56 protein-coding genes are annotated in these 55,653 nt (G+C 55.4%); 32 read left to right on the top strand and 24 right to left on the bottom strand.

Going from position 1 to position 55,653, the window contains the following annotated elements; translation table 11 throughout:
• Nucleotides 1–8 precede the first annotated feature (8 nt).
• A complete protein-coding gene (locus EKN83_RS08675) occupies nucleotides 9–371 on the bottom strand; it encodes a hypothetical protein (RefSeq protein ID WP_025756405.1) in 363 nt (120 codons plus the stop codon).
• Between the two features lie 245 nt (nucleotides 372–616).
• Here EKN83_RS08675 and EKN83_RS08670 point away from each other — a divergent pair, with 245 nt between their 5' ends.
• A complete protein-coding gene (locus EKN83_RS08670; RefSeq protein WP_224752908.1) occupies nucleotides 617–844 on the top strand; it encodes a DUF2554 family protein in 228 nt (75 codons plus the stop codon).
• Here the strand turns inward: EKN83_RS08670 and EKN83_RS08665 are convergent, their stop codons facing one another.
• Both EKN83_RS08665 and EKN83_RS08660 read right to left on the bottom strand, forming a co-directional pair.
• Nucleotides 845–2,809: a peptidase U32 family protein gene (locus EKN83_RS08665; RefSeq protein WP_126800694.1), complete on the bottom strand. Its 1,965-nt coding sequence runs from the start codon at nucleotides 2,807–2,809 to the stop codon at nucleotides 845–847.
• A gap of 80 nt (nucleotides 2,810–2,889) precedes the next feature.
• A complete protein-coding gene (locus tag EKN83_RS08660; RefSeq protein ID WP_025756402.1) occupies nucleotides 2,890–3,417 on the bottom strand; it encodes a helix-turn-helix domain-containing protein in 528 nt (175 codons plus the stop codon).
• Between the two features lie 92 nt (nucleotides 3,418–3,509).
• On the opposite strand from EKN83_RS08660, the gene EKN83_RS08655 reads away from it, so the two are divergent.
• Nucleotides 3,510–4,676, top strand: coding sequence for a benzoate/H(+) symporter BenE family transporter (locus EKN83_RS08655; protein WP_126800693.1), 1,167 nt, complete (start codon nucleotides 3,510–3,512; stop codon nucleotides 4,674–4,676).
• On the opposite strand, the gene EKN83_RS08650 is transcribed toward EKN83_RS08655, so the two are convergent.
• The gene (locus EKN83_RS08650) at nucleotides 4,656–5,528 is read right to left on the bottom strand and encodes a helix-turn-helix transcriptional regulator (RefSeq protein ID WP_025756401.1); all 873 of its coding nucleotides are present in this window, start codon (nucleotides 5,526–5,528) and stop codon (nucleotides 4,656–4,658) included. The two genes, EKN83_RS08655 and EKN83_RS08650, sit on opposite strands and share 21 nt — an antisense overlap.
• Before the next feature lie 173 nt (nucleotides 5,529–5,701).
• Here EKN83_RS08650 and EKN83_RS08645 point away from each other — a divergent pair, with 173 nt between their 5' ends.
• Nucleotides 5,702–6,598 carry a DMT family transporter gene (locus EKN83_RS08645; RefSeq protein ID WP_126800692.1) on the top strand — a complete coding sequence of 299 codons (897 nt, stop codon included), beginning with the start codon at nucleotides 5,702–5,704 and terminating at the stop codon, nucleotides 6,596–6,598.
• Nucleotides 6,599–6,633: 35 nt separating this feature from the next.
• Here EKN83_RS08645 and EKN83_RS08640 read toward each other — a convergent pair whose 3' ends face one another.
• Together EKN83_RS08640 and EKN83_RS08635 are read right to left on the bottom strand one after the other, a co-directional pair.
• A complete protein-coding gene (locus EKN83_RS08640) occupies nucleotides 6,634–7,308 on the bottom strand; it encodes a DUF3313 domain-containing protein (RefSeq protein WP_025756399.1) in 675 nt (224 codons plus the stop codon).
• Nucleotides 7,309–7,443: 135 nt separating this feature from the next.
• On the bottom strand, nucleotides 7,444–9,039 hold the full coding sequence (locus tag EKN83_RS08635; RefSeq protein ID WP_045284366.1) for an ABC transporter substrate-binding protein: 1,596 nt from the start codon (nucleotides 9,037–9,039) through the stop codon (nucleotides 7,444–7,446).
• Between the two features lie 111 nt (nucleotides 9,040–9,150).
• Between EKN83_RS08635 and pepT the strand changes: the two genes are divergently transcribed.
• The gene (gene pepT / locus EKN83_RS08630) at nucleotides 9,151–10,380 is read left to right on the top strand and encodes a peptidase T (protein WP_126800691.1); all 1,230 of its coding nucleotides are present in this window, start codon (nucleotides 9,151–9,153) and stop codon (nucleotides 10,378–10,380) included.
• Here the strand turns inward: pepT and tehB are convergent.
• Nucleotides 10,377–10,970: a tellurite resistance methyltransferase TehB gene (tehB, locus tag EKN83_RS08625; RefSeq protein WP_045284364.1), complete on the bottom strand. Its 594-nt coding sequence runs from the start codon at nucleotides 10,968–10,970 to the stop codon at nucleotides 10,377–10,379. The two genes, pepT and tehB, sit on opposite strands and share 4 nt — an antisense overlap.
• 128 nt (nucleotides 10,971–11,098) lie before the next feature.
• On the opposite strand from tehB, the gene ydcK reads away from it, so the two are divergent.
• Nucleotides 11,099–12,079 (top strand): YdcK family protein, encoded by a 981-nt coding sequence (gene ydcK, locus EKN83_RS08620; RefSeq protein ID WP_045284363.1) that lies wholly within the window; start codon nucleotides 11,099–11,101, stop codon nucleotides 12,077–12,079.
• Here the strand turns inward: ydcK and rimL are convergent.
• From rimL to EKN83_RS08600, 4 genes are all read right to left on the bottom strand, one after another.
• Complete coding sequence (gene rimL / locus EKN83_RS08615) at nucleotides 12,074–12,622, bottom strand: 50S ribosomal protein L7/L12-serine acetyltransferase (RefSeq protein ID WP_126800690.1); 549 nt, start codon at nucleotides 12,620–12,622, stop codon at nucleotides 12,074–12,076. The two genes, ydcK and rimL, sit on opposite strands and share 6 nt — an antisense overlap.
• Nucleotides 12,623–12,667: 45 nt before the next feature.
• Nucleotides 12,668–14,323, bottom strand: coding sequence for a glucan biosynthesis protein D (locus EKN83_RS08610; protein ID WP_126800689.1), 1,656 nt, complete (start codon nucleotides 14,321–14,323; stop codon nucleotides 12,668–12,670).
• Between the two features lie 242 nt (nucleotides 14,324–14,565).
• Nucleotides 14,566–15,339, bottom strand: a complete 774-nt coding sequence (locus EKN83_RS08605; protein WP_025756391.1) for a transporter substrate-binding domain-containing protein — start codon at nucleotides 15,337–15,339, stop codon at nucleotides 14,566–14,568.
• 155 nt (nucleotides 15,340–15,494) lie between these two features.
• Entirely contained in the window at nucleotides 15,495–16,664 is a 1,170-nt protein-coding gene (locus EKN83_RS08600; RefSeq protein WP_025756390.1) for a pyridoxal phosphate-dependent aminotransferase, read from the bottom strand.
• Between the two features lie 114 nt (nucleotides 16,665–16,778).
• Between EKN83_RS08600 and EKN83_RS08595 the strand changes: the two genes are divergently transcribed.
• Entirely contained in the window at nucleotides 16,779–17,621 is an 843-nt protein-coding gene (locus tag EKN83_RS08595) for a LysR family transcriptional regulator (RefSeq protein WP_126800688.1), read from the top strand.
• Here EKN83_RS08595 and EKN83_RS08590 read toward each other — a convergent pair.
• Both EKN83_RS08590 and EKN83_RS08585 read right to left on the bottom strand, forming a co-directional pair.
• Entirely contained in the window at nucleotides 17,608–19,113 is a 1,506-nt protein-coding gene (locus EKN83_RS08590; RefSeq protein ID WP_126800687.1) for a carboxylesterase/lipase family protein, read from the bottom strand. The genes EKN83_RS08595 and EKN83_RS08590 overlap by 14 nt on opposite strands.
• A gap of 43 nt (nucleotides 19,114–19,156) precedes the next feature.
• Nucleotides 19,157–20,500, bottom strand: a complete 1,344-nt coding sequence (locus EKN83_RS08585) for a VOC family protein (RefSeq protein ID WP_059386576.1) — start codon at nucleotides 20,498–20,500, stop codon at nucleotides 19,157–19,159.
• A 528-nt stretch (nucleotides 20,501–21,028) separates the two neighbouring features.
• On the opposite strand from EKN83_RS08585, the gene EKN83_RS08580 reads away from it, so the two are divergent.
• The 8 genes from EKN83_RS08580 (at nucleotide 21,029) to EKN83_RS08545 (ending at nucleotide 27,567) form a co-directional block, all read left to right on the top strand.
• A complete protein-coding gene (locus tag EKN83_RS08580; RefSeq protein ID WP_004150795.1) occupies nucleotides 21,029–21,214 on the top strand; it encodes a general stress protein in 186 nt (61 codons plus the stop codon).
• Between the two features lie 94 nt (nucleotides 21,215–21,308).
• Entirely contained in the window at nucleotides 21,309–21,803 is a 495-nt protein-coding gene (locus tag EKN83_RS08575) for a ferritin-like domain-containing protein (RefSeq protein WP_126800686.1), read from the top strand.
• Nucleotides 21,804–21,826: 23 nt separating this feature from the next.
• Nucleotides 21,827–22,030 carry a hypothetical protein gene (locus EKN83_RS08570; protein WP_013096662.1) on the top strand — a complete coding sequence of 68 codons (204 nt, stop codon included), beginning with the start codon at nucleotides 21,827–21,829 and terminating at the stop codon, nucleotides 22,028–22,030.
• 25 nt (nucleotides 22,031–22,055) lie between these two features.
• A complete protein-coding gene (locus EKN83_RS08565; protein ID WP_014883791.1) occupies nucleotides 22,056–22,562 on the top strand; it encodes a ferritin-like domain-containing protein in 507 nt (168 codons plus the stop codon).
• A gap of 17 nt (nucleotides 22,563–22,579) precedes the next feature.
• On the top strand, nucleotides 22,580–23,452 hold the full coding sequence (locus EKN83_RS08560; RefSeq protein WP_059310143.1) for a manganese catalase family protein: 873 nt from the start codon (nucleotides 22,580–22,582) through the stop codon (nucleotides 23,450–23,452).
• Nucleotides 23,453–23,519: 67 nt separating this feature from the next.
• Complete coding sequence (locus tag EKN83_RS08555; protein WP_088244198.1) at nucleotides 23,520–24,923, top strand: cytochrome ubiquinol oxidase subunit I; 1,404 nt, start codon at nucleotides 23,520–23,522, stop codon at nucleotides 24,921–24,923.
• Complete coding sequence (cydB, locus tag EKN83_RS08550; RefSeq protein WP_047958550.1) at nucleotides 24,923–25,933, top strand: cytochrome d ubiquinol oxidase subunit II; 1,011 nt, start codon at nucleotides 24,923–24,925, stop codon at nucleotides 25,931–25,933. The genes EKN83_RS08555 and cydB overlap by 1 nt, the downstream gene beginning before the upstream one ends.
• An 8-nt stretch (nucleotides 25,934–25,941) precedes the next feature.
• On the top strand, nucleotides 25,942–27,567 hold the full coding sequence (locus EKN83_RS08545) for an alpha-amylase family protein (protein WP_126800685.1): 1,626 nt from the start codon (nucleotides 25,942–25,944) through the stop codon (nucleotides 27,565–27,567).
• On the opposite strand, the gene EKN83_RS08540 is transcribed toward EKN83_RS08545, so the two are convergent.
• Genes EKN83_RS08540 through EKN83_RS08525 form a run of 4 tightly spaced genes read right to left on the bottom strand, consistent with a single transcriptional unit; the run spans nucleotide 27,568 to nucleotide 30,061 of the window.
• A complete protein-coding gene (locus EKN83_RS08540; RefSeq protein ID WP_045284352.1) occupies nucleotides 27,568–28,554 on the bottom strand; it encodes an SDR family oxidoreductase in 987 nt (328 codons plus the stop codon).
• 17 nt (nucleotides 28,555–28,571) lie between these two features.
• Nucleotides 28,572–29,090 carry a 2-oxo-tetronate isomerase gene (locus EKN83_RS08535; protein ID WP_126800684.1) on the bottom strand — a complete coding sequence of 173 codons (519 nt, stop codon included), beginning with the start codon at nucleotides 29,088–29,090 and terminating at the stop codon, nucleotides 28,572–28,574.
• An 11-nt stretch (nucleotides 29,091–29,101) separates the two neighbouring features.
• On the bottom strand, nucleotides 29,102–29,548 hold the full coding sequence (locus tag EKN83_RS08530) for a DUF421 domain-containing protein (protein ID WP_025756379.1): 447 nt from the start codon (nucleotides 29,546–29,548) through the stop codon (nucleotides 29,102–29,104).
• Between the two features lie 9 nt (nucleotides 29,549–29,557).
• A complete protein-coding gene (locus EKN83_RS08525; RefSeq protein ID WP_126800683.1) occupies nucleotides 29,558–30,061 on the bottom strand; it encodes a hypothetical protein in 504 nt (167 codons plus the stop codon).
• 138 nt (nucleotides 30,062–30,199) lie between these two features.
• On the opposite strand from EKN83_RS08525, the gene EKN83_RS08520 reads away from it, so the two are divergent.
• From EKN83_RS08520 to EKN83_RS08505, 4 genes are all read left to right on the top strand, one after another.
• Nucleotides 30,200–30,589: a YdeI family stress tolerance OB fold protein gene (locus tag EKN83_RS08520; RefSeq protein ID WP_126800682.1), complete on the top strand. Its 390-nt coding sequence runs from the start codon at nucleotides 30,200–30,202 to the stop codon at nucleotides 30,587–30,589.
• 64 nt (nucleotides 30,590–30,653) lie between these two features.
• Complete coding sequence (locus EKN83_RS08515; RefSeq protein ID WP_045284350.1) at nucleotides 30,654–31,535, top strand: SDR family oxidoreductase; 882 nt, start codon at nucleotides 30,654–30,656, stop codon at nucleotides 31,533–31,535.
• Between the two features lie 182 nt (nucleotides 31,536–31,717).
• Nucleotides 31,718–32,641: a LysR substrate-binding domain-containing protein gene (locus EKN83_RS08510; protein ID WP_025756376.1), complete on the top strand. Its 924-nt coding sequence runs from the start codon at nucleotides 31,718–31,720 to the stop codon at nucleotides 32,639–32,641.
• A gap of 250 nt (nucleotides 32,642–32,891) precedes the next feature.
• Entirely contained in the window at nucleotides 32,892–35,273 is a 2,382-nt protein-coding gene (locus EKN83_RS08505; RefSeq protein WP_126800681.1) for a glucose/quinate/shikimate family membrane-bound PQQ-dependent dehydrogenase, read from the top strand.
• 86 nt (nucleotides 35,274–35,359) lie between these two features.
• On the opposite strand, the gene EKN83_RS08500 is transcribed toward EKN83_RS08505, so the two are convergent.
• The 3 genes from EKN83_RS08500 to EKN83_RS08490 form a co-directional block, all read right to left on the bottom strand.
• On the bottom strand, nucleotides 35,360–37,051 hold the full coding sequence (locus EKN83_RS08500) for a methyl-accepting chemotaxis protein (protein WP_025759944.1): 1,692 nt from the start codon (nucleotides 37,049–37,051) through the stop codon (nucleotides 35,360–35,362).
• Between the two features lie 160 nt (nucleotides 37,052–37,211).
• Nucleotides 37,212–38,330, bottom strand: a complete 1,119-nt coding sequence (locus EKN83_RS08495; protein ID WP_025759945.1) for an S-(hydroxymethyl)glutathione dehydrogenase/class III alcohol dehydrogenase — start codon at nucleotides 38,328–38,330, stop codon at nucleotides 37,212–37,214.
• Nucleotides 38,331–38,361: 31 nt separating this feature from the next.
• Nucleotides 38,362–38,637: a metal/formaldehyde-sensitive transcriptional repressor gene (locus EKN83_RS08490; RefSeq protein ID WP_025759946.1), complete on the bottom strand. Its 276-nt coding sequence runs from the start codon at nucleotides 38,635–38,637 to the stop codon at nucleotides 38,362–38,364.
• A gap of 422 nt (nucleotides 38,638–39,059) precedes the next feature.
• Here EKN83_RS08490 and EKN83_RS08485 point away from each other — a divergent pair, with 422 nt between their 5' ends.
• On the top strand, nucleotides 39,060–39,578 hold the full coding sequence (locus EKN83_RS08485; RefSeq protein WP_080276788.1) for a DUF2778 domain-containing protein: 519 nt from the start codon (nucleotides 39,060–39,062) through the stop codon (nucleotides 39,576–39,578).
• A 380-nt stretch (nucleotides 39,579–39,958) separates the two neighbouring features.
• On the opposite strand, the gene EKN83_RS08475 is transcribed toward EKN83_RS08485, so the two are convergent.
• The gene (locus EKN83_RS08475) at nucleotides 39,959–40,246 is read right to left on the bottom strand and encodes a DUF6966 domain-containing protein (protein ID WP_025759951.1); all 288 of its coding nucleotides are present in this window, start codon (nucleotides 40,244–40,246) and stop codon (nucleotides 39,959–39,961) included.
• Nucleotides 40,247–40,328: 82 nt separating this feature from the next.
• Entirely contained in the window at nucleotides 40,329–41,258 is a 930-nt protein-coding gene (locus tag EKN83_RS08470) for a LysR family transcriptional regulator (RefSeq protein ID WP_126800680.1), read from the bottom strand.
• A gap of 89 nt (nucleotides 41,259–41,347) precedes the next feature.
• Here EKN83_RS08470 and EKN83_RS08465 point away from each other — a divergent pair, with 89 nt between their 5' ends.
• From EKN83_RS08465 to EKN83_RS08450, 4 genes are all read left to right on the top strand, one after another.
• A complete protein-coding gene (locus EKN83_RS08465) occupies nucleotides 41,348–41,824 on the top strand; it encodes a GNAT family N-acetyltransferase (protein WP_126800679.1) in 477 nt (158 codons plus the stop codon).
• A gap of 132 nt (nucleotides 41,825–41,956) precedes the next feature.
• Complete coding sequence (locus tag EKN83_RS08460; protein WP_025759954.1) at nucleotides 41,957–42,229, top strand: YqjD family protein; 273 nt, start codon at nucleotides 41,957–41,959, stop codon at nucleotides 42,227–42,229.
• Between the two features lie 139 nt (nucleotides 42,230–42,368).
• Nucleotides 42,369–43,109 (top strand): DeoR/GlpR family DNA-binding transcription regulator, encoded by a 741-nt coding sequence (locus tag EKN83_RS08455; RefSeq protein ID WP_126800678.1) that lies wholly within the window; start codon nucleotides 42,369–42,371, stop codon nucleotides 43,107–43,109.
• A 16-nt stretch (nucleotides 43,110–43,125) separates the two neighbouring features.
• On the top strand, nucleotides 43,126–44,193 hold the full coding sequence (locus EKN83_RS08450) for an oxidoreductase (RefSeq protein WP_126800677.1): 1,068 nt from the start codon (nucleotides 43,126–43,128) through the stop codon (nucleotides 44,191–44,193).
• Between the two features lie 73 nt (nucleotides 44,194–44,266).
• On the opposite strand, the gene cybB is transcribed toward EKN83_RS08450, so the two are convergent.
• The gene (gene cybB, locus EKN83_RS08445) at nucleotides 44,267–44,797 is read right to left on the bottom strand and encodes a cytochrome b561 (RefSeq protein ID WP_025759957.1); all 531 of its coding nucleotides are present in this window, start codon (nucleotides 44,795–44,797) and stop codon (nucleotides 44,267–44,269) included.
• Nucleotides 44,798–44,987: 190 nt separating this feature from the next.
• Here cybB and gap point away from each other — a divergent pair, with 190 nt between their 5' ends.
• The 5 genes from gap (at nucleotide 44,988) to EKN83_RS08420 (ending at nucleotide 49,565) form a co-directional block, all read left to right on the top strand.
• Nucleotides 44,988–45,989, top strand: a complete 1,002-nt coding sequence (gene gap, locus EKN83_RS08440) for a type I glyceraldehyde-3-phosphate dehydrogenase (protein ID WP_126800676.1) — start codon at nucleotides 44,988–44,990, stop codon at nucleotides 45,987–45,989.
• 482 nt (nucleotides 45,990–46,471) lie between these two features.
• Nucleotides 46,472–47,137 (top strand): DUF1120 domain-containing protein, encoded by a 666-nt coding sequence (locus EKN83_RS08435; protein WP_126800675.1) that lies wholly within the window; start codon nucleotides 46,472–46,474, stop codon nucleotides 47,135–47,137.
• Between the two features lie 104 nt (nucleotides 47,138–47,241).
• The gene (locus EKN83_RS08430; RefSeq protein ID WP_126800674.1) at nucleotides 47,242–47,895 is read left to right on the top strand and encodes a DUF1120 domain-containing protein; all 654 of its coding nucleotides are present in this window, start codon (nucleotides 47,242–47,244) and stop codon (nucleotides 47,893–47,895) included.
• A 266-nt stretch (nucleotides 47,896–48,161) separates the two neighbouring features.
• Nucleotides 48,162–48,824, top strand: a complete 663-nt coding sequence (locus EKN83_RS08425) for a DUF1120 domain-containing protein (RefSeq protein ID WP_126800673.1) — start codon at nucleotides 48,162–48,164, stop codon at nucleotides 48,822–48,824.
• 87 nt (nucleotides 48,825–48,911) lie between these two features.
• Nucleotides 48,912–49,565 (top strand): DUF1120 domain-containing protein, encoded by a 654-nt coding sequence (locus EKN83_RS08420; protein ID WP_126800672.1) that lies wholly within the window; start codon nucleotides 48,912–48,914, stop codon nucleotides 49,563–49,565.
• Between the two features lie 85 nt (nucleotides 49,566–49,650).
• Here the strand turns inward: EKN83_RS08420 and EKN83_RS08415 are convergent, their stop codons facing one another.
• Nucleotides 49,651–50,445: a YdcF family protein gene (locus EKN83_RS08415; RefSeq protein ID WP_126800671.1), complete on the bottom strand. Its 795-nt coding sequence runs from the start codon at nucleotides 50,443–50,445 to the stop codon at nucleotides 49,651–49,653.
• Between the two features lie 222 nt (nucleotides 50,446–50,667).
• Between EKN83_RS08415 and EKN83_RS08410 the strand changes: the two genes are divergently transcribed.
• From EKN83_RS08410 to EKN83_RS08395, 4 genes are all read left to right on the top strand, one after another.
• Nucleotides 50,668–52,320: an MFS transporter gene (locus tag EKN83_RS08410; protein WP_032672683.1), complete on the top strand. Its 1,653-nt coding sequence runs from the start codon at nucleotides 50,668–50,670 to the stop codon at nucleotides 52,318–52,320.
• A gap of 22 nt (nucleotides 52,321–52,342) precedes the next feature.
• Nucleotides 52,343–53,422: an HlyD family secretion protein gene (locus tag EKN83_RS08405; protein ID WP_025759962.1), complete on the top strand. Its 1,080-nt coding sequence runs from the start codon at nucleotides 52,343–52,345 to the stop codon at nucleotides 53,420–53,422.
• Nucleotides 53,422–54,801, top strand: coding sequence for an efflux transporter outer membrane subunit (locus tag EKN83_RS08400; RefSeq protein ID WP_126800670.1), 1,380 nt, complete (start codon nucleotides 53,422–53,424; stop codon nucleotides 54,799–54,801). Before EKN83_RS08405 ends, EKN83_RS08400 begins: the two co-directional genes overlap by 1 nt.
• Nucleotides 54,802–54,902: 101 nt before the next feature.
• Nucleotides 54,903–55,562 (top strand): O-methyltransferase, encoded by a 660-nt coding sequence (locus EKN83_RS08395; protein WP_126800669.1) that lies wholly within the window; start codon nucleotides 54,903–54,905, stop codon nucleotides 55,560–55,562.
• Nucleotides 55,563–55,653 lie beyond the last annotated feature (91 nt).

Raw genomic sequence — 55,653 nt, 5'->3', positions numbered from 1 at the left:
CAGCCCTGTTAACCCGCCTGGGTATTGATTTGCAAATAACGCATCAGGCCCTGCTCAGCGCTCTGTCTGGCATCATCATTGATGGCCTCAAGATAAAACGAACGCGACACGCCATATGGCGCTTTTTCGGATGGATAGACCGCAAACTGGAATGTTTTCCCGCGCGTCTTGTGAGTGCAGTCTAATTCCCAGCGTTCGTCGTTAATTTTGATGCTATTACAATCAACGCGTCCATAATCGCTGGTTAAATATGATCCTACGCGAGCTTCTGCAGAGTGAATATATTCAGGTGCGTCATTACTGACATAACGAGCGCCAGCCGCGGCCCCTGCTGCAACCACCACAAGCGCCAACACCATTATTTTTTTCATTTATTAAGACCCGTTCCTTAGCCAGAGAATTCTTATTATATAGGATTTATCTCTAAAACCATTGTCCAGTTTGGTACCAGAAATGGCGGTTTATCGTCAGTATCTCAATTTTAAGAAAAGTCTCAATATAGCTTTAATTCGACAAAACCTGACGATGACTTTGCGTTAATTTGAATATTCGAATAATAACACAAGGGAATTACAGGCATGATCGTTCCGCGTTCTTATTCTGCGGTGAAGAGATAATGAGAAAAGGCCTGGCACTGGTGATGTTGCTCTGCGCCCTGTTTTCGGGGCAGCTTATGGCGGGGCACAAAGGACATGAATATATTTGGGTGAAAAACGTGGAGCATCAGCTTCGTCATGAAGCCGACAGCGACGAATTGCGAAGCGCGGCGGAAGAGTCGGCAGAGGGTTTGCGCGAGCACCACCTGTGGCAGAAATCGCGCAAACCGGACACGCACGTTCGGTAATTAGCTGCCCTTACGTTTCGGCAGGGTTTTCATCAGATCGTCCGGGCTGACGGACGCCACAATACTGCCGGGCGGTGGCATTTTGAAGATGTGGTTTTTCATCTTGCCAATCACATGCATTTCGCACGGACGACAGTCAAATTTAAGGGTCAGGACTTCGTCTCCGTTCACCAGCTGCATCGGGGTGGCCTTCCAGCTTTTGATATTCCCTTTCGCCTGCTTCGGACACAGGTTGAAGGCAAAGCGCAGGCAGTGCTTGGTGATCATCACCGGCACATCGCCCTTCTCTTCATGCGCTTCATACGCCGCGTCGATCAGCTGCACGCCGTGACGATGGTAGAATTCACGGGCTTTATGGTTATAGACGTTGGCAAGGAAGGACAAATGCGTATCCGGGTAAACGGGCGCAGGGACGGTTTCAGCTTTACGGCTGCCGCGCGGATAGTGCGCCAGGCGTGCCGCATCCAGCATCTCTGCCGTTTCACGGCGGAACGAATTAAGCAGGCTGTTCGGCACGAACAGCGCGTCCGGCAGGTTCACCTCAATGGTGCGGGCGTAGTAAATCGTCTGCCCCAGCTTCGCCACGCCGTCCTTCAGGTTGTTAAGCGCTTTTTCGGCGTTATTGGCCACCTCGAACAGACCGTCGAGCGTGTGGGTTACGCTGATGCCATCTTCACAGGTCATGGTCAGAATCAGCTGCTCTTCCCAGCCGCCCAGTTCAATATCCACCGCAATGCGGCGTTCGCTGGAGGTTTTCAGCAGCGCCTGCTGCCAGTTATGATCGAGGTTACGGTTAAGCGCCGCGTTTGGTCGCGCTTTGTAGAGATCGGCCGGCATTTCATTCGGCCAGACGCGGTAGCTATTTTCGCCGGTTTTCTCCACCGTATTGGCGCGGAAGCCCACCACTTCACGCTTGATCATCACGTTAAGGCCATCACCGTTCGCCAGCGGCTCCGTCACTTCAACATCCAGGTGATCCTTCGCCACTTTCAGCACTTCACCGACCGGTAAACCGATAAACTTCGGGGAATCAAACGCGCCGATATCCCCTTTGCGGGCATTGACAAAATAGTCCGTGCTGCCGCGGTGGAAGGTTTTGTCCGTCGACGGAATAAAGAAATGCTCGGTACGACCGGCCGACGCGCGCGCCAGGTCACCGCGGTCTTCAATAATCGCATCCAGCATCTGGCGATAGTGCGCGGTGATGTTCTTCACGTAGCTCATATCTTTGTAGCGCCCTTCAATCTTGAAGGAGCGCACGCCTGCGTCGATCAGCGCGCCCAGGTTGGCAGTCTGATCGTTATCCTTCATGGAGAGCAGGTGTTTTTCGAACGCCACGACGCGGCCCTGATCGTCTTTCAGGGTATACGGCAGACGGCAGGCCTGAGAACAGTCGCCGCGGTTGGCGCTGCGGCCCGTTTGCGCGTGGGAAATGTTGCACTGACCGGAATAGGCTACGCACAGTGCACCGTGGATAAAGAACTCAATGGTTGCGTCTGTCGCCTGGTGGATATCGCGGATCTGATTCAGGTTCAGTTCGCGTGCCAGAACGATCTGCGAAAAGCCGACGTCGGAAAGAAACTTCGCCTTCTCTACCGTGCGGATATCACACTGGGTACTGGCATGCAGTTCAATGGGGGGAATATCCAGCTCCAGCACGCCCATGTCCTGCACAATCAGGGCATCGACGCCGGTCTGGTAGAGATCGGTAATCAGACGCTGTGCAGGCTCCAGCTCATCATCATGAAGAATGGTGTTCAGGGTGACGAACACCTTCGCCCCGAAACGGTGGGCGAACGGCACCAGTTCAGCAATATCGCTCAGGCTGTTGCTGGCGTTATGGCGGGCACCGAAGCCAGGGCCGCCAATGTAGACGGCGTCTGCGCCATGAAGGATCGCTTCACGGGCAATGGCGGCGTCGCGGGCCGGGCTTAAAAGTTCAAGATGATGGGATTGCAGGCGCATACTTCGTCGTTATCCGTTATGGTCAAAATGGCGGCTATTGTAGTCAGAAGTATGCGTCAGCGAAACAGTTTTGCGTAGCCTTAGCGGGGATAATGGATCAGCGAATGAAAATGCACCGGCCGGTCGCTGCTGTTACGGTATGCGTGCGGTTTATCACCGGCAAAACGCACGCCTGAATCGGCAGAAAGGGTCTGCCACTGCCCCTCAAGTTTCATCTCCAGCTCACCGCTGATCACCACCACATGTTCAATCACCCCCGCTTCATGCGGCGTGGACTCGCTCAGCGCGCCGGGTGCCAGGGTAATGGAGAAATGATCAAACTTCAGCGTTTCGTCCCACGGAAACAGCGGTTTCACCACCATCGCCTGCTGCTGCGGGTCAAAGACGGCCTGCCGGTCCGCCTCCGGGGTGATAAACGCGGAGAACGGTACGTTCAGTCCGGTGGCGATTTTCCACAGTGTCGACACCGTCGGGCTGGACTCATTGCGCTCAATTTGCCCGAGCATGGCTTTTGATACACCGGTCTCGTCCGCGAGCTTCGACAAACTCCAGCCGCGCGCCTGACGCAGCGTTTTCAGTGTTGTTGCAAGATGCAGTGTGATGTCCATGTTCCCTCCTGGTAATGCCCAGCATACCACTTGTACGCTATAACGCACAGTGTTACCTTATTCCGGACGTTATAACGCACAATGGAGTTCCCATGCGCCCTTCCTCGCATTTCATTCCCGTCACGCTGGCGGGCTTCGTCGCCGTTCTGGTGGGTTACGCCAGTTCTGCTGCCATTATCTGGCAGGCCGCTGCCGCAGCGGGTGCCAGCGCACAGCAGATCGCAGGCTGGATGACCGCCCTGGGAATAGGGATGGGCGTCAGCACGCTGGCGCTTTCCTGGTGGTATAAAGCGCCGGTGCTTACCGCCTGGTCCACGCCCGGTGCCGCGCTGCTCGCCACCAGCCTGCATGGCGTCACGCTGGCGGAAACCATCGGCGTGTTCATCTTTGCCAACGCGCTTATCCTGCTCTGCGGCATCACCGGGTTATTCGCCCGGCTGATGAAGCTGATCCCCCATTCCCTTGCCGCCGCCATGCTGGCGGGTGTGCTTTTGCAGTTTGGCCTGCATGCGTTTGCGCATCTTGAGGGGCACTTTTTGCTGTGCGGCAGCATGATTGCGGCATGGCTGCTGGCAAAAGCGCTGGCCCCGCGTTATGCCATCGTGGTCACGCTGCTGGCAGGCGGTATTGTGGCAGGGATAAGCGGTGACGTTGTCACCGACAGGCTAACCCTCTCCCTGGTGATGCCCGAATTTGTTGCGCCTACGTTCACCTTCACCAGCCTGGTCAGCATTGGCGTGCCCTTCTTCCTCGTGACCATGGCCTCGCAAAATGCGCCGGGGTTCGCCACGATGAAAGCGTCGGGATATCCGCTGGCGGTCTCCCCGCTCATCATCGTGACGGGTGGACTGGCGCTGCTGTTTTCGCCGTTTGGCGTCTTTTCCATCTGCATAGCGGCGATAACCGCCGCCATTTGTCAAAGCCCGGATGCACACCCGGATGCGGATAAGCGCTGGCTGGCAGCCATTGCCGCTGGCGGGTTTTATCTGCTGGCGGGGATTTTCGGTGGCTCTATTACCGGCCTGATGGCCGCCCTGCCGCTTAGCTGGATCCAGACGCTGGCCGGTCTGGCGCTGCTGGGAACCATCAGCGGGAGTTTATATCAGGCATTACATCACGAAGCGGAGCGCGACGCGGCCATCGTCACGTTTCTGATGACCGCAAGCGGCGTCACGCTGATGGGGATTGGTTCGGCATTCTGGGGGCTGGTATTGGGCGGCGTGTGCTATGCCCTGTTCTCACGCGCTCGCCGCACGTAGCTGTGAGGGCGTCATGCCCGTCACGCTGCGAAAGCGGTTGCTGAAGTGGCTGGCGGAGTTAAACCCGCAGGCCAGCGCAATGTCCGTCAGCGGCATGGAGGTATGCTGCACCAGCTCTTTCGCTTTGACCATTCGCCTGTGCATCACGTACTGATGCGGCGCCAGCCCCGTTGACTGGCGGAACATGCGGGCAAAATGGTATTCGCTGAGGGCGGCCTGCGCCGCCAGTTCGGCCAGCGTCAGGGGCTGCCCCAGGTTCTCTTCGATAAAGGCCAGCACGTTGCGCAGAACAAACGGCGATAACCCGCCGGTGACGACCGGCAGTTTCCACTGCACGTTGGCGTAGTTTTGCAGCAGATGAGTCAGCAGCAGCGTAGAGGCCGTGCTCAGGGTAAGCTGGTTGGCGTTTTGCTGCCAGTCACAGCCCAGTAAGAACTGGCGATACAGCGCGGTGATCTTGGGATCGCTGCCAAAAATGCGTTCGTCCAGGGTCAGTGACAGCGGCCGCTTGTCCCAGATTTTCTCCCCCACGTCGCGCAGGTGCTCATCGGTACAGTAGAGATGCACAAACGACAGGTCATCCCGGATATCCCACGTTGATTCGCTCTCTTTGGGCATCAAACAGAAACGGTCCGGCCCCCCGCCGTTTTTCCAGCCGCCCGGCGTTTTTTGATAGCTTTCGTAACCGTCCGCCACGTACAGGCTCAGGGTGTGATGGTTACTTTTCACCGTTATCGTATCGTGCTTGTTGTACCACGCGGCCAGCTGAATACCGGAATTCAGCGAGACGGTTCCCCGCAGGACTGCATTCTGTTGGCTGAGCGTTTCAAAGGTATCGTAAGCGTGAGACATAACCGTTAGCGCGTGATGGACTGGGATCTCAGTCTAAAAAGAGTTGTCGCCCGTTGCCAGTCCCCGGGAAAGAAAAAAGCGCAAGATTTTGCAAGTCTCCCGCAAGCCGGTGAAAGCCCGATGCGGGATGTCGCGCCATACTGCGGGCTTCGGTGGTTTAAGAAGAGAAGAATATGAACGCATTATTATACGGACTGGTGGTGATTATCTGGGGAACCACCTGGATTGCGATTTTCCTGCAGCAGGGACCGGTGGCGGCGCCGGTGTCGATTTTCTGGCGCTTCGCGGTCGCCAGCCTGACGATGATGGTGGTGTTACTCGCCCTGCGCCGTCTGCGCACGCTGGTGCTACGGGATCACCTGTTTTGCCTGCTGCAGGGATGCTGTGTTTTCTGCTTTAACTTCTGGTGTTTTTACACGGCAGCGGCACATATCAACACCGGGCTGGAGTCGGTGATCTTCTCCATGGCCGTGCTCTATAACGCCATTAACAGCTTTATTTTCTTCGGTCAGCGCCCACCGGCGCGCTTCTGGACGGCTGCGGCACTGGGCCTGGTCGGGATCATCACCCTCTTCTGGGACGATCTGCTGGCCAGCGGCTGGAGTGCGTCACTGCTGACAGGCATTGGGCTTTCCGCACTCGGTACCTACGGCTTTTCGCTGGGCAATATGATCAGCATGCGCCATCAGCGCAGAGGCCTCGAAACCATGACCACCAACGCCTGGGCGATGCTCTATGGCACGCTGGTGATGGGCTGCATTGCGCTGTTCAGAGGTGATAGCTTCGTGCCGGAGTGGACGCTGAGCTATATGGGCGCGCTGGTCTATCTGGCTCTGTTTGGTTCGGTGATTGCGTTTGGCGCGTACTTCACGCTGGTGGGCCGCATTGGCCCGGGCAAAGCGGCCTACAGCACGCTGCTTTTCCCGCTGGTGGCGCTCTCCATCTCCACGGTGTATGAAGGCTACGTCTGGCATATCAACGGCATTGTTGGATTAGTGCTGATTCTGGGAGGAAATATGGTGATGTTCACGAAACCGGAAACCTGGTTCAGACGCTTGCGGACGGCGTAAATAAAAACGGCCTGCATCACGCAGGCCGTTTTAGATTATTTCGCGGTTTTTTTCACATCAAACATGGTGGCGTCCGTTGCCATGTCATCAACAACCTGCTTCAGCGTCGCGAAGGTCATTGGTGTATTTTCGTTATTCAGCTCTTTACCTTCGCCTTTACGTACCACCTTCATGACCGGTTTATTGGTCGCCGCATCGATCAGCTCACCTTCAAAGTAGAGATGGGTATCCATGGTGCGATGTCCGGTTGCCATCTGCGTACCGGCAACCACCAGCGCAACAGGCACCACTTCATAGAACTGCAGTCCCTCTTTCTGCGAGCTCACCCCGGTAATGGCACCGCGGAAAATCAGGCTGTGTTTACCCGGCGTAGTCACAATCGGCTTACGCGTACCAATAGCGGTTTTCATTTTGTTATTGGTGTAATTCAACAGCTCATCAAGCGTTTTTTGCCCGATTTGAGTGGTGGGTTTTGGCGTTGGATAATAGGTAATTGGCGTCCAGATAATACTGTCGTAGTTAGCTTCGTTATAAGCGGGATCTACCCAACGCAGGGTAGGCTTACCTGTCGCGGACGTCGTTTGCTGTAAACCCGAGTAATCTTTTAAAAAGCCAGAATATTGCTCAGGTGCGGCGACTTTAGAAGAACAACCCGCCAACGCCAACAGACCAGTAAGCACTGCAACTTTAAAAAAAGAGTGAGTACGCATGATGATTTTCCATGTTATATGCAAGTATGCACTTGAAGTTATAGCAAAAGTCTGGCGGGTTTGTTGTGACAAAAAATGATGCGGGTAGCACAAATTGCAAAAAGACTGCCCGGCATCTGTCCGGGCAGTGAAAATTTACTGATTTATATCCACTTGCCAGAACAGATGTTTGCCAAACGGGTCTATTTCATAGCCCTTCACTTCCTTGCGTACCGGCTCGAAAATCGTTGAATGCGCAATCATCACCGCAGGCATCTGGTCATGCATCATCTGCTGCGCCTCTTTATAGAGCGCCACCCGTTTATCATGATCGGTTATCGATTTGGCCTCAGCGATGATCTTATCAAACGGCTTGTAGCACCATTTCGCCGAGTTTGAGCCGCCATTCGCCGAGGTGCAGGTAAACAGCGGGCCGAAGAAGTTGTCCGGATCGCCGGTGGCCGTCGTCCAGCCCATCAGCGCGGCCTGATGCTCTCCCCCCTTCACGCGTTTAAGGTATTCGCCCCATTCGTAGGTGACAATTTTGGTCTGCACACCAACCTTCGCCCAGTCCGCCTGAATCATCTCCGCCATGCGTTTCGCATTCGGGTTATAGGGCCTCTGGACCGGCATCGCCCATAAGTCGATGCTGATGCCGTTGGCAAAACCGGCCTCTTTTAGCAGCGCTTTCGCCTTCTCCGGATCGTAGTCGTAATCCTTCAGCTCGCTGTCGGCACTCCAGACGCCCGGCGGCAGCAGGTTCTTCGCCGCCGTGCCAGTGCCGTGGAACACCGCGTCAATAATGGCCGGTTTGTTGATGGCCATCGCCAGCGCCTGGCGGACTTTCACGTTATCCAGCGGCGGCTTTTGGGTATTGAACGCCAGGAAGCCGGTATTCAGCCCCGCCTTGCTCATCAGGTTGATATCTTTGTTCGCCTTCATACGCGGCAGGTCTGCCGGGTTCGGGAACGGCATCACCTGGCATTCGTTCTTCTCGATTTTGGCAAAACGCACGGAGGCATCCGGGGTGATGGTAAACACCAGCCGATCCAGCTTCGATTTCCCCTGCCAGTAGTCCGGGAAGGCGGTAAACAAAATGCGAGAATCTTTCTGATACTGCGCCAGCTTAAACGGACCGGTGCCGATCGGCTCCATGTCCACCTTCTCCGGCGTCCCCGCTTTCAGCATCGCGTCGGCATATTCCGCCGACAGAACAGAGGCAAAATACCATGCCAGATCGGCAACAAACGGCGCTTCCGGGTGCGCCAGCGTAAACCGTACGGTGTGGTCATCAACTTTATCAATGGCGGTAATCAGGCTGCCAAACTCCAGGCTTTCGAAGTTGGAGTAGCTGCCGTTTGAGACGTTGTGATAGGGATGGTTGACGTCTTTCTGCCGCATAAACGAGAAAATCACGTCATCGGCGTTAAAGTCGCGGGTCGGCGTGAAGGATTTATTGCTCTGAAACTTAACGCCTTTACGCAGATAGAAGGTGTAAACCTTGCCGTCGTCGCTCACCTCCCAGCGCTCCGCCAGGCTCGGCACCAGCTCCGTGGTGCCGGGTTTGAAATCGACCAGCCGGTTATAGACCGGCACGGCGCTGGCGTCGACGCTGGTTCCCGAGGTGTATAACTGAGGATTAAAGTTTTCCGGCGATCCTTCGGAGCAATACACCAGCGTTTTCGCGGCGACAGCGGAGCTGACCGTCAGCGCCGCGAGTGCCAGCGTGAAAGTTGTGAGTTTGCTTGTCATCGTATATTCCTGTCTTTTTAATTCGACGGCTAATTAATTCTTTTGCCATTTCATAAATAACATTAAAGTGATGTGGCAAACACCCGAAAAATAAATAAGGAACAAATCACTATGGGCTCGCCACTTTCCAGACAATTAACGCACCGCTTTTTTCGCTATCTCGCCATCACCAGCCAGAGCGATCCCAGAGTAAAAACCCTGCCCTCGACCCCGGGCCAGCACGACATGGCGCGGGAACTGGCGCAGGAGCTAACACAGCTGGGTTTAGACGACATTGTGATTGACGAATTCGCCACGGTGACAGCGGTCAAAAAAGGCAACGTCCCCGGTGCGCCGCGCATCGGCTTTATTACCCATATTGATACTGTCGACGTGGGATTATCACCGGATATTCATCCACAAATATTAACGTTTACCGGTGAAGACCTCTGTCTGAATAAAGAGAAAGGGATTTGGCTGCGGGTAAAAGAGCACCCCGAAATTCTCGCCTACCCGAATGAAGAGATTATTTTTAGCGACGGAACCAGCGTACTGGGCGCCGATAATAAAGCGGCGGTTACCGTCGTGATGACGGTGCTGGAAAACCTGACGGCAGAACATCAGCATGGGGATATCGTCGTGGCGTTCGTGCCTGACGAAGAGATCGGTCTGAACGGTGCCAAGGCGCTGGATCTGAAACGCTTCGATGTCGACTTCGCCTGGACCATCGACTGCTGCGAGTTGGGCGAAATTGTTTACGAGAATTTCAATGCGGCCGCCGCCGAGATCCGCTTTACCGGTGTGACGGCGCACCCGATGTCCGCGAAAGGCGTGCTGGTCAATCCCCTGCTGATGGCGACTGACTACATCAGCCATTTTGATCGCCAGCAAACGCCAGAGTGTACCGAAGGCCGCGAAGGCTATATCTGGTTTAACGGCCTCCAGGCCGGGCAGAACGAGGCCGTACTGAAGGCCAACATCCGGGACTTTGATAAAGAGAACTTTGCTGCGCGCAAACAGCAGATTGCCGACGTCGCCGCGCGGATTGCCGCCCTCTATCCGACGGCTAAAGTGGACTATCGCATTGAAGATACCTACAGCAATATCAGCAATGCGATTGGCGAAGACAGGCGCGCTATCGATCTGATGTTTGAGGCGATGGAATCGCTCGGCATCACGCCAAAACCGACGCCAATGCGCGGCGGTACGGACGGGGCGGCGCTCTCGGCAAAAGGCTTACTCACGCCGAACTTCTTTACCGGCGCGCATAACTTCCACTCGAAGTTTGAATTCCTGCCGCTGTCGTCGTTCGAGGCCTCTTACCACACCGCCCTGCAGCTGTGTCTGCTGGCCGCCCGTTAAGCGGGCTTGCGGGCCAGCAGAGTGGCAAAGCGCAGTTTAATGCGGTTCCCGTTTTCATCGGTGCGGTGCAGTTCGCCGGGATCTTCGTTGTATTTAATCAGCTCCCAGCCTTCGTAATAGTTGCTCAGCTCACCGCTTTTGAATGCAAACGGGAAACCGACCGTGCAGGGATAATCTGCCGTATCCATGGCGGCGACAATCAGGTTGTAACCGCCCGGCGTGGTGCAGCGCTGCATGTTGGCGATAAGACCCGGGATGGTGTCTGGCTGTAGGAACATCAGCACCACGGTGGAGAGAATAAAATCGTACTCGCCATCAAAGCTCAGGCTGTTGAGATCCTTGATCGCCGTTTGCAGACCCTCAATGCCTTCCGCCGCTTTGATGCGCTCGATATTATCAATGCTCATTGGGTTCTTGTCCCACGCGGTCACCTCGTAGCCGTTGGCGGCGAGATACAGGCTGTTGCGACCATTGCCGCAGCCGAGATCGAGGGTTTTACCAGGCTTCACGATTTTCGCGCTGTACAGTACCTCTGAGTGCGTGCGGGTGAGTCCATATTTTTCTGTGAAGTAATTCTCATCGACGGTCATTGTTTTTCCTGCGTCTCTTTAAAATGCATTTTGAATGCCATTTTATGGCGTTTGCCGCAGGGTTGCCAACCCTTCGAAAAGCGAAAACTTTGCTACGTTTACTTATGACGCTTATCAGAGACACGAACATGAATAAATATCGCCTCAGCGACGAAACCCGCCTCTGGCAATGGAAAAACGGCGAGACGACCCACTCAACAACGCTGCGACAGATTATCGCCACGGCGGATTTTAACGACGTAAAAGCCGGTACCCGAGGCGGCTGGATAGACGATGAGCGCGCCCTCGCGCAGGACGGTCACTGTTGGATCTACGACGAAAACAGCGTAGTGTTCGCCGGGGCAACCGTGGCCGGCAACGCACGCCTCACCCTGCCGTGCACCGTGAGCCATGATGCGCATATCGGGGACAACTGCTGGCTGGATGGCGCGGAGGTGAGCCATGGAGCGCGAATAAGTGACAACGTCACTATTCAGCAATCCTGCGTGCGGGGTGAATGCCATATTTACGGCGAGGCTCGCGTGCTGCATCACAGCGTGGTCATTGCGGCCAAAGGACTGACGCCGGACCACGAACAGATCCTGCAAATTTACGATAAGGCGACGGTGAGCCAGTCGCGCATTGTCCACCAGGCGCAAATCTACGGTGAGGCGATGGTCAGCTTTGCGTTTGTTGAGCACCGCGCCGAAATATTCGACAACGCCATCCTCGACGGTAACGATCTGAATAACGTCTGGGTGTGCGATTGCGCAAAAGTCTATGGTAACGCCCGGGTGATTGCCGGTTTTGACGACGATGCCATCCCGACGCTGCGCTATAGCTCCCAGGTGGCGGAAAATGCGGTAGTGGAAGGCAACTGCGTCATCAAACATCACGTGCTGATTGGCGGTCAGGCATGGCTGCGCGGTGGGCCGATCATGCTGGACGATAAGGTGGTCATTCAGGGCCGCGCGCGGATCAGCGGTGACGTGCTGATTGAGCATCGGGTTGAAATCACCGACGATGCGGTAGTTGAAGCCTTTGCTGGCGAGAGCATTCACCTGCGCGGCGAAAAAGTGATTAACGGCGCGCAGCGCATTACCCGCACCCCGCTGCTGGGGGCGCTATAGGGCGTAAATCTTGCCGTAGATGTTTACGTCATCAAAGGTGCCCTTCAGGTATTCTGCTTCCCGCAGACACCCTTCCAGCGTAAAGCCGTTGCGCAGGGCAACATTGTTGCTGTTCTGATTCGCGACCCGACACTTAATCACAAAACGACGGATCTCACCGCGCTCAGCGTAGTAGCGCATAAATGCCTGCAGTGACTGAGAGAGAATACCCTGCCCCTGATGGTCTTCATCCAGCCAGTAGCCGATGTACCCGGCTTTGTTGGTCGGTTCAATGGTGTTAAACGACAGCACGCCGACCAGCGCATCATCGCTGAAGATCAAAAACATTTTGGCGTAGCCGCGCTGGTGCAGCATCTGGTTACTTTGCACGTTGCGGCGGGTATCCTCTTCGCTGACCGCATGATGCGCCCAGTCAAACGCGCTTTGCAGCCAGGTTCTGTTTTTGACGACGAGGTTATACAGCTCAGTGGCATAGCGCGCTTCGACGGCGCGAAGTTCGATAGCGTCAGATACCGGGATAATTTCGGATTTTGCTGCGGTCATTGCCCCTCACCCTAACCCTCTCCCGGAGGGAGAGGGAATCGATCGTTAACGCATCACCCTATCATCAACGTACTGACGTTTGTCCGGCGCTGGCGGGAAATACTGGTACAGCCAGGTTTCACTGATGGCATCGCCCTGGCAGCGCAGGAACAGGCGCATATCCACCGGCTCCGTCGAATCCGACGTCGGGTACCAGTCAAACAGAATACGGTATCCGTCAAACGGCTCAACGTAGAGGATCTCCACCTGCTTTGCTTCTCCGCTGGAGAGCGTAATCACCGGCTCGATACCTTTTGGCGCGGCGGCCTTCAGGTCACCGCCGACGAAGTCGATGGCAAAGCGACGGGCCCACACTTTCGGGTAGTTTTCGCCCGGCGCCCAGCCTTCCGGGAAACCGCCCATACCGGTACGGGTCGCGTAGACGTTGGCCAGCGGGGAACGCACCGGCGGCATAGCGCTCCAGTAGAGGCGATATTTGAAGTCCAGCTCATCGCCCGCTTTGACGGCTTTTTCCGGCTGCCAGAAGCAGACCACGTTATCCAGCGTTTCACCCGTGGTCGGGATCTCCATCAGGCCCACCGCGCCTTTCCCCCAGTCGTTGCGCGGTTCCACCCACAGGCTCGGGCGTTTGTTGTACCAGCCCATCACGTCCTGATAGTGCGAGAAATCGCGATCGAGCTGCAGCAGACCGAACCCTTTCGGGTTTTTATCCATATAGGCATTGAACTGCAGTTTTTGCGGGTTGTTCAGCGGACGGCAGATCCACTCCCCGTTGCCGCGCCACATCGCCAGGCGATCGGAGTCATGGATTTGCGGGTGAATGGTGTCACACATGCGGCGTTCGTTATTGCCGCAGCTGAACATGCTGGTCATCGGCGCGATGCCGAGCTGCTTAATGTCCTTACGGGCATAGAGGTGGTTTTCCACCTCCATGATCACCTGGCTCTTCTCGCAGTGGATCACGAACTTATAGGCCCCGGTGATGCTCGGACTGTCGAGCAGCGTATACACGGTAAAGGTGGTGTCGCCCGGCTTCACGGTTTCAAACCAGAAGGAAGTAAAGTCCGGGAACTCTTCCGGGGTGTCGGTAAAGGTATCGACCGCCAGGCCGCGCGCAGACAGGCCGTACTGGTAGGTGTCATCCACCGCGCGGAAGTAGCTCGCCCCCAGGAAAGAGACGATATCGCGACGCGCCAGCTCAGGTGCCTTAAAGGCGCGGAAGCCGGCAAAACCGAGATCGCTTTGCCCTTCCAGCTGTTTGGTATCCACGCCCGTTTCACCGTAGCTAAACAACTCCGGGCGGAAGTGGATCTCGCGCGCCATTGACGTGGACTGATCCAGCGAGAACATTCGCACGCGACGGCGGAAGCCCATCCCCATATGGAAGAATTGTACGTCCAGCTGACGCCCGTCAATATTGTTCCACAGCGACTGTTTTTCATCGTAGCGGATGGCGTTGTACGCCTGCGGCGTCATGGTGGCCAGCGTGTCTGGCAGCGGACGTGGCGCGCCACCCCATGGGGTTTTCGCCAGGTCATGCGCCATGGATTGCAGGACGGAAAAATCAAAACGACGGCTCTGACCGTCAGCAATATCAGAGTCAGCAGCGTATGCCGCTCTGGAAAACAGGGAAGCAAGGCCAGATGTGCCGCTCAGGGCTGCCACTGCCAGCGAGCCTTTTAAAAAACGTCTGCGATTCATGCCTGGAAAAACGTCCTTATGGTCGTGTGAATGTGTTTCGCGCCTGGCGAAATGACGGCAAGAAAGAACGCACAGCCTAAACAAAAATGGTTAAGAATCCAATTGTTGGCCGGTGATAATCTGAACAAAGTGAGAAATATTTTCTGTCGACCAGAACGGCCCGAAAGTGGTGTAAAGAAAGCCTGGAAAATGTGTATAAAAATGCCCCGTCAGGACATCATCTGACGGGGCGAATGAGGTGGTTATTTTACGCTGACATCGATACCCGGGAAGTACTTATCAGCGAGTTTGGCGATCGTGCCGTCGGCACGTACTTTATCAATCGCGGCATCAAGCTGCTTTTTGGTGGCCTCGTCACCTTTACGCAGCCCAAAGCCGATCCCGCTGCCGAGGATGGTGTCGTCAGACACCGGTTTGCCGATAAAGCCAAACCCTTTACCCTGCGGCTTGCTGAGGAAACCTGCCTGCCCGGCCGCGGACATCACCAGCGAGGCGTCGATACGGCCATTCAGCAGATCGCCCCATGCCATATTCTGATCTTTATAAGACACCACGGTGACACCCTGCTTTTCCCAGTGCTCTTTGGCATAGGTTTCCTGGATGGATCCCTGCAGCACGCCGATGGTTTTGCCCTTCAGCCCTTCTGGCGTCGCCTCAACTGCCGTCCCGGCCTTGCCGACGAGCTGTGACGGGATACGGTAAATCGGCTGGGTGAAATCAATGCTCTTGCGGCGCTGTTCGGTGATATTCATCGCCGAGTTGATGGCGTCAAATTTCTTCGCCACCAGCCCCGGGATCAGCGCATCAAAAGAGGTTTCAACCCAGCTGCACTTCAGCGCCGCCGCTTTGCAAATCGCATTCCCCAGCTCAACGTCAAACCCTTCCAGTTCGCCCGCCGCATTACGGCTCTCAAACGGCGGATACTCCGCTTCCAGACCGTAACGCAGCTCGGTGGCCGCAAAGGAGGAAAACGTACACAGCAATCCCATGCCGACAACTAACGCGCGTAATTTCATCTCATACTCCTCAGAGCCTATCCCAGTAGGCGTAATTGTTGAAGGCAGTTTGGTACCGGACAGCGCACAGAAACCGGAACGTACATGTAGTACGTGAGGATTTCGAGCACTGCCCGGTGCCAAAATGGCGAATAAAATAGCCTAATGGGATAGGCTCAGCGTGGTTTGACCCGACACAGGGCTTGGGCACCTGCCCGTAACGTCGCCTCATCTTTCGCAAAAGAGAGACGAATCAATTTATTATCCGTACCGTCCGCATAAAACGCCGACAGTGGAATGGTTGCAACGCCGTACTCAACGATCAGCCGTTTCACCAGCTCGCTGTCGCGCTCGTCGCTGAACGCGCTGTAGTCCGCCAGCATGAAGAACGAACCGGCGCTCGGCAGCAGCGTAAACGGCGAATCGGCCAGCAGGCTGTGCAACAGGTCGCGCTTACGCTGGTAAAACGCCGACAGCGACAGCCAGGTTTGCGGATCGAGCATATGTTCAGCAAATGCGTGCTGCATTGGCGTATCGGCAGAAAACATCAAAAATTGATGCACTTTACAAATCTCATCCATCAGCACCGCCGGAGCAACACAGTACCCCACGCGCCACCCGGTGACGTGATAGGTTTTTCCGAAAGATGAGATAATGACGCTGCGCTCCGCCAGTTGCGGATGCGTGGCCATCCCGTGGTGCGGCTCACCGTCAAACACGACGTGTTCGTACACTTCATCAGACAAAATAATGATGTCGGTATTGCGCGTCAGCGCTGCCAGCTGCTGCAGGTCATTGGCCGAGAAGACCTGCCCGCTCGGGTTATGCGGCGTATTGATGATGATCATCCGCGTGCGGGGGGTAATGGCAGCGCGAACTTCGTCCCAGTTGACGGCAAAATCCGGCACCGTGAGCCTGATGGCGATCGGGGTGGCCCCCTGCAGACGAACAATTGGCGCATAGCTGTCAAATGAAGGTTCGAAGTAGATCACCTCATCGCCCGGATGCACTAACCCGCTTATCGCCGAGTAGAGCCCTTCGCTGGCGCTGGCGGTCACCAGCACCTCGCGGCCTGGGTCATACTGCGTGCCGTAGAGGGTGGCAATTTTATCGGCAATGCGCTCCTTGAGCGGCTGCAGACCGGTCATCGCCGCGTACTGGTTATGCCCTGCCTCCATTGCGCGAGTGACGCCCGCAACAAGCTTCGGGTCGCAGGAGAAATTCGGTGCGCCCTGAGAAAGGTTAATGGCGTTATGCTGCGCCGAGAGCTGGCCGATAACGGTGAAAATGGTGGTTCCCACATCTGGCAGTTTGGAGCGCGTCTGTACCGGCGTTCGTAAAGTCATCCTGTTACCCTTCTCATGGTCTTTGCATAACTATTCAAACAACAAGTTGATTGTCGGGACAATCGAATTGTTGTCATAATAGCCATGAGAAAAATGCATAGCTGAGGTGTTTCCATGTCGCGCCGTTCGCTCCCGCTCAATGCCATTGACGCATTTTTAGTCACCGCGCGTCATCTGAATCTTACGCACGCCGCTGCGGAACTTTGCCTGACGCAGGGGGCCGTCAGCCGCAAGATTGCCTCCCTTGAGACGTGGTTTGGTTTTCCGCTGTTTGAACGCCACGCGCGCGGCTTGCGCCTCTCCCCGCAGGGCAGCGCCCTGCTTCCGGAGCTGCAGTCCGCCTTTGAACAGCTGCTGGCCGTGGCGGACCAGGCCCGGAGCCAGCAAACCGAGATCCGGCTCAAAGCCCCGACCTGCGCGATGCGGTGGCTGGTGCCGCGCCTGCTGGAGGTGGAGCGCGAACAGCCGGATCTGCAAATCGCTCTCACCACCACTACCGATCATAACGTCAATTTCAAAACTGAATCCTATGATGCGGCCATCGTGTTCGGTACGCACATGAGCGCAGGCGATCTGCTGTTCGAAGAGGCGCTCACGCCGGTGATAAGCCCGGTGCGCGCGGGTGCAGCATTGGGTGCGTTGACGTTCCTGCACCCGACGCGGGATAAGACCGACTGGTCGTTATGGCTCACAAAACAGGAAGGACCCGGCTTTGTCATGCACAAAAATCAACACTTCGACACTATGGATCTGGCGATCACCGCCGCCATTCAGGGGCTGGGGGTTGCCATTGCTGACGAAACGCTGGTGGCTGAAGATGTCCGCGCCGGAAGGCTGATGCGGCCCTATGAGACAAGCATTAAAACCGGCGCCAGCTACCGGCTGGTGCTGCGCGAAACGCCTGACGCGGAAAATGGTCTGGCGGCGTTTCGCGCATGTCTGCTTAATCGAGACTGACGTGGTGCTTCATCACCCGTTTGAAGAGGCTCATGCGGGCGCGCATAAAGCGGTTTTCAAGCCTGAAAGCTGCATGTTTATTCACACCAATGCGTAACAAAACGTCCCGCCCTTTGCGGCAGGCGGGCCAGTGCGTCGGTCCTGGCAGGATCTCGCGAAGCCCAGCTTCTCGCGCAAAGCTTACCCAGTAGTCGGCCACCTGGGCGGCAAACTGCAGATCCCGTTCATTGACATACTGACGTGAAGGTTCCACCTGGCCGAGCGTGTCGAAGACATAGGGAACCTCGTTGCCGTGCCAGGCACCGTTGGCATAGGTGGCATGTTCCGCTTCCGCGACATAGTCAAACCAGTAGCGCCAGCACAACCCCCCCACACGCTGCTGAGCCTGCATCACCACATACCCCATGGTGGTAAACGCCATGTCGCGGCATACCTGCCTGCCCAGCTCTTCATCCCCTTTCACGCCGGGATAGAGCAGCTTAATCAGCCCCAGCCCAAACCGCCGCTCCCGGCGAAGCTTCTGGATTTGCCCCGCGAGATCGATGCCAAACACCGCCATCACGCTGGCCTCGTCGCTGTTAGAGCCAATCATCACCGGCACAGGGTGCTGACGGGCTGCAAAAAAGACGTCCAGCATCGCTTCCGGCAGCACGCAATCCCCGACGATGGGCGCCGGCGCGACGTTCAGCGGCGCGGTTAACGGCCAGAACGACTCGGGTGGAATGGCGCGCAGCTCCTCGGCCGTTGTGTTCTTGAGACCAAAATGGGCGGCCAGAGCTTCTCCTTTCTGCAACGCCTGTTCACGCGGCGTGTCCGGCAAGGTGTAGCCACTTTGCACTATCGCCTTATGGAACAGCCCCTTTGCCAGGGGCGATGCCAGCAGCGACAGCACGCTGCGCGCGCCAGCAGATTCACCAAACAGGGTTACGTTAGCCGGATCGCCACCAAACGCGGCGATATTGTCCCGTACCCATTCGAGGGCGGCGATCTGATCCAGCAGGGCAAAATTATGCACCACGCGATCTTCTTCCCCTTCCAGGGCCGGATGGGCGAAAAAGCCGAGATGACCGAGACGGTAATTGAGGGTCACCACCACCACGCCACGTCCTGCCAGCGCGGTGCCGTTGTAAGGTGGCAAGCCACCGGCGCCAATCGTAAACCCGCCGCCGTGCAGCCAGACCATTACCGGGAGCGGCGTTGCGCGGTCAACCGGAGACCAGACGTTAAGATAGAGACAATCTTCAGAAAACTGGCCCGGATCGCCGCCACCCAGCGTCTGGCAATACTCGCTGCTTTGCCAGCATGAAGGCGAAAGAGCCGTGGCCTCGCGAAGGCCTTCCCAGCGTGCAGGCGGCTGCGGTGAACGCCAGCGCCCGTTGCCTACCGGCGGCGCGGCGTAAGGGATCCCGTACCAGGCATGCACGTCATTATCAGTAAAACCAGCCAGTGCGCCGTAGCGCGTTTCAACCACAGGGGCGGAAGGAGTTTGCATAAGGACCTTATTTTTTCCAACACACCCCAGCAGAGTAACGATTTCAGAGCAAACCGCAACGCTGTTTGCTGCGCGTTTCAGCCTCCTCATAGAGGGCAAACTCGTCATACACCGGGCAGCCCAGCGCCGCTTCAAAGGCATCGCGGCTGGCGTTACCGTGGCTGCGCGCCTGGGTTTCATTGCCGAGATTAGACTGGAAGATCCCGGCAGCGCTGACCGGAAGGAAATCTTCGTAGGTGATCGGCTGGGCGACAACCCATCCGCGCTCTATCAGCGGCTGCGGATCGTCGCCAGGCCGGAACGCATGCCGATGCGCCTCCCCGGCTGGCGTCAGACGATAGCGGAAATAAGCCAACTCCTGACGGCGCATTAACAGCTCGCTGTCAGGGAAGGCGCTAAAAATCTCCTGCAAATGCAGCTGATGCGTCAGGTTATCTTTGCCGGTACCGGCCTGGGCAAGCAGGCTGTCGTACAGTTCACGGCCTTTCGGGGTCAGCGCCACGCCGCGCTGCTCAATCTCACCGAAACGTGCGGTGTGGGTGCCTTTATGTTCCCCGGCAAACAGCACCGGCTCCTCCAGGGCTTTAAAGCTGGTTTGACGCAGTAAGACAGGCACCTCGCGACGAGGCGGCCCTTCAATCAGAATTTTGGGTTCAATGCCGTACTTCGGCATCAGCTCCTGCACCCGGTCAATATCCAGCGTGCGCGGCGTCAGGTGGTTAATGTGACACCCCGGGAAGCAGACCACATCAGCAATCAGCCGGTGCTCGTTATGCAGCGCCAGATAGGTTTCCTGATCGACCGTTGCATGGCGGTGCCAGCGGAAGGTTTCCAGCGCCTCCTGCACAAACTCGTGCGCCTGCGCCTGCGTAAACTGCCCTTCTGATTCGTACAGATCGAGAAGCGCCAGACAGCGCGGGGTAAAGATGTTCCGATGAGACAGGATTTCCGCCGCACGTTCGCGCAGCGCGACGTTTTCAATCAACTCAAGACGCAGCAGCGAGGTAAAGATACGGAACGGATTACGGCACAGCGCCGCATCATCAATCGGGCGAAACGCTGTGGAGTGAACGGGCACCCCCGCCTGAGAGAGATCGTAATAGCTGACCGGGTACATGCCCATGATGGCAAACATACGGCGCAGGGTAGAAAGTTCTTGCGCCGTGCCAACGCGGATGGCCCCGTGACGCTCCACGTTCAGGCGCGCAAGCTCATCGGCGTTTGCCAGTTGTTCATGTAGTAGTGGATTATTTTCCAGAACCGCCAGGTTTACGTCCGCAACCAGTTCAAGCAAGGTGCCGTACTGCGGAACTTCCTGCTGGTACATCGCCGACATAGCCTGCGAAAAGTGTTCCCGAATGTCATCAGCCGTGATGGTGTTCGCCATGATGTCATGCCTCCAGTGAATATTACCTGGAGTGTAGAGAAACCCGTTCCTTCCGGGGGGAAGAATTTCTGATTTGTGATCTTAAGACGACAGTGGTCAAACCGTGTGCTACTGGCCTCTGAACACGCCTCAACGAAACCGCCCTTTCACGCCTGGCGCTTTTATCCAGGATTTTCCTTATAATTATTTATGGTTTCGCTGACTAGCTATAAAGGAGTACTTTTTGATTTTCTTCTGACTGCAAATTAACCAATTTGCGCGCGCCATTATTTTTATCCTCACCTTTCAAATTTTTAGCCCGAAGTTAGGAATAATCTTAATGGTTGTTTACAAGTCCTTCCTGCCTATCCATATTTCCTGCTCAAGCGAAGCGCAAATTTACAAATATTTAAAAATAACGTAACCGCAAATAGCAAAACGCATTTGACGGTTTGCCCACAGCGACTAAAGTTATTACTCGAACGACGAGTGATACGGAATATTTTCGTATCGTACTGACATAACCAATATATGACTATGAGGTTTAATATGGCAGAGCATCGTGGTGGTTCCGGTAATTTCGCTGAAGACCGTGAAAAAGCATCAGAAGCTGGACGTAAAGGTGGCCAGCATAGCGGTGGTAATTTTAAAAACGATCCGCAACGCGCATCTGAAGCGGGTAAGAAAGGGGGACAGAACAGTCACGGCGGAGGCCGTAAATCTGATAACTCCTGATCTTATTTAATACTCTTTTAATAAAACCAGAGAGCATGCTGCGGGCTGAAAAGCTCGCAGTACCCTTTCATTATTTTACCGGAGCGTAATTATTATGAATATGAAAAGTGTTGAGGATGTCTTTATTCATCTTCTATCGGATACCTACAGCGCAGAAAAACAGCTTACCCGAGCGCTGAGTAAGCTCGCCCGTGCCGCGTCCAGTGAGAAACTGAGCGCTGCTTTCACCGCCCACCTTGAAGAGACGCAGGGTCAGATTGAGCGTATCGACCAGATCGTCGAACAGGAAGACGGTATCAAGCTCAAGCGTATGAAATGCGTCGCGATGGAAGGCTTAATTGAAGAAGCCAATGAAGTCATCGAAAGTACGGAAAAAAATGAAGTCCGTGATGCCGCATTAATTGCCGCTGCGCAAAAAGTGGAGCATTACGAAATCGCCAGTTACGGTACCCTTACTACTCTCGCTGAACAACTGGGCTATAAAAAAGCCGTTAAGCTTCTTGCCGAAACGCTGGAAGAAGAAAAAGAGACCGACCTTAAACTCACCGACCTGGCCGTTGGAAATATTAACCAAAAAGCGCAGAAATAACGCGATAACGCAGGTTAAATAAAATGAGCATCAGTCCCAGGACAATTAAACGGTGCCATTTAACGGCAGCTATAATATGGTTCATTCTCGCTATTCCTTCCGTAATATGGTGGAAGAACAGCGTGCTATGGGTCATTATCATCAGCATTTACGCCAATATTGTTGGCCATTTATCTGGCTACAGTGCCGCGCGTGCCGATCAGGCTGCTGAAAGTGAGACCAAATAAGCGAACCCATTATGAGGATACAATGATGAATCACGTAGAACACTACCACGACTGGCTACGCGATGCCCATGCGATGGAAAAGCAAGCCGAATCTATGCTGGAATCTATGGCCAGCCGTATCGATAATTATCCTGATGTTCGCGCCCGAATTGAGCAACATATTAATGAGACAAAACGGCAAATCACATTGCTGGAAGAAATCCTCGACCGTAATGATATTTCTCGTTCGGTTTTAAAAGACTCAATGAGCAAAATGGCGGCGCTGGGTCAGTCCATTGGCGGCATGTTCCCGTCTGATGAAATCGTGAAAGGCTCCATCAGCGGCTATGTCTTCGAGCAGTTTGAAATCGCCTGTTATACCTCCCTGCTGGCGGCCGCTAAAAAAGCGGGCGATACCGCCTCAATCCCCGCGATTGAGACCATCCTCGCCGAAGAGCGCGAAATGGCCGACTGGCTGATTCGCCATATCCCGCAAACGACGGAACAGTTCCTGCTGCGTTCAGACGCGTCGGGTGTCGAAGCGAAAAAATAACCCACAGGAGAGTGCGCATGTTTCGACACGTTAAACAGTTGCAATACACGGTTCGCGTTGCTGAACCTAACCCAGGCCTGGCCAATCTTTTACTGGAGCAGTTTGGCGGGCCGCAGGGCGAGCTGGCCGCCGCCTGCCGCTACTTTACGCAAGGCCTGAGCGATGACGATCCGGGCCGTAAAGATATGCTGATGGATATCGCTACCGAGGAGTTAAGCCACCTCGAAATCATCGGTACCCTGGTGGGAATGCTGAATAAGGGCGCGAAAGGCGCCCTGGCGGAAGGAGTGGAAAACGAGGCTGAGCTGTACCGGTCGATGACCGAAAATGGTAACGACAGCCACATCACCTCCCTGCTTTATGGCGGCGGCACCCCGCTGACCAACTCCGCGGGCGTCCCCTGGACGGCGGCCTACGTCGACACCATTGGCGAGCCAACGGCGGACCTGCGTTCAAACGTGGCAGCAGAAGCCCGGGCGAAGATTATCTACGAGCGGCTGATCAACGTGACCGACGATCCCGGCGTCAAGGATGCGCTGGCATTCCTGATGACCCGTGAGGCGGCGCATCAGCTCTCCTTTGAGAAGGCGCTGCAGTCCATCCGTAATAACTTCCCACCGGGAAAACTGCCGCCAATCGAGGAATTCACCAACAAGTACTACAATATGTCTGAAGGTGGAGAGGTTCGCGGAAGCTGGAACAGCGATAAACATTTCGATTACGTTGAGTCCCCCCAGCCTGCGGTTGACGGCGGAGATGGCAGCGCAAGCGTGACGCTCACGACCGAACAGGCAACCCTGGTTAAGGCGATGTCTGCCCGCACGAAGTCCGATCCACACGCCGACCCTTTGACCGGCGCCGAGCTGGGCGCAGGTAAGAAAAAACCGTAATCGGTTTTGCCAGGCAGCCTGAACTGCCTGGCAATTCTCGTGCCCCATCGTTTCAGAGGTACGGACCATGTTCGAACTCGATGCATTTCATCTGGCCAGAATTCAGTTCGCTTTTACCGTCTCGTTCCATATCCTTTTTCCCGCCATCACCATCGGGCTCGCCAGCTATCTGGTGGTGCTGGAAGGGATGTGGTTGCGCACCAGAAACGACGTCTGGCGATCGCTTTATCATTTCTGGCTCAAGATCTTTGCCGTTAACTTCGGTATGGGCGTCGTCTCCGGGCTGGTCATGGCGTACCAGTTTGGCACCAACTGGAGCGGATTCTCCCAGTTCGCGGGCAGTATTACCGGCCCACTGCTGACCTATGAGGTGTTAACCGCCTTCTTCCTGGAAGCCGGTTTCCTCGGCGTCATGATGTTTGGCTGGAATAAGGTTGGCCCGGGGCTGCATTTCTTCTCGACCTGCATGGTCGCACTCGGCACGCTGATGTCGACCTTCTGGATCCTCGCCTCCAACAGCTGGATGCACACACCGCAGGGCTTCACCATTCAGAACGGCCAGGTTATTCCGGAAGACTGGCTGGCGATCGTGTTTAACCCCTCCTTCCCGTACCGTCTGATCCATATGGCTATCGCCGCCTTCCTGAGCAGCGCCCTGTTTGTCGGCGCATCGGGCGCGTGGCATCTGCTGCGCGGTAACGATACCCCCGCCATCCGCACCATGTTTTCCATGGCGATGTGGATGGCGCTGCTGGTCGCTCCCATCCAGGCCGTCGTCGGCGATATGCACGGTCTGAACACGCTGGAGCACCAGCCGGCAAAAATCGCGGCCATTGAGGGGCACTGGGAAAACCCACCTGGCGAAGCCACCCCGCTGCTGCTGTTCGGCCTGCCGGATATGGAAGAGGAGCGTACCAAATACGGTCTGGAGATCCCCGCCCTCGGCAGCCTGATCCTGACCCACAGCCTGGATAAACAGGTTCCGGCCCTGAAAGATTTCCCGAAAGAGGATCGTCCTAACTCCACCATCGTCTTCTGGTCGTTCCGCATCATGGTCGGGATGGGCCTGCTGATGATTACGCTGGGTCTAATCAGCCTCTGGCTGCGCTATCGTCATCGACTGTTTCACTCTCGCCCGTTCCACTGGTTTGCGCTCTGTATGGGGCCTGCCGGTCTGCTGGCGCTGCTCGCCGGCTGGGTAACCACCGAAGTGGGCCGTCAGCCGTGGGTCGTCTACGGCTATCTGCGCACGGTCGATGCGGTATCGCTGCACAGCACCCTGCAGATGAGCATCAGCCTGCTGGCGTTCATCGTCGTCTACTCGTCGGTGTTTGGCGTGGGCTATGTTTATCTCATCCGGCTGATTAAGAAAGGCCCTCAGCCTGTTGCCACGCTGACGTCAAACACGTCGGGCACGCCTGCCCGTCCGCTGTCTGCCGCGGAGTCTGTTCCGGAAGAGGAGAGGATCTGATGGGCGTCGATATCTCAGTGATCTGGTTTGCCATCATCGTGTTCGCCACACTGATGTACATCATCATGGATGGCTTTGATTTGGGGATTGGCCTGCTGTTTAACTTCGTCGGCGACGCCAGAGAGCGCGACGTGATGGTTAACAGCGTAGCGCCCGTCTGGGACGGCAACGAAACCTGGCTGGTTCTCGGCGGCGCGGGCCTCTTCGGCGCGTTTCCGCTGGCCTATGCGGTGATTATTGATGCGCTGACCATTCCCCTCACCGCCATGCTGATCGGCCTTATCTTTCGCGGCGTCGCCTTTGAGTTCCGCTTCAAAGCCACGCCCTCCCACCGCAAATTCTGGGACTACTCTTTTGCCGGCGGCTCCCTGCTCGCCACCTTCAGCCAGGGAGTGGTCGTGGGCGCGGTGATTAACGGCTTCGACGTGGAGGGTCGGCGGTTTGTTGGCTCGGCGCTGGACTGGCTTACACCGTTCAACCTCTTCTGCGGTATCGGGCTGGTTGTCGCCTACACCCTGCTGGGCACCACGTGGCTGATTATGAAAAGCGAAGGCGCCCTGCAGGCCCGCATGCGCGAGCTGACCCGCCACGTGCTGCTGGCGCTGGTGGTGGTTATCGCGGTGGTCAGCATCTGGACGCCGCTCGGCTGGCAGTACGTGGCCGAACGCTGGTTTACCCTGCCCAACTTCTTCTGGTTCCTGCCGGTGCCGCTGCTGGTGGGGCTCTTCAGCGTGCTGATCTGGCGCCTGACCCGCAACCCGGACAGCCACTCGCGCCCCTTCCTGCTGACGCTGGGGCTAATCTTCCTCGGGTTCAGCGGGCTCGGTATCAGCCTGTGGCCCAATATTATTCCGCCGCGCATCACCCTGTGGGAAGCCGCGGCACCGCCCGCCAGCCAGCTGTTTATGCTGGTCGGGACGTTGCTCATTATTCCGGTGATTCTGGTGTACACCGCCTGGAGCTATTACGTCTTTCGGGGCAAGGTTTCTGATACAGAAGGTTACCACTGAGGTGCAGGATGGCAGGCTGGCATACACGGGCCATTATTTACCAGATTGATACCGCGCTCTTTTATGATTTAAACGGCGATGGCTGCGGGGACATCGCCGGGATCGCGGCCAAGCTGCGTTATATTCGCCGCATGGGCGCGACGGTTATCTGGATCACCCCGTTTTATCTCACCCCTTTTCTTGATGAAGGTTACGACGTCAGCGACCATCTCCAGGTGGATCCCCGCTTCGGAAAGCTGGCCGACATCATCGCCTTTATCGAGCAGGCCCGGGAGCTGGGCATGCAGGTCATTATTGAGCTGCTGATCCAGCATACCTCGGACGCCCATCCCTGGTTCCAGCAGGCCCGTCGCAACCCGGCGTCACCGTATCGTGATTACTATCTCTGGTCGGATAATGACGACGACGATACGCCCCCGATGTTCCCCGGCGTGGAAAAGAGCATCTGGAGCTGGGATGACGAGGCGGGACAATACTATCGGCACATGTTCTATCGCCACGAGCCGGATCTGAATCTGACCTCTCCCGCGGTACTAAAAGAGATTGAGAACATCATTCTTTTCTGGCTCAAGCTGGGGGTGTCGGGATTCCGCCTGGATGCCGCGTCCCATCTTACCACCCAGGCAGGAAACGGTGATGAGAAAAAGGGGTTGTGGATCCTCGAGCATATGCGCCGTCTGATTGAGCAGCACAATCCGGACGCAATCCTTCTGGGGGAAGTTGATGTCGAGGTGGAAACCTATCGGGACTATTTTGGCAACAATGACCGGCTGAATCTGGTCCTCAATTTCTGGCTTAACAAGTATTTCTACGTCAGCCTGGCCCGGAAGAGCGCCCGCCCGCTGCGCAACGCGGTGAAGAAAATGATCGTCCCGCCGGATTCATGCTGTTTCGCCAACTGGCTGCGCAATCATGACGAGCTGGATCTGGAAGGCATCTCTCAGAAAGATAAACAGTTTGTTCTCGACACCTTCGCCCCTGACGAAGAGATGAACGTCTACCAGCGCGGGATCCGCCGCCGCCTGGCACCGATGCTCAATGGCGATCGGAAGCGGCTGGCGTTCTGCCACGCGGTGCTCTTTTCCCTGCCAGGCGTCCCGGTGATGCGCTATGGCGATGAGATAGGCATGGGCGACGATCTGGAGCTGGAGGAGCGCTACGCTGTCCGCACCCCGATGCAGTGGGCCGGATCGCAGGGGGGCGGTTTTTCCGCGGCGGATCCGCAGCGTTTTATTGCCCCAATCATCGACCACGGTCCGTACCGCTATCAAAAGGTGAACGTCGCCGATTCGCTGCTTCACCGCAATTCGCTGCTGCACCGGATCATTGATATTGCCAATACCCGCTCGGAGTTTCCTGAAATTGCCGTGGCGCCGTTTCGGCTTATCACCCTCGATCATGACGCGGTACTGGGCCTCTATTATGAGACCGACGAGCGCAGCATCCTCACCTTCGTTAACTTTAGCGACCAGCCGGTGCAGTTTACGGCGAAGGGGATCCGCAACGCCACCTGGACTGCCTGCCTCGCAGACAAGCGCTACGATGACGCCCTGATTTGCGGTAAAACCGTTGAGCTCACGCTTGGCGGCTACGGTTATCGCTGGTTCTGGACGCACCGCAGCGCGCTGCGCTGATTACCGCTTCCGGCGGGTGAGCAGACGTGTGACCACAATCCCCGCCACCGCGAGGGCACCTAACGCCACTTTGCCCGGCATACCGGAGGTCACCGACGACGCGCGGGTTTTCGCCTCGTCAGTAAAACGACCATGAATTTTGTGCAGATCGTTAACCGGTTGATCGAGATAGTCCTGGCGATCCGGTGCGTTCAGGTTGTCGGTCATCTGCCCTTCCCAGGCTTTTTTCACCATCAGCCGGTCAAGAAAACCGGGGAAGAAGAACTGCCCGACAATCGACTGGATGGTACTGCCGCCGACCCACAGCTCCCGAACCGGTTTTTGTGCGACCCGGAAAATGGCGCTGGCGGCCACTTCAGGCTCAAACACCGGCGGCACCGGGCGCATCGCCCAGGCGAACTTATTGCGCGCCCATTCGAACTGCGGCGTATTGAGCCCCGGCATCTGCACCATCGAAAGCTGTACCCGGCTGTTCTCATGCATCAGCTCGGTACGCACCGCGTCGGTAAAGCCGCGGATCGCCGCTTTGGCACCGCAGTAGGCTGACTGCAGCGGGATGGATCGGTACGCCAGCGCCGAGCCGACCTGGATAATCACGCCCCTGTCACGGGGAACCATCAGCTCAAGGGCGGCGCGCGTGCCGTTGACAAAGCCGAGGTACGTCACCTCCGTCACGCGACGAAACTCATCCGGTGTCAGGGTGCGAAACGGTGCCAGCACCGCCCCCATGGCATTATTCACCCAGACATCAATCGCGCCGAGGCGATACTCAATCTCGTTGGCGGCATCCACCACCGCCTGACTGTCGGCGACGTCCGCCTGCACGGCGTGGGCATTGACGCCAAACCGCCGCAGCTCCTCCTGCGTGGAGTGCAGGCTGGCTTCATCGCGGGCGATAAGCCCGACGTCGTAACCTGCCCTGGCAAAGTGCAGCGCCGTGGCTTTTCCCACGCCCGCGGTTCCGCCGGTAATCACGATGACTGCCATATAACCTCCCCCTGCGTTCAGCCTTTATTGCCGTCGGATAACAGGCTCACCAGTTCAGCCAGTGAAAATTGCACCGCCTTTTCCACCACGTCCTGACAGTCGCCGGAGAACAGCACGGTGCGGGTGTGCGTCTGGCCACGGATATTCCAGCCGAAACAGACCGTTCCCGCCGCCGTGCCATCGTCGCCCCCTTCAGGGCCTGCGTAGCCGCTGATGGCAATGCTAATATCCGCCTGGGCGATGTCGCGGATACTGGCAGCCATCTCGGTGACCGTCTGTTCACTGACGGCGGTATACCGCTCAAGCGTCTGCTGGCTTACGCCGAGGATCCGCTCTTTTGCGCCATCGCTGAACACCACCAGACCGACATCATAAAAATCGGCGGTGTTCTCTTCTGCGCAAAGCGCCACCGAGAGCTTTCCCCCGGTGCAGGATTCCGCCGTGGTTAAGCGAAGCCCGAGATCGGTTAATTTGCTCGCCACCTTTTTTGTCAGTTCACCCACCGTGTAATGGTTATCGTGCAAAAGATTGCTCATCTTGCCGCCTCTTATTTCTCGAAAGGAATGATTGAAATATGTCCATTGCGTTCAAGTATGGCATATTTAATTTCGCTCATTTCAGTAATACCATTATTCTGACGCGCTGATACCAGAATATCATCGCAGGAGACATCGACTTTTTTAAGTTTATCCGCTAAGGGGATGCCGTTTTCCACCAGAATCACGGGGGTGCCATCAAGAATATTTTCTACAGGCGAAAAATATTTCTTCATTAACCCGAAAATAATATCCACTACCACCAGGGTAGTAATCGTAATCATCGCACCGGTGACCGAAAAATCCTCGCCAAGAAGCGCCTGCTGTGTGGCTTCACTAATTATCAGAAGCAGGATGAGATCGAAGCTGGTCATCTGCAACAGCGCGCGTCGCCCGGCCACTTTAAATACCACCACGAGGAACAGATAAATCGCCAGCGCACGAAAGACCATATCCATATCAGCCTCCTACGGGTAAATAAATTGCCAGATGTTAATCTCCGGCCCGTTGTTTACGCGGATGACCGAGTTCCATTTGCCGGCCCGGGACGGTGTGGTGAAGAGTAATACCGAAAAGGTGTCTGTCTTTTTCAGGTTGTGATAAACAAAATAGAGGCTGTTGCCGTGGCTGAACATGCTGTCCGGCTGAGGCCAGACGCTGCCAGGCTCATAGGCATCGCTGCTCTCGCTGGTGATGCTGAGGGTATAGGTCCCCTCCGTTTTCACCGGAAACGCGAGCTGCATCCGTGTCTCCGTCTCCCGTCGGCCAAAGCGCTCATAATTGATGGTCAGGGATTTATCGGCATTTGTCTTCGCCGTATCGCTAACCACTCCGCTTGAAAACAGACCGGCAATGGCCGCGACGATAATACCTAAAAGAACAATAAACCCTACCTGACGAAACGCGTATTCAAACGTCAGCAAGCGATAACTTTCATCTATCCCGGGTAACTTTTCATTTTCACGCTTCATGGCCATCGTCACCGTTTCGCTTATTATCCGATAATTTTGATTTCTAACGCGAATGTTTTTAGGACTTATCACATTTGCCACCTAAAGGAATAGCAACAATACTTAATAAGTCAAGACACCTAAAATGAAGGATATCCGATGAAATTATCGCTTATTTCCGCTTTTTTAATATTTCTGGTTCCGGCCGTATGGGCAGATAATAACGGCGGGTTACAAAAAGATGAAGCACCACCGCCACCGCACGCACTTGATAGCGGATATCGCGGAACCGATGACGCGCGAATTATGACCATCGATCAGGCAAAACAGCTCCACGATGGTGCAACCATTTCCTTGCGCGGTAATCTTATTGATGGTAGCGGCGATAAGTTTGTATTTCAGGATAAAACCGGAAAAATCGACGTTATTATTCCCCAGGCAGTCTTCGACGGCAGAACGGTAAAACCCGACCAGATGATCAGTATCAACGGTTCGCTTGATAAAAAATCATCCCCTGCCGTCGTCCGTGTTGATCGTTTGCAGAAATAATTCAGCGAAGCGTTAACGCTGCATCTATCCATCAAATCTCACCCCTTGGCTTAAGGAGTCAGCTATGAGTGATACACAACGTACGAACGCTTACCCGCAACCCCCGTTCCCGGAACAGCCGCAAACGCCGCCGGGACTGGCATCTGAAATGCAACCTGTACCCGACCACGGGGAGAAAAGCTACAAAGGGCATGGTCGCCTTGCCGGTAAAAAAGCGCTGATAACCGGTGGGGATTCCGGTATCGGTCGCGCGGTGGCGATTGCCTATGCCCGTGAAGGCGCTGACGTGGCCATCAACTACCTGCCTGAAGAAGAAAAAGATGCCGCTGAGGTCATCGACCTGATTAAAGCGGAGGGCCGCACCGCCGTGGCGCTGCCGGGCGACGTGCGGGATGAGACCTTCTGCCAGAACCTGGTTGAGGAAGCCGTTGCGAAACTGGGCGGTCTGGACATTCTGGTGAACAACGCGGGTCGTCAGCAGTTCCGGGAATCCCTTGAGGAGCTGACTACCGAAGACTTTGACGCGACGTTCAAAACCAACGTTTACGCGCCTTTCTGGATCACCAAGGCGGCGCTGCGCCATCTGAAAGCGTCGTCCGTCATCATTAATACCTCCTCCGTGCAGGCGGTGAAACCCAGCCCCGTGCTGCTGGATTATGCCCAGACCAAAGCCTGTCTGGCGGTATTTACCAAATCCTTAGCCAAACAGCTCGGCCCGAAAGGCATTCGCGTCAACGCGGTCGCCCCCGGCCCTTACTGGACGGTACTGCAATCCAGCGGCGGCCAGCCGATGGAAAAAGTGAAGGAGTTCGGGGGAGATACGCCGCTGGGGCGTCCGGGTCAGCCCGTCGAGATTGCCCCGCTGTACGTCACGCTGGCCTCGGACGAATGTTCATTTACCTCCGGTCAGGTATGGTGTTCTGACGGCGGTGATGGCGTGATCTAAACCTGTTTCCCTTTCCCACCCAGCAATGAGCAATAAATGAACAAGGACGTTCGCTTATCTGATCCTGCCGAAAAACATGTTGTAACTCAAACAGATCAAATGTTAAAAATATTTTGCTATCAAGTTATCAAAATTAAACAACTTAACTTGTCACCCGCATCGCTCTGTTTTTAACATCGCCTATGGAAAAAAATGGTCTGTTCAGTCAGCGCATACGCTTGCGCCATTTGCATACATTTGTGGCCGTCGCTCAACAGGGAACACTGGGGCGTGCGGCTGAAACCCTTAACCTGAGCCAGCCCGCGCTCTCCAAAACCCTTAATGAACTGGAACAGCTGACCGGTGCCCGTCTTTTTGACCGCGGTCGGTTAGGGGCACAGCTTACTCTCGTGGGCGAACAGTTCCTGACGCACGCGGTGAAAGTCCTGGATGCGCTCAATACCGCAGGCCAGTCCCTGCACCGAAAAGAAGAGCAAACCCACGAGGTCGTGCGCGTGGGTGCGCTGCCAACCGCCGCGCTGGGCATTCTCCCTCCGGTTATTGGCCAGTTCCACAAGCAACAGCGGCATACCACGCTTCAGGTTGCCACCATGAATAACACCATGTTGCTCGCCGGGTTGAAATCGGGCGAACTGGATCTCGGCATCGGTCGGATGTCCGACCCCGAACTGATGGTCGGTCTTAACTACGAATTGTTATTCCTGGAATCGCTGAAGCTGGTGGTACGTCCCGATCATCCTCTGCTGCAGGACACCGTCACCTTAAGCCGCGTCATGGAGTGGCCGGTGGTGGTTTGCCCGAAAGGGACCGTCCCGCGCCAGGCCGCCGAAACCTTGCTGCAGATGCAGGGGTGTACGCTCCCTTCAGGGTGTATCGAAACGCTCTCGGCCTCGCTGTCGCGCCAGCTCACGCTGGACTATGACTACGTCTGGTTCGTCCCCTCCGGGGCGGTGAAAGATGATTTGCGGCAGGGAACATTGACCGCCCTGCCGATAACCTCTCCCGGCGCCGGTGAACCTATCGGTATTTTAACCCGGGTGGATACCCCGCTTTCCACCGGCGCGCAGACGCTGCTGAGCGCGATTCGTAAATCGATGCCGGTTTAATACCCCCCTCACGCTGACCCTCTCCCCTAAGGGGAGAGGGAACAGTCCTCTGCGCTAATCAAATAATGCGGAATAAATCATTAACAATTGCGTAAAACAATTTAACAGTTTTATCATAGCCGCGAATTCACCAAATGGTTCGCAAACGGTTTGATAAAAACGAATTCACCTGTATCAATCAGCAATCCCACCGCATTTATTACCCAACTGGTACATACCCGACACAGCGGGGGATCTAAAGGAGAGAGAAATGGCATTTGGCAGCGCGCCACGTGGAATACCGCGTATTCTGCAGTGGTTTCTTGCCGGACTGATGATGCTCATCGGTCTGGCCGTCGGCGGTCTGGGCTTTAAGCTCGCCACCGTGGGCGGAAGTGGTTACTTCCTGATGATGGGTGTGGCGATGTTGATTGCCGCAGTCCTGATTTTCCTCAACCGCAGCAGTGGGATCGTGCTTTACGCCATCGCGTTTATCGCCTCGCTGTTCTGGGCAGTAAGCGATGCAGGCTGGGATTTCTGGCCGCTCTTCTCCCGCCTGTTTACCTTTGCAGTGCTGGCGTTCCTCTGTGCCGTCGTCTGGCCTTTCCTGCGTACAGCCAACCACCGCACGGCGAATAAGGCGCCTGCGTTTGGCGTTGCGGCGCTGCTCGCGGTGGCTATGCTGGTCAGCCTGGGCTGGATGTTCAAGCCGCAGACCCTCGTGGCGGCAAACGAGCCCGTTCCGGTTAAACCCGTCGCACCCGGCGAGCAGCAAAAAAACTGGGAGCACTGGGGCAACACCACGCACGGCGACCGCTTCGCCGCGCTGGACCAGATTAACAAGCAAAACGTCAACGACCTGAAGGTCGCCTGGATTGCGCACACCGGCGATATTCCGCAGAGCAACGGCTCCGGCGCGGAAGATCAGAACACGCCATTGCAGGTTGGCGACACGCTCTATGTGTGTACCCCGTACAGCAAAGTGCTGGCCCTGGACGTGGATTCCGGAAAAGAAAAATGGCGCTACGATCCCAAAGCCACGGCGCCTAACTGGCAGCGCTGCCGCGGTCTGGGCTATTTTGAAGATCGCTCAAACGTGACAACGTCACAGACAGAGATACAGCCAGCGGCCTGCTCTCGCCGCCTGTTCCTGCCGACCACCGATGCTCGCCTGATTGCCATCAATGCGGATACCGGCAAGGTCTGTGAAGACTTTGGCGACCATGGCACCGTTGACCTGAGCGTCGGCATGGGCGAGATCAAGCCGGGCTATTATCAGCAGACCTCCACGCCGCTGGTTGCCGGGAATGTCGTCGTGGTCGGCGGTCGCGTCGCGGATAACTACTCCACCGGCGAACCGCCGGGCGTGGTGCGCGCGTATGACGTTCACACCGGTAAACTGGCCTGGGCGTGGGATCCGGGTAATCCGAACCTGACCGGCCTGCCGCCGGAAGGCCAGACCTACACCCGCGGTACGCCGAACGTCTGGTCAGCGATGTCCTACGACGCCAAACTGAACCTGATCTACCTGCCCACCGGCAACGCCACGCCAGACTTCTGGGCAGGTGAACGCACCGCGCTGGACGACAAGTACAGCTCGTCCATCGTCGCCGTCGACGCGGCCACCGGTCAGGTCCGCTGGCATTTCCAGACCACTCACCACGACCTGTGGGACTTTGACCTGCCTTCCCAGCCGCTGCTGTACGATCTGCCAGACGGTAAAGGCGGCACCACGCCTGTGCTGGTACAGACCAGCAAGCAGGGCATGATTTTCATGCTTAACCGCGAAACCGGTAAGCCAGTGGCGAAGGTTGAGGAACGTCCCGTTCCGGCGGGCAACGTTGAAGGTGAACGCTACTCTCCGACCCAGCCGTACTCCGTTGGTATGCCAATGATAGGCAACCAGACGCTCACCGAGTCTGATATGTGGGGGGCGACGCCTGTTGACCTGCTGCTGTGCCGCATTCAGTTTAAGGAGATGCGTCATCAGGGTGTCTTCACCCCGCCTGGCCTCGACCGTTCCCTGCAGTTCCCCGGCTCTCTCGGTGGGATGAACTGGGGCAGCGTCTCCATTGACCCGAACAACAGCCTGATGTTCGTCAACGACATGCGCCTGGGTCTGGCAAACTACATGGTGCCGCGCGCTAAGGTGGCGAAAAACGCCAGCGGCATTGAGATGGGGATTGTCCCGATGGACGGCACACCGTTCGGTGCGATGCGCGAGCGCTTCCTGTCACCGCTGGGCATTCCGTGTCAGAAACCGCCGTTTGGCACCATGTCGGCGGTTGACCTGAAATCCGGCAAGCTGGTGTGGCAGGTTCCTGTCGGCACGGTGGAAGATACCGGCCCGCTCGGCATTCGCATGCACATGCCCATCCCGATCGGGATGCCGACGCTGGGTGCGTCGCTGTCAACGCAGTCCGGCCTGCTGTTCTTTGCCGGCACGCAAGATTTCTACCTGCGCGCGTTTGATACCGCCACCGGGAAAGAGATCTGGAAAGACCGCCTGCCGGTCGGCAGCCAGTCCGGCCCGATGACCTACGTGTCGCCGAAAACGGGTAAACAGTACGTTATCATTAACGCCGGTGGCGCACGCCAGTCGCCGGATCGCGGTGATTACGTTATCGCGTACGCGTTACCCGATAAGCAGTAACAGATAAAAAAAGGGACCGAAAGGTCCCTTTTTGTAGGCCATACGTAGGTCGGGTAAGCGAAGCGCCACCCGACACTGCTGGCGACTCAGAACGTCTCCCAGTTATCTCCGGAAACCGCTGCCGCGGGGCGCAACGGCGCACTCTTCGCCACCGGCGCAGAGGTTGCCGCGCGGCCCGGCTTCGCGCCGCTCAGACGAAACGCGCCGACCGCCTCGGTCAGACGTGCGCCCTGTTCTTCCAGAGACGCCGCCGCAGCAGAGGCTTCTTCCACCAGCGAGGCGTTCTGCTGGGTCACTTTATCCATCTCAGAAATCGCCTGGCTGACCTGCACGATACCGCGGCTCTGCTCATCGGACGCGGCGGCGATCTCCAGCATGATGTCGGTAACGCGTTTCACCGCTTCGACAATTTCGTTCATGGTATTACCGGCGGCAACCACTTCACCGGAGCCCTGGTCAATCAGCGAAACCGATTCGTTGATCAGGCTTTCGATCTCTTTTGCGGCATTCGCACTGCGGCTTGCAAGCGTTCGGACTTCGCTTGCCACCACGGCAAAACCGCGCCCCTGCTCGCCCGCACGCGCGGCTTCTACCGCCGCGTTCAGCGCCAGGATATTGGTCTGGAACGCAATGCTGTTAATGACCGCGGTAATCTCGGAAATCTTCTTCGAACTGCTGGAGATATTGCCCATGGTTTTGACCACCCCGGAGACCATCTGACCGCCGCGGCTGGCTTTCCCGGAGGCATCTTCCGCCAGCTTGCTGGCATGGTGGGCGTTATCGGCGTTCTGTTTCACCGTCGCGGTCAGCTGTTCCATGCTGGCGGCGGTCTGCTCAATGGCCGCCGCCTGCTGCTCGGTACGGGAAGAGAGATCGGTATTACCGGCTGAAATCTCGCTGGTGCCGCGGTAGATCTCCTCCGCCCCCTGACGGACGGTACCGACGGTGTTTTCAAGGGAGTGCTGCATGGTTTGCAGATCGCGCGTCAGGCGGCCAATTTCGCTGCGTCCGGCCACGTCGTCCGGCATCGTCAGGTCGCCTTTGGCGATATTTTCGATGCGTTTTGCGGCACGCTGCAGCGGGTTGATCACCGTGCGGCGCAGTACAACAAAGGTCATCGCCGTCAGCACCAGTGCCAGCGCAAACGCGCCGACCATAAACATCAGCCCCAGCTGCGTGCGGCTGTGCGCCTGTGCCGTTAGCGCATTGGCGCGATCGGTACGGATCTTAATCGCCTTCAGCAACACGGCGTTGTAGGCGTCATCCAGCGGACGCGCCGTTTCGTTCTCGTGGTTGATGATGGCCTCGAACATGCCGTTTTTGGCAAATTTGACCATCGGCTGCAGGCCCGCGATATAGGCGTCGTAGCGCGCTTTCAGGTCAGCATCCAGCGCTTCGTCGGCAGAGGTGCGCACGGAACGGTTCATGTAGGCGGTAAAGCTATCCTGGGACTGCTTAATCCGCGTTTCCGCCTCGCGGATGTTCTGCTTCATGGCATCCATCTCTGCGATACGGCTGGCCGCACCGGCGTGGATCATGTTGATGCGCGCCGTTCGCAGATGGTTTGAGCTGTTCGACAGCCCCATACGCACCTGAATTTCGGATGTAACATCCTGCTGATCGTTATCGGCCTGTAGCAGGAAATACCCTGCCAGACCCGAGCTCAAGGCAAAAAGCAGAATAATGCCACCGAGAATGGAGGAAAACAGCGGAACCAGCCTGATGTGATGCAAGAAGCTCAGCTTGCGCTGCGCCGGCATCGAAGTAGTGTTGTCCATGACCGTCGACTCTCTTGTAGGTAAGATGCGTAAAAACACGCCTGTCAGATAGTCATCGGCACGGCAGAGATTTAGATTACGGCTAAAAACGCCGCACTGGTCACACTTTAGAGAAGAATATTAAAGCAACGCCAGCGGCGGAAAACCGCTGGCAGAAGAGTTACTTGTCGCCGAAATGAATCACGGTACGGATAGATTTTCCTTCGTGCATCAGATCGAACGCTTCGTTGATCTGCTCCAGCGGTAAACGGTGGGTAATAAACGGGTCGAGCTGGATCTTGCCGACCATGGCGTCTTCAACCATCCCCGGAAGCTGGGTACGGCCCTTCACGCCGCCAAAGGCGGAACCGCGCCACACGCGCCCGGTGACAAGCTGGAAGGGACGGGTTTTGATCTCCTGGCCTGCACCGGCCACGCCAATGATGATGCTCTCGCCCCAGCCTTTGTGGCAGCACTCAAGCGCGGAGCGCATAACGTTAACGTTGCCGATACATTCGAAGCTGAAGTCAACGCCGCCGTCGGTCATCTCGACGATGACGTCCTGAATCGGCTTGTCGTGATCTTTCGGGTTCACAAAATCGGTCGCCCCCATTTCACCCGCCAGTTTGAATTTCTCCGGATTGGTGTCGACCGCGATGATGCGACCGGCTTTCGCCTGAACCGCGCCCTGAATCACCGCCAGACCGATGCCGCCAAGCCCGAACACCGCCACGGTGTCGCCTTCTTTCACTTTTGCCGTGTTATGCACCGCGCCAATGCCGGTGGTGACACCGCAGCCCAGCAGGCAGACTTTATCCAGCGGCGCCTGCGGATTCACCTTCGCCAGCGAGATCTCCGCGCAAACGGTGTATTCGCTGAAGGTGCTGGTGCCCATGTAGTGATAAACAGGCTCGCCATTGTACGAGAAACGGGTGGTACCGTCCGGCATCAGCCCTTTCCCCTGGGTGGCGCGAACTGCCTGGCAGAGGTTGGTTTTACCGGATTTACAGAACTTACATTCGCCGCATTCCGCCGTGTACAGCGGGATCACGTGATCGCCTGGTTTCAGGCTGGTCACGCCCTCGCCCACTTCCACCACAATCCCGCCCCCTTCATGGCCGAGCACCGCCGGGAACACGCCTTCCGGATCGTCACCGGACAGCGTAAACGCATCGGTATGGCATACGCCGGTATGGGTGATTTTGATCAGCACTTCGCCTTTTTTTGGCGGCGCGACGTCGATTTCAACGATTTTGAGCGGCTGGCCGGGTCCAAATGCAACTGCAGCGCGAGATTTCATATTGTCTTCCCTTATTGTGAGGTGTGTGGGTTTATTTTAGATAAGCGCGCAGCAAATGGCCGACTTCCGCCATGCGTACGGCTCGCTGATCCGGCGTGGTTTCTCCCGTCACCAGCTCATCTTTGAGGTGAATTTCGACCATTTCGCCCATCAGGCCATTGGCAGCCCCGCGCACGGCGGCAATTTGCTGCAGAATGGCCAGACAGGGATCGCCCGACTCCAGCGCGCGTTCAAGGGCCTCAACCTGGCCCCGAATGCGACGGACGCGGGTAAGAATACGTTTTTTATCTTCGGGTGAATGCGGCATGCGCCCTCCTGATACTATAGGGGGGTATTGTATCTTTCAAAGCAACTTTATGTAAACATTAAGTTTTATATGGTTATCAGATATTTACGCGGTTTACACAAAAGGTACTATCGGACAAAAAGGACTTTTTAACGCCCGCAAAATGCCCACAAACGGTATTTTGCCCCCAAATTTGCCCCCTTTCAGCCCTTCACATCACGTGATTATCGTCAAATTCCATTGTTCGTATGTCATTCACCACGTGAAAAATCGCGCCCAAATTCCCGTCATCAACATTTTTATGCTACACATTGCTACGTTCAGAACGCATCGTTGCTGATTTGTCACATAATTAAAATTGATAGTTTAACCAGTCTTCCCTTATCTATTATCATTACGTCAACAAGCATTCATAAGGGAGTAAGGGATTGCAGATTTGTATGATGGACTATGGACGGCTGTCGTCTGATGGTAAAACCCTCAAGCTGAATTGTTACGGCGTTGGCTCGTTTGATGTTCTCTCAGGTGTCGAACGTTATATAAACAACCCAAACTGTTCTGATATCGAAAAAGCAGCTATTCCACCTGGAACCTACTGGATTGTCGACCGCCCGACAGGCAGTGTCGCAAACCAGATCAGAGCTGAATTTATCGATTTCGTACATATGTATAAAAACCACCATTCTGAATGGTTCGGTTTGTACAGTGCGCAAACCATGAGCGATCACGTATACGTCAATGGTGCGCGACGTGGTAGTTTCAGGCTTCATCCTCTAAACACTGATGGCTCTGGTGTTTCATGGGGTTGTATCACTCTTTACAGTGCCGCCGACTTCCAGGTTCTACGTAATGCTTTACTCAATCGAAAAAAGGTATTGGTGCCTGGTGGCAAAGGATTAATGGCATATGGTCGTGTTGATGTACGTGGTATCCCTGATTTCAGTAAATGTGGTGTAAGATGAAAGTAATAATATTCCTTGCGTTACTGATCGTCTGTTTTGTCATAATCCCGGATGCCTGGATTAATAATATTATTATGCAGCACATCCAGATATCAGGTGATGGTGAAGAGGCAATGAACACCTATGAATTTACCGCAATACTTATTAAGTTTGGTATTTCGACCGTAGTTTCTTTAGTTTTGCTCTTACTTCCTAAACTCTTTAAAAGATAATGATATAAGGCCTGCTAAAATTATACAGGCCTGCCCCACTAACTAAACGTTAACGGCTCGCCATAACCGAACACGGAAGCGATAAATTAAAAAAAAACCAATTCGGTAACATTTAGCTTGTGGTGTATCTGGGGGATTGAATTCTTGCGTCGCACCTTTTACTGAACATTAAATATTACGAGTTGAGTTCTCTGCTTTTGCTAAACTGTATAACTCATCTTGTAATTTATTAAGCGCGTTGTTTTCTTCACGCAGCATTTTGCCGTTGTTCTGCAATATTAAGTCGTTAAAGGAACCTGCCCCTCCAAAAATAGACCTGATACCTGACAATGCATGATCATAATCAGAGTCCAGGTGCTCGCGAAAATACATGAGTTTCTTTGACCAAACACTCTCATTACATGAAATTAGCAACTCAATGATTTTATTGAGTAAAACCTTGATATTTGATTTCATTTCCCCTCCCAAAAATTAACAGTCTCCACAGCTGGTATATTGCGATACCCTTGCTTGCCGGGTGGCGCTGCGCTTGCCTTGCCTATTCTCCCCTGCAAGCCTGCGCCAGCGTTTGCAGTTCTTCCTTAAGCCAGCGTGTCGCGCCCCGCTGACCGCTGCGTTTATGGGAGTAAATTTTCACCTCAAATCTTCGTATCGAGAAAGGTAAGTCAAAAATTTTGATATCCACTGCCGCCATCAGCTTCTCGGCCGCATACCGTGGAATGGCCATCAGTAGATCACTTTCCGCAACGATAAATGGCGCGCTGAGCATCGACGGCGTTTTGATCGCAATGTGTCGGGTATAGCCTAACTGCTCAAGCCGCACATCCAGAACACCCTGTTTCTCATTCCATGGCGTAACCACCAGATGTCGGGCCGCGAGATAATCCTCCAGCGTCAGCCGCGTTCGGTTCGCGCTGCTGATGACGACATACTCATCTTCAAACCAGCCAATCTCTTCCAGTTCCGGATGTCGGATATCCTCCGGCGTACTAAATCCCAGGGCCAGATCCACCTCGCCCGCCAGCAGTTCCGTCAGCGCCGGGCTGTGCGGCAGGTAGCGCAATTCAAAACGTAATCCCGGGGCAGACAGCTGCAGGGTGTGCATCAGGGCCGGGAAAATGCACAGCGCGGTAAAATCGGTAATCGCAATCTGTAAGGTCTCAGTACTACTGGGCGGGTCAAACGGCGGCTGCGGCGTTAACTCGTGGTTGAGGAACGATAAGGCGGAAGCAATGGAAGGTGCGAGTTGAGAGGCATACACGCTGGGGGACATGCGGTGCCCTTCGCGAAAAAAGAGCGGATCGTTCAGGGTCGTACGTAAACGCGACAGCGCATGACTGAGTGCGGACGTGCTCATCGCCAGCTCGTCAGCGGCCAGCCGAACGGAGCGGTGGCGATATATCGCATCAAAAACAGGCAGCAGGTTTAAATCAAGGCGTCTCAGGGCCGGATGCATAATATTCATCATTGGTTGATTTCATTGCACTTAATTCTTCGGACAATACTCCGTATGCTTAACGCCATCAATCAACACACAGGCAAAAATCAGGAAAAACCATGAATATCACCCTTCGCCAGGCCCGTCCCGACGATGCAGCGGCCATTTACGCCATGATCTATGAACTGGCAGTATATGAGAAAGCGCCGGAAGCCGTCGTCACCACCCCGGATGAGATCCGGGAAACACTCTTTGGCGAAGGCAGTAAAACCGAAGCGTTGATCGCTGAGTGTGAAGGACAAATTGCTGGCTATGCCGTGTTCTTCACCAGCTATTCAACCTGGCTTGGCCGCAACGGGATTTATATGGAAGATCTGTATGTTTCCCCGACGTATCGCGGCCTGGGTGCGGGAAAAGCACTGCTGAAACATATCGCGCAGCTCGCCGTACAACGGCAGTGCGGTCGCCTTGAATGGAGCGTGCTGGACTGGAACCAGCCCGCCATCGACTTTTACGTGAGCATTGGTGCACTGCCGCAGTCTGAGTGGGTGCGTTATCGTCTGGATGGCGAAGCGCTGCTGAAATTTGCCGAATAGCGGCGTCGCGTGTTGTGGCGTTTCAGGCACAGAGATATCCGAAAACAGCGGCATTGCGGGCCGAATTTAGCCCCGCGGGCTTCACATCTGTTAAGAGAGGCTATCCTTTACCTGTTAACAAAAGGAGGCACAATGTCTGATTTCGGTACTGATAAAAACACCCAGTTTGCTGAAGACAAAGCAAAAAATAAGCTTGATGAACTGACAGGTTCAGCACAGCAGCAGTTTGGTGAATTCGTGGATTCACCAAAGCATCAGGTAAAAGGTGCCGCTAAAAAATATGCCGCACAGGCCAGCGATGCCGTCTCGGATGTCACTGAAGCTGTCAGAAATAACCCCCTCACCGGCCTTATCGCCGCGGGAGCTGTGGGTATTGTGCTCGGCCTGTTGCTGGGTCGCAAATAATCAAAGGCCCTTCGGGGCTTTTTTTTCGCCCTCTTCCTGCCGCTCCCCCTTTCTCCTGTTTGCTCCCGACATCGTTCTTCCTTCTGCGTCAAAATGCTGTATTATGCAAACTATTGCGACATTTTGCAGGATTGCAGCCATGCACAAAACCGCTCGTCAACGCTACGTCCTCGATCTCCTCAGTGAGCAGGGCCAGGCCAGCATCACCGAACTGGCAGAGAAGCTGCAGGTTTCAGCAGACACCATCCGTCGGGATTTGACCGACCTGGAAAACCAGGGACTGGCGCAGAAAAACCACGGCGGGGCCATCGCCCTGAATCTCTCCGCCATGAATCGTCAGGGCCGCAACACGCTGCTGCCGGAAACTAAACAGCGCCTGGGTAAACAGGTCGCGCAGCAGGTTCCCCCGGGTTCCACCCTGTTTCTGGATGCCGGAAGCACGGTGATGGCAGTCGCCACTTTTCTTCAGGGACCGCTTACCGTCATTACCACGTCGCTTGATATCGCCCAGCATTTTAGCGAGCGGGAAGACATTGAACTGATCCTGCTCGGCGGGAAATGGGACCCAAAACAACGCCTGTTCGCCGGAAGCGCAACGTTGTCGCTGCTGTCCCGGTATCGGGCAGATATCGCCATTCTCGGCGCGTGCGCCATTCATGCCGAACTCGGTCTGAGTGCCGGTAAAGAAGCGGACGCCGAGGTTAAATGCGCGATGCTTGCCGCAAGCCATGCGCACTGGATTGTCGCCGACCATCTGAAAGTTAACCGCTGTGAACCGTATCTGGTCTCCGGGCTATCCGGCATTCAACAACTCTTTTTAGATCGTCCCTGGCCTGAGCTTGGGGACCCTGGCGCATTGCAGGTAACGGTGTGCGCGTAATAACGTGGAGAAGGTCATGAGTACAGTTAAAACAATCAACATTGCGCTGATCGGGTATGGTTTCGTCGGTAAAACGTTCCATGCTCCGCTGATCCAGTCTGTGGATGGCATCAGGCTGGCCGTGGTCTCTTCCCGGGATGAAGAGAAGGTGAAACGCGATCTGCCTGACGTGCAGGTGGTGGCCACGCCGGAAGAGGCGATTCAGCACCCGGACGTCGATCTGGTGGTGATCGCCTCCCCCAATGCCACGCATGCCCCGCTGGCAACCCTGGCCCTGAATTCAGGGAAACATGTGGTCGTCGATAAGCCCTTCACGCTTGATATGCAGGAAGCCCGGGATCTGATCGCCCTGGCGGATGAAAAGCAGCTACTGCTCTCCGTCTTCCACAACCGCCGCTGGGACAGCGATTTCCTCGGCATTAAGCAGATTATTGAGCAAGGCACGCTCGGCAAGGTTAAACATCTGGAGTCACATATCGACCGCTTCCGCCCGGAAGTGCGCGTGCGCTGGCGCGAGCAGAATGTCCCCGGGAGCGGTCTGTGGTTTGACCTGGGTCCGCATCTGATCGACCAGACGCTGCAGCTCTTTGGCCTGCCGCAGACGGTGCAGGGGAATATTGCAACGCTGCGCGACGGCGCAGAAGTTAACGACTGGGCGCACGTGGTCCTGAACTACCCGGAGCACAAGGTCATTCTGCACGCCAGCATGCTGGTGGCTGGCGGAACAGCACGCTTTGCCGTCCACGGGGACAAAGGCAGCGTAGTGAAAGCCCGAATCGACCAGCAGGAGGCGCAACTGCTGTCTGGCGTCATTCCAGGCAGTGAAGCCTGGGGGGAAGATAGTGACAGTATGGTGTTCTATGGGGCTGATGGCGCACCGCAGACGATTACCACGCCGAAAGGCGATCAGCGCCAGTATTACATCAACGTGCGTGATGCCCTGCTCGGGAAGATCGACAACCCGGTGCATCCGGTTGAGGCATTAGCGGTGATGGCGGTGCTGGAAGCGGCGGTGAAATCGTCGGAGACGGGGTCAACGCAGCCGCTGGCGTTAACGGCTGAAGAGCGTGCTCTGCTGGGTTAACAACAAGCCGGGTGGCGGCTACGATGCACATCCAGGCCGGGTAAGCGCAGCGCCACCCGGCAAGCGTTAAAGACTACTGACGCTTTTTCGGCATCATGCGAAGAAGCGTATTGTCTTTCCAGAAGTAGTGATGCATCAGCGCTGCGGCGGCATGCAGGCCAATCACAAAATAGCCCAGATTTGCCAGCGTCTCGTGCCACTCTTTCAGCGTATCCACCAGGTCAAAATTGGACTCTGCCGCATGCGGCATCGTCATGCCAAAAGCAAACCAGTCGCTCCCCCGGTTGTACATCATCACAATGCCAATCAGCGGCAGCGCAATAAACAGCAGATACACCACCAGATGCCCCAGATGGGACAGACCCGTCACCATCGCTTTTGGCTTCGGTTGAATCGGTGGCGCGCGGAATTTCAGACGCACCAGCAGACGTGCCACCATCAGCACCAGGATACTGATACCGCATGACACGTGGATCATATTAATCGTCGGGCGTGCGGTTCGGGGGAAGAAGCCTTTAAACTCCATCGCGCAGTAGGCGACGATGATTAACAGAAACACCAGCCAGTGAATCGCAATCTGCAGGCTTGTATATTTAGTACGCATGGGGATTTCCTGAAAAAAAACAGTCACCGCGCCAACATAATCTCCTTTCCTTAAAAATTCATTAACTTTACTGTATGGTTTTTCAAATACTTCCCCGCGCATGAAGCATCTTCAATTGCCGCCCTGCCCGTCATGGTCTAAGCCTGGATGAGTTCAAACTGTCGTACCGACACGTTTACAGGAGAACACCATGAGTAAAATTGGCATTAACGGATTCGGACGCATCGGACGTCTCGTCCTGCGTCGCCTGCTTGAAACCCAGGACAGCAACACCGTCGTCGCCATCAACGATCTTACCTCGCCCAAAGTGCTGGCCTATCTGCTCAGGCATGACTCTAACTACGGCGGTTTCCCGTGGAGCGTGGATTTCACCGAAGACGCGCTGATTGTGGATGGTAAAACGATCGCGGTATACGCCGAAAAAGAGGCCAGGCATATTCCGTGGAAAGCCGCCGGGGTGGATATTGTCGTGGAATGCACCGGTTTTTATACCTCTGAAGAGAAATCCCGGGCGCATCTGGATGCGGGTGCCAAAAAGGTGCTGATCTCCGCCCCTGCGGGTGAGATGAAAACCATCGTCTATAACGTAAACGACGATACCCTCGACGCCAGTGATACCATCATCTCCGTCGCCTCCTGCACCACTAACTGCCTCGCCCCGCTGGCAAAAGCCCTGCACGACGCCTTTGAAATTAAAGTCGGTACCATGACCACCATTCACGCCTATACCGGTACGCAGGCGTTGGTGGACGGTCCGCGCGGGAAAGATCTGCGCGCCTCGCGCGCCGCGGCAGAGAACATCATTCCACACACCACCGGGGCCGCAAAAGCCATTGGCCTGGTGATCCCGGCCCTGAGCGGTAAACTGAAAGGCCACGCCCAGCGCGTGCCGGTGAAAACCGGTTCGGTCACCGAGCTGGTCGCTATTCTGGGGAAAAAAGTGACGGTAGAGGAGATCAACGCCGCACTGAAAAAAGCAACCCAGGGCAACAAATCCTTTGGCTATACCGATGAAGAGATTGTGTCGTCAGATGTCATCGGCTCGCATTATGGCTCGGTATTTGACGCCACTCAGACGGAAGTCAGCGAGGCTGGCGATCTGCAGCTGGTGAAAGCGGTTGCCTGGTATGACAACGAGTATGGCTTTGTCACGCAGCTGGTGCGTACGCTGGACAAATTCGCAAAATTGTAAACACCGTGACGGATGGCGCGTCCATCCGTCGTAAATAAATATCACGGCACGATTTTTTTCTTTATCACCTCTTTTTGAGAGTGAAAATATTCACCCAACCTTTGAATCAACTAGAAGCCATCATTAAAACATCTTAAATCAAATTTTAAATATAGTTACTTTAACTCTATACACCGACTGAATAATATAATCACAGGACAGGCTATCATGCCTACAAAGACAAGCACCACATTGATATGTATTAAGGATCAACAATGAAAAAAGTCACTCTGGATAATAACCCGACCGGCAATTGTTGAATCAGGCGCGTGCGCCTCGTATATCACCTGTTGTAAGTATTTTTTCTTAAAAGTGATTTTATTTTTATTAAATATACAAAATATAAATTAATCAATATTGTTTTATGTTGATTTGTAAGGACGCCATCTGGCGGTTTCTTAACTGCATCACCTGAATGACATCAACACATGGAAGGATCAAGGATGAAAAAAATCATTCTGGCTACGGCCATCGCACTTTGCACCACCTCTGCTCTCGCAGCAGAAACCACCGTGATGAAGGTGGAGGGAACATTAACCAGCTCCACCTGTGATGTACAGATGGGGAATGGCGGTATTTTCGATTACGGTACGCTTATTATCAGGAACTTATCCGCTACCGCAAACAACAAATTTGCTCAGAGAGCGCTTCCGGTCACTATTACCTGTACGGCCCCCACCAAAGTGGGTTTCACTATGCTGGATAACCGCAGCGACAGCAATGCTCAGCTTCCGATTGATATTGCATATTTTAAAAACGTGACCTCTAAATATTACGGTTATGGCGTGGGGAAAACGAATGAGGGGGTCAAGATTGGCACCTACAGTTTGTGGTTGACCGGTTACACTGTAGATGGAAAAACGGGTGTCTCCGTTATTAACCACAGTAGAGACTGGGATCCCGATCTATGGGATTATACAGATATCCCCTACAGCGATGGTAGAGGTATCCTGACTTTCGCGAAGTACGCAACCACGTCTCCGATAGCCTTCACAACAGCTAGCTTTGACTTACAGACCAATCTGGTGATCCGTGATACGGATTCACTGGCAATTACTGACGATACCGTACTCGACGGTCAGGCCACGATGACACTGGTATATCTGTAAGCAGAAACAAAACACCAAAATAGATCAATTGTTTAATAGCGACATTACAATCATGGAAATTGTAATGATGCATGTAAAACCTATAATTTAGTTAAGGATCAACGATGAAAAAAATGCTTTTGGCTACCCTTGTAGCCCTCTCCTGCACGTCTGTATACGCAGAACCTACTGCCGTTCTGAAGGTCACGGGTACGTTAACAAATGCATCGTGCACACCCGAGCTGAGTAACGGCGGGATCATCGATTACGGTACCATTAATCTTCGTGATCTCTCCGCGACAGAGGATAACAACCTGGGCGATAAGACGATTTCGCTGACCATTACATGTCCGGCGGATACGAGAGTCGCCTTTACCACCCAGGACGACAAAAGCGCCAGTAATGCCGGCCTTGCCCCCACGGTAAACGGTAGCGCTAAAACTGACGCGTACTATCAGTACGGCGTGGGTCTGACGGATGGCGGCGTGAAAATTGGCGACTACGGTTTATGGATCACTGGCGTGACCGTTGATGGTGCGTCTGCTGACGCAATTATCAGTAATAACGACCTGACCAGTTGGGCTAAAGGCGTTGAGATGCGTAGTGATGGCGTGAGTAATATCACCGCTGCCGCAACAGGCACTCTCCAGCCACTGGCCTTCAGGGCGGCGACATTTGATATGAAGGCGAATCTGGTTATTGAGGATACCACGACGCTCGCAATAACGGATGATACGAAACTGGATGGTCAAACAACCTTTACCCTGGTTTACCTCTGATTTTGAATTAATACTCCCCCTGGATATTTAGCATATTAACGATACCGGGTACGTTATCATACGTACCCGGTATTTTTTATGGGCGCGTGCGGCCCAGCCCTCATCTGTCGTGACCTTTTTATTTTTCCTTAAAGTACCTTTAATTTTTATTAAATATAAAAACATTATATTAGTTAATATTATTCAGAGTTGATTTTTAAGGACGCCCTCTGGCGTTTTTTTTAACTCCATCACCTGAATGACATCAACACAAGGAAAGATCAAGGATGAAAAAAATCATTCTGGCTACGGCCATCGCACTTTGCACCACCTCTGCTCTCGCAGCAGAAACCACCGTAATGAAGGTGGAAGGAACCTTAACCAGCTCCACCTGTGATGTTGAGTTGGGAAACGGCGGGATATTCGATTTCGGTACGCTAATTATCAGGGACTTATCCGCTACCACAAACAACATGCTTGAGAGAAAATCTCTCCCGGTCACCATTACCTGTACGGCTCCCACCAAAGTGGGTTTCAAAATGCAGGATAACCGCAGCGACAGCAATGCTGCGCTTCCGAATGATATTGCAGAAAATAAAAACGTGCTCTATCCCTATTACGGTTATGGCGTGGGTAAAACAAACGAGGGGGTCAAAATTGGCAACTACGGTCTATGGATTTCCCAAATAACTGCAGATGGCAAAAGCGTCCAGGGTATTAACAAGAATGATGACTGGACCATATGGAAATGGGCATACACACCACGCAGCGATGCCTTTAACACGATAGCATTATCACCTTATACAAACCAAACACCAACCCCGATGGCCTTCACCACAGCAAGCTTTAACTTGCAGACCAGTCTGGTGATCCGTGATACGGATTCCCTGGCGATTACCGACGATACCGCACTTGACGGTCAGGCCACGATGACGCTGGTTTATCTCTAAACAGGTCAGCGGTTTAACGGCAAAACTATAATCACAAAGATTATATTGATTAATGTAAAACCTGGATAATTGAGTTAAGGATCAACAATGAAAAAAATGCTTTTGGCTACCCTTGTAGCCCTCTCCTGCACGTCTGTATACGCAGAACCTACTGCCGTTCTGAAGGTCACGGGTACGTTAACAAACGCATCGTGCACACCCGAGCTGAGTAACGGCGGGATCATCGATTACGGAACCATTAATCTTCGTGATCTCTCCGCGACAGAGGATAACAACCTGGGCGATAAGACGATTTCGCTGACTATTACATGTCCGATGGATACGAGAGTCGCTTTTACTACCCAGGACGATAAAAGCGCCAGCAATGCCGGCCTTGCCCCCACGGTAAACGGTAGCGCTAAAACTGACGCGTACTATCAGTACGGCGTGGGTCTGACGGATGGCGGTGTGAAAATTGGCGACTACGGTTTATGGATCACTGGCGTGACCGTTGATGGTGCGTCTGCTGACGCGATTATCAGTAATAACGACCTGACCAGTTGGGCAAAAGGCGTTGAGATGCGTAGTGATGGCGTCAGTAATATCACCGCTGCCGCAACAGGCACCCTTCAGCCACTGGCCTTCAGGGCGGCGACATTTGATATGAAAGCGAATCTGGTCATTGAGGACACCACGACGCTGGCGATAACAGATGATACGAAACTGGATGGTCAGACAACCTTTACCCTGGTTTACCTCTGATCTCGATTAAATACTCGACTTGTCTATAACGATAACGGGTACGGCATCATACGTACCCGTTATTTTTATGCCTGCATACAGGCCATTACAGCAAAGAACGGCTCGCGAGCGCCTCTGTCAGAATCGCATCGTTACGTAAGATTTGCCATGCGGTTTCCACCTGCGCGGGTATCGTCACGTGGGCGATAAAATCACGCCCGGCCGGTCCGTAACCATTAACATCGTCGCGCAGACGCGGCAGTTCACCCAGTGCCAGTGACAGATAGCGTTCAACCGGCCACAGCCCTTCCTCTGTCCCACTGAAGACCAGTCCATCATTGCTGTTACGTAACACGGGCGTCAATCCGGGATGGCTTACCCATTCTGGTGCGGCGGGTTCATCCTGGCATACGCGGGCAAACGTTGCCATTGTGCGCCGCTGCATGGTGGGGTCCTGCACCACCAGCACGCGTTCAGGGGCAAGATGGAGATGTTTCATCAACGCCCGGCTAAACCGTGCGTTCTCACCGCAGTTGGTTGACTGATCCTCAACATAAATTCGCTCCGCCGGAACATGCCAGAACTGACGAGCGATATCGGCCAGAATGGCCGCCTCCGCACGGCCTGCCGTGGGGACGATGCGATAGCGCGGGTGTCTGGCAACTGCGGCATAGAGGAAGGAGGTGGAATGTCCTATCCCCCCACTAATCATCAAGGGCACACCCTGCTCGGCCGCCTGGCGACAGGCGGCATCAATGGCAGGAATGACAGCATTTCCCGCCAGAATAACCATATCAACGGGCTGCCCCGGCTGCAGGTCATCCTGTGCCAGCCAGTGTCCTACGGTGTTAATGGCACTTAGCGTGCCAGCGGGCACGCAGGGGAAAAAAGTCGGAATCATCGTCATCTCCTTACAGCATCTGCGGTTAGCGTACCGCACTTAGCGCCGCAAAACAGGCTTTCATGATTAAAGTTCGTCTGGTCAGGCCGCTCTTTTTCCTTAAACTTCCTCTTCAACATTTGATTAACATGCGTAAATCATATTCACTTGAATTATGATTTAAGGCAGACGTAGAATCGCGAGCCCGTTAATTTTTCAATTTTTTCAAAGGTAAACAACGTTATGCGCCTGCCCGAACGCGACCCTTATGCTCCTCGCGAGTGGCAGCCACACGAGAAACCGGCGCTGCTGGGGTCCCCCTCCACGCCGAACCACAGCACGCCCAAACGGATTGCCTACGGCGTCGTTGGCCTGCTGGTCTGCCTGACGGGTGCCCTGGGCAATGCGGTAGTCACCGCCAACCTGCAAAATCTGCAGGGTACCTTCGGCGCCTGGTCTACGGAAATCGCCTGGTTACCGGCGGTCTATGTGATGACCAACATTTCCATTAACCTGCTGCTGGTGAAGTTCCGCCAGCAGTACGGTTTGCGCGCCTTTACGGAAGGCTTTCTGGTGCTGTATGTGCTGGTCACCTTTTTCCACCTCTTTGTTAACGATCTCAGCTCGGCGCTGATGGTCCGCGCCGCGCACGGCATGGTGGCCGCCGCGCTCAGCTCGCTGGGGATTTACTACCAGATCCAGGCATGGCCGGCGAAACATCGCCTGAAAGCGCTTACTATCGGCATCACCGGATCGTCACTCGCCATCCCTCTCGCCCGCCTGTTTTCGACCGAGCTGCTGCAGCTGGACGAGTGGCGCGGGCTCTATTTCTTCGAGCTGGGGCTGGCGCTGATCTCCCTCGCCTGCGTGATAGCCTTAAAGCTGCCTCCGGGTGACCGACGAAAGGTTTTTGAGAAAAAAGACTTTATCACCTTCTTTTTAATGGCCCCTGGAATGGCCCTGCTCTGCGCCGTACTCTCTTTAGGCCGTCTTGACTGGTGGTTCGAGGCGCCTTGGATCGGCTGGTCGCTGGCTCTATCGCTGGTGCTCATTGTGGCGGCCATCGTCTTTGAACATAACCGCAGCAACCCGCTGCTCAACACCCGCTGGCTGTCGAGCGGCAGCATCGTTCGTCTGGGGCTGATCATGCTGCTGATCCGTATCGTGCTGGCCGAGCAAAATACCGGCGTCATCGGCTGGCTGCAGTACGTGGGTTTACAGAACGAGCAGATGACGCATCTGGCGTGGTCCATTTTCGCCGGTATCGTCTGCGGGATCGTCACCAGCTGTCTTACCATCAAGCCGACGAAACTGGCGTGGCCAATTATTACCTCGCTGGCGCTGATGATTGTTGCCTCGCTGCTGGACAGCCAGTCCAACAATCTGACCCGACCGGATCAGCTGATGCTGAGCCAGTTCCTGCTGGGCTTTGGCAGCGCTTTCTTCCTGGCTCCGGCGATGCTGGCCGCGATCGGCGGCGTGATCGCCGACCCGCGCAACCTGGTCAGCTTCTCGGTAATGTTTGGCATGAGCCAGAACCTCGGCGGCTTGCTGGGCTCCGCTATTCTCGGCACCTTCCAGACCTGGCGTGAGAAGTACCACTCCAGCCTGCTGGCGGACCAGCTCACCACGCTCAACCCGCTGGTCAACGAGCGGATCCAGCTTTATACCCAGATGTACAAAAGCCTGATTGGCGACAGCGCGCTGCTGGGCACCCAGGCGATAACGCAGCTGCAAACGGTCACCAGCCTGGAGGCGAATATTCTGGCTTATAACGATACTTATCTTCTGACCGCCAGTATCGCTGCCGCCACGCTGGTCTGGATTTTATGGCGCTTGCTGCGCCTGCGCATTACTGCCCGTATGGCGCTTAAGAACGCCACCGGCAACAAATAATTGAAATATTTCTGGAGAGTTTATGAGTCAGCAGGATGCCGCCAAAGAGCAGGCCAACACCCGCAAAAATGTGCGCATTGTTTCCGTTTTCACTGCCGCCGCCATCGGTATCGTCGGCGTGCTGGTGATCCTTTACGCGTGGCAACTCCCGCCATTCACCCGCCATGCCCAGTTTACCGACAACGCGTACGTGCGCGGCCAGACGACGTTTATCAGCCCGCAGGTGAACGGTTATATCACTGAGGTGCACGTTCAGGACTTTGTACAGGTCAAAAAAGGCGACCTGCTGCTGCAGATTGATGACCGTATTTATCGTCAGCGGGTGCATCAGGCCGAGGCCCAGCTGGCGATGAAAATTGCCGCCCTGAATAACAATCTGCAGCAGCGTAAAAGCGCTGAGGCCGTCATCGCCAAAAATGACGCCGCGCTGAAAAATGCCCGCGCCCAGAGCCTGAAAACCCAGGCGGATTTAAAGCGGGTGAAAGAGCTGACGGCTGACGGTTCGCTTTCCATTCGTGAACGCGACGCGGCGTTGGCCAGCGCCGCCCAGGGCAGCGCGGATATCGACCAGGCGAAAGCCGCACTTGAGATGTCGCGTCAGGATCTGCAGACGGTGATTGTGAACCGCGGTGCGCTGGAAGCGGATGTTGAAAACGCGAAAGCGGCGCTTGAGCTGGCACAGATCGATCTGCAAAACACCCGTATTGTGGCCCCGCGCGACGGCCAACTCGGTCAGATCGCCGTGCGTCTCGGGGCATATGTGACCGCCGGGACCCACCTCACCACTCTGGTGCCGCCGCAGCACTGGGTCATCGCCAATATTAAAGAGACCCAGCTCGCGGAGCTGCGCGTCGGCCAGCCGGTGAAATTCACCGTCGATGCCCTCAATAACAAAGCCTATCAGGGCCGCGTGGAGAGTATCTCTCCGGCAACCGGCGTAGAATTCAGCGCCATTACGCCGGATAACGCCACCGGGAACTTTGTCAAAATTGCCCAGCGTATTCCGGTACGCATTGAGGTGCTCGGTAAGCCAGAAGATTCCGCGCTGCTGCGTCCGGGCATGTCGGTACAGGTGACCATTGATACGCGGGAGGCGAAGTAATGATCCTTCGCCCGATAGCTGCACTGGTGGTGGCGGTCATGCTGGCCGGATGCCAGTCCGTTGATGTCAAACCGGCTCAGCCGACGCTGCACATCCCCACCCAGTGGCGCACTGTCTCCGGCCCTGCCAGCCCGACGGAGCAGCTCTGGTGGCGCAATTTTCATGATAACCACCTGAACCGCTATGTGGACCAGGCGCTTGGGCATAACAGCGATGTTCTGATCGCCCGCGAACGGATAAACGAGTATCAGGCGCGGGTCTATGCTGCCGACAGCAGCCTGTTTCCCTCACTCGATGCGGGCGTCACCGGGACGCGTGCCCGTTCGCAGTCCGCCGCGACAGGGCTGCCGGTTTACGGCACGCTGTACAGAGGGAGCCTGACGGCGAGCTATGACGTGGATATCTGGGGCGTCAACCGCAGCACGTCTCGTGCTGCCGAAGCCTCGCTGGAGGCGCAAAAAGCCGCCGCTGCCGCCGCGGATTTAACCGTCGCCTCATCCGTAGCATCCGGTTATGTCACCCTGCTCGCCCTTGACGAACAGCTGCGGGTGACCGAGTCCACGCTGAAATCACGCGAAGAGGCATTTAACCTCGCGAAGCGTCAGTTTGAAACGGGCTACAGCTCGCGCCTGGAGCTGATGCAATCGGATTCCGAACTCCGTTCAACCCGGGCGCAGGTTCCGGTGCTGCAGCATCAGATTGCACAGCAGGAAAATGCCCTGAGCCTGCTGCTGGGAAGTAACCCGGGCGACGTGGCGCGCAGCGAAAGCTTTGCGGCGCTGACACCGCTGAAATTGCCGTCACAGCTGCCTTCTGCGCTGCTGAACCGCCGCCCGGATATCGTCCAGGCCGAACGACAGCTGGTGGCAGCGGATGCCTCGCTTGCCGCGTCGCGCGCCAGCCTGCTGCCGTCGCTCAATCTCACCGCAAGCGGATCGATACAGGATCGCACGCTCTCCGGCCTGCTGGATAACCCGCTGCAGCTCTGGAGCGCGGGGGGAAGCATTCTCGCCCCGCTCCTGAACCGCCAGGCGCTGAATGCGCAGGTGGATATTTCTCAGTCCCAGCGTAACCAGGCGTTGTACACCTATGAAAAAACCGTGCGAAACGCGTTTGCCGAAGTGAACAACAGCCTTGATGCCATTACGCGCTATCAGGAACAGCTGACGGAGCTGCTTGCCCAGCAGGATGTGGCCCGGGAGACCCTGCGCATTGCGCAGAACCGCTATCGCAACGGCTATTCATCCTATCTCGACGTGCTGGATGCGCAGCGCACGCTGTTCTCGGTCCAGACCAGCGTTGTGCAGGTGAAAAATAACCTGCTGCTGGCGCAGATTGATTTGTACAGAGCGCTGGGCGGCGGCTGGGTCAGTGCCTGAAGACCTGCCCGGTGGCGCTGCGCTTACCGGGCCTGGATTTCGTCCCGTAGGCCGGGTAAGGCGCCGCCGCCGCCCGGCGATTACCCGCAAGGAGTCAATGTATGCAACAACAGTGGTCTGCAGTCGATAATTTCATGATTTCGTCGCTTATTCCTGAAGATGACATCCTTAATCAGGTCCTGGAAAATAACAAACGCGCCGGACTCCCCGAACATGATGTAGCGGCCAATCAGGGTCAACTGCTGGCGCTGTTCGTGCGCATGACGCAGGCGCGGCGTGTTCTGGAGATCGGTACACTGGGGGCTTACAGCTCCATCTGGATGGCTCGCGCGCTGCCGCCGGACGGAAGGCTGATTACGCTTGAGGCCGATCCTACGCATGCCGACGTTGCGTGCCAGAATATCGTCCTCGCGGGGCTGAACGAACGCATTGAATTGATTGAAGGCCCGGCCCTGAACTCTCTTGAAAAGTTCGGTGACATTCCGCCGTTCGATCTGATCTTTATTGATGCCGATAAGCCAAACAATCCCGGCTATCTGGAATGGGCGCTGCACTACTCCCGTCCGGGTACGTTGATCATCGGCGATAACGTGGTGCGCGAGGGCGAAGTGATTAACGGGCACAGCGACGACGCGCGGGTGCAGGGCGTGCGTCGGTTTATCGAGATGACTGGGGATAACCCGCGCTTAACCGCCACCGCGCTGCAAACGGTGGGAGTTAAGGGGTGGGATGGGTTTACGCTGGCGATTGTGAACGGGTGAGGCCTGTGCGGCCTGATGCCCTCACCCCAGCCCTCTCCCACAGGGCTGGGGAATCCCCAGTAATTTTTTACCTGAAGCGATGAACGTTGCT

This window comes from Enterobacter sp. WCHEn090032 (assembly GCF_003986875.1).
Classification (GTDB): domain Bacteria; phylum Pseudomonadota; class Gammaproteobacteria; order Enterobacterales; family Enterobacteriaceae; genus Enterobacter; species Enterobacter sichuanensis.
This window is presented reverse-complemented; position numbering and strand designations above follow the sequence as displayed.

What these genes read in the sequence shown, in the direction of transcription:
- EKN83_RS08525 (WP_126800683.1), bottom strand. Translation starts at nt 30,061, where the DNA reads ATGAAGCGTGAAAATGAAAAGTTACCCGGGATAGATGAAAGTTATCGC.
- EKN83_RS08425 (WP_126800673.1), top strand. Translation starts at nt 48,162, where the DNA reads ATGAAAAAAATCATTCTGGCTACGGCCATCGCACTTTGCACCACCTCT.
- EKN83_RS08435 (WP_126800675.1), top strand. Translation starts at nt 46,472, where the DNA reads ATGAAAAAAATCATTCTGGCTACGGCCATCGCACTTTGCACCACCTCT.
- EKN83_RS08460 (WP_025759954.1), top strand. Translation starts at nt 41,957, where the DNA reads ATGTCTGATTTCGGTACTGATAAAAACACCCAGTTTGCTGAAGACAAA.
- EKN83_RS08420 (WP_126800672.1), top strand. Translation starts at nt 48,912, where the DNA reads ATGAAAAAAATGCTTTTGGCTACCCTTGTAGCCCTCTCCTGCACGTCT.
- EKN83_RS08410 (WP_032672683.1), top strand. Translation starts at nt 50,668, where the DNA reads ATGCGCCTGCCCGAACGCGACCCTTATGCTCCTCGCGAGTGGCAGCCA.
- EKN83_RS08610 (WP_126800689.1), bottom strand. Translation starts at nt 14,323, where the DNA reads ATGAATCGCAGACGTTTTTTAAAAGGCTCGCTGGCAGTGGCAGCCCTG.
- EKN83_RS08555 (WP_088244198.1), top strand. Translation starts at nt 23,520, where the DNA reads ATGTTCGAACTCGATGCATTTCATCTGGCCAGAATTCAGTTCGCTTTT.
- EKN83_RS08475 (WP_025759951.1), bottom strand. Translation starts at nt 40,246, where the DNA reads ATGAAATCAAATATCAAGGTTTTACTCAATAAAATCATTGAGTTGCTA.
- EKN83_RS08635 (WP_045284366.1), bottom strand. Translation starts at nt 9,039, where the DNA reads ATGACAAGCAAACTCACAACTTTCACGCTGGCACTCGCGGCGCTGACG.
- EKN83_RS08570 (WP_013096662.1), top strand. Translation starts at nt 21,827, where the DNA reads ATGAGCATCAGTCCCAGGACAATTAAACGGTGCCATTTAACGGCAGCT.
- EKN83_RS08655 (WP_126800693.1), top strand. Translation starts at nt 3,510, where the DNA reads ATGCGCCCTTCCTCGCATTTCATTCCCGTCACGCTGGCGGGCTTCGTC.
- EKN83_RS08405 (WP_025759962.1), top strand. Translation starts at nt 52,343, where the DNA reads ATGAGTCAGCAGGATGCCGCCAAAGAGCAGGCCAACACCCGCAAAAAT.
- EKN83_RS08645 (WP_126800692.1), top strand. Translation starts at nt 5,702, where the DNA reads ATGAACGCATTATTATACGGACTGGTGGTGATTATCTGGGGAACCACC.
- gap (WP_126800676.1), top strand. Translation starts at nt 44,988, where the DNA reads ATGAGTAAAATTGGCATTAACGGATTCGGACGCATCGGACGTCTCGTC.
- EKN83_RS08535 (WP_126800684.1), bottom strand. Translation starts at nt 29,090, where the DNA reads ATGAGCAATCTTTTGCACGATAACCATTACACGGTGGGTGAACTGACA.
- EKN83_RS08585 (WP_059386576.1), bottom strand. Translation starts at nt 20,500, where the DNA reads ATGGCGAACACCATCACGGCTGATGACATTCGGGAACACTTTTCGCAG.
- EKN83_RS08465 (WP_126800679.1), top strand. Translation starts at nt 41,348, where the DNA reads ATGAATATCACCCTTCGCCAGGCCCGTCCCGACGATGCAGCGGCCATT.
- EKN83_RS08575 (WP_126800686.1), top strand. Translation starts at nt 21,309, where the DNA reads ATGAATATGAAAAGTGTTGAGGATGTCTTTATTCATCTTCTATCGGAT.
- tehB (WP_045284364.1), bottom strand. Translation starts at nt 10,970, where the DNA reads ATGACCGTCGATGAGAATTACTTCACAGAAAAATATGGACTCACCCGC.
- EKN83_RS08495 (WP_025759945.1), bottom strand. Translation starts at nt 38,330, where the DNA reads ATGAAATCTCGCGCTGCAGTTGCATTTGGACCCGGCCAGCCGCTCAAA.
- EKN83_RS08520 (WP_126800682.1), top strand. Translation starts at nt 30,200, where the DNA reads ATGAAATTATCGCTTATTTCCGCTTTTTTAATATTTCTGGTTCCGGCC.
- EKN83_RS08515 (WP_045284350.1), top strand. Translation starts at nt 30,654, where the DNA reads ATGAGTGATACACAACGTACGAACGCTTACCCGCAACCCCCGTTCCCG.
- EKN83_RS08605 (WP_025756391.1), bottom strand. Translation starts at nt 15,339, where the DNA reads ATGAAATTACGCGCGTTAGTTGTCGGCATGGGATTGCTGTGTACGTTT.
- EKN83_RS08470 (WP_126800680.1), bottom strand. Translation starts at nt 41,258, where the DNA reads ATGATGAATATTATGCATCCGGCCCTGAGACGCCTTGATTTAAACCTG.
- ydcK (WP_045284363.1), top strand. Translation starts at nt 11,099, where the DNA reads ATGAATAAATATCGCCTCAGCGACGAAACCCGCCTCTGGCAATGGAAA.
- EKN83_RS08670 (WP_224752908.1), top strand. Translation starts at nt 617, where the DNA reads ATGAGAAAAGGCCTGGCACTGGTGATGTTGCTCTGCGCCCTGTTTTCG.
- EKN83_RS08430 (WP_126800674.1), top strand. Translation starts at nt 47,242, where the DNA reads ATGAAAAAAATGCTTTTGGCTACCCTTGTAGCCCTCTCCTGCACGTCT.
- cybB (WP_025759957.1), bottom strand. Translation starts at nt 44,797, where the DNA reads ATGCGTACTAAATATACAAGCCTGCAGATTGCGATTCACTGGCTGGTG.
- EKN83_RS08650 (WP_025756401.1), bottom strand. Translation starts at nt 5,528, where the DNA reads ATGTCTCACGCTTACGATACCTTTGAAACGCTCAGCCAACAGAATGCA.
- EKN83_RS08540 (WP_045284352.1), bottom strand. Translation starts at nt 28,554, where the DNA reads ATGGCAGTCATCGTGATTACCGGCGGAACCGCGGGCGTGGGAAAAGCC.
- EKN83_RS08400 (WP_126800670.1), top strand. Translation starts at nt 53,422, where the DNA reads ATGATCCTTCGCCCGATAGCTGCACTGGTGGTGGCGGTCATGCTGGCC.
- EKN83_RS08485 (WP_080276788.1), top strand. Translation starts at nt 39,060, where the DNA reads ATGGACTATGGACGGCTGTCGTCTGATGGTAAAACCCTCAAGCTGAAT.
- EKN83_RS08510 (WP_025756376.1), top strand. Translation starts at nt 31,718, where the DNA reads ATGGAAAAAAATGGTCTGTTCAGTCAGCGCATACGCTTGCGCCATTTG.
- EKN83_RS08500 (WP_025759944.1), bottom strand. Translation starts at nt 37,051, where the DNA reads ATGGACAACACTACTTCGATGCCGGCGCAGCGCAAGCTGAGCTTCTTG.
- EKN83_RS08640 (WP_025756399.1), bottom strand. Translation starts at nt 7,308, where the DNA reads ATGCGTACTCACTCTTTTTTTAAAGTTGCAGTGCTTACTGGTCTGTTG.
- EKN83_RS08395 (WP_126800669.1), top strand. Translation starts at nt 54,903, where the DNA reads ATGCAACAACAGTGGTCTGCAGTCGATAATTTCATGATTTCGTCGCTT.
- EKN83_RS08415 (WP_126800671.1), bottom strand. Translation starts at nt 50,445, where the DNA reads ATGATTCCGACTTTTTTCCCCTGCGTGCCCGCTGGCACGCTAAGTGCC.
- EKN83_RS08660 (WP_025756402.1), bottom strand. Translation starts at nt 3,417, where the DNA reads ATGGACATCACACTGCATCTTGCAACAACACTGAAAACGCTGCGTCAG.
- EKN83_RS08565 (WP_014883791.1), top strand. Translation starts at nt 22,056, where the DNA reads ATGAATCACGTAGAACACTACCACGACTGGCTACGCGATGCCCATGCG.
- pepT (WP_126800691.1), top strand. Translation starts at nt 9,151, where the DNA reads ATGGGCTCGCCACTTTCCAGACAATTAACGCACCGCTTTTTTCGCTAT.
- EKN83_RS08675 (WP_025756405.1), bottom strand. Translation starts at nt 371, where the DNA reads ATGAAAAAAATAATGGTGTTGGCGCTTGTGGTGGTTGCAGCAGGGGCC.
- EKN83_RS08560 (WP_059310143.1), top strand. Translation starts at nt 22,580, where the DNA reads ATGTTTCGACACGTTAAACAGTTGCAATACACGGTTCGCGTTGCTGAA.
- EKN83_RS08455 (WP_126800678.1), top strand. Translation starts at nt 42,369, where the DNA reads ATGCACAAAACCGCTCGTCAACGCTACGTCCTCGATCTCCTCAGTGAG.
- cydB (WP_047958550.1), top strand. Translation starts at nt 24,923, where the DNA reads ATGGGCGTCGATATCTCAGTGATCTGGTTTGCCATCATCGTGTTCGCC.
- EKN83_RS08665 (WP_126800694.1), bottom strand. Translation starts at nt 2,809, where the DNA reads ATGCGCCTGCAATCCCATCATCTTGAACTTTTAAGCCCGGCCCGCGAC.
- EKN83_RS08590 (WP_126800687.1), bottom strand. Translation starts at nt 19,113, where the DNA reads ATGCAAACTCCTTCCGCCCCTGTGGTTGAAACGCGCTACGGCGCACTG.
- EKN83_RS08600 (WP_025756390.1), bottom strand. Translation starts at nt 16,664, where the DNA reads ATGACTTTACGAACGCCGGTACAGACGCGCTCCAAACTGCCAGATGTG.
- EKN83_RS08490 (WP_025759946.1), bottom strand. Translation starts at nt 38,637, where the DNA reads ATGCCGCATTCACCCGAAGATAAAAAACGTATTCTTACCCGCGTCCGT.
- rimL (WP_126800690.1), bottom strand. Translation starts at nt 12,622, where the DNA reads ATGACCGCAGCAAAATCCGAAATTATCCCGGTATCTGACGCTATCGAA.
- EKN83_RS08505 (WP_126800681.1), top strand. Translation starts at nt 32,892, where the DNA reads ATGGCATTTGGCAGCGCGCCACGTGGAATACCGCGTATTCTGCAGTGG.
- EKN83_RS08595 (WP_126800688.1), top strand. Translation starts at nt 16,779, where the DNA reads ATGTCGCGCCGTTCGCTCCCGCTCAATGCCATTGACGCATTTTTAGTC.
- EKN83_RS08530 (WP_025756379.1), bottom strand. Translation starts at nt 29,548, where the DNA reads ATGGATATGGTCTTTCGTGCGCTGGCGATTTATCTGTTCCTCGTGGTG.
- EKN83_RS08580 (WP_004150795.1), top strand. Translation starts at nt 21,029, where the DNA reads ATGGCAGAGCATCGTGGTGGTTCCGGTAATTTCGCTGAAGACCGTGAA.
- EKN83_RS08545 (WP_126800685.1), top strand. Translation starts at nt 25,942, where the DNA reads ATGGCAGGCTGGCATACACGGGCCATTATTTACCAGATTGATACCGCG.
- EKN83_RS08450 (WP_126800677.1), top strand. Translation starts at nt 43,126, where the DNA reads ATGAGTACAGTTAAAACAATCAACATTGCGCTGATCGGGTATGGTTTC.